This is a genomic window from Mesorhizobium sp. M0029 (assembly GCF_040323735.1).
GTDB lineage: Bacteria > Pseudomonadota > Alphaproteobacteria > Rhizobiales > Rhizobiaceae > Mesorhizobium.
In genome coordinates this window covers 386892-443378 of sequence record NZ_JAMYVF010000002.1, presented here as the reverse complement: position 1 = coordinate 443378, position 56487 = coordinate 386892, and the positions used below count along the sequence as shown (strand labels likewise).

General features: G+C 62.3%; 54 protein-coding genes and 3 tRNA genes (2 of these 57 running past the window's edge). 42 read left to right on the top strand and 15 right to left on the bottom strand.

Going from position 1 to position 56487, the window contains the following annotated elements; genetic code table 11:
- Positions 1–512, bottom strand: the 5' portion of a protein-coding gene (gene dhaL, locus NKJ76_RS05445) for a dihydroxyacetone kinase subunit DhaL (protein WP_023688204.1). The gene continues 130 nt to the left of window position 1, outside the view; 512 of the gene's 642 nt are visible here — the first part of the coding sequence; the start codon lies at positions 510–512; its stop codon lies beyond the left edge, outside the window.
- 26 nt (positions 513–538) lie between these two features.
- Entirely contained in the window at positions 539–1546 is a 1008-nt protein-coding gene (locus tag NKJ76_RS05440; protein ID WP_023688205.1) for a dihydroxyacetone kinase subunit DhaK, read from the bottom strand.
- A 417-nt stretch (positions 1547–1963) separates the two neighbouring features.
- Between NKJ76_RS05440 and NKJ76_RS05435 the strand changes: the two genes are divergently transcribed.
- From NKJ76_RS05435 to NKJ76_RS05420, 4 genes are all read left to right on the top strand, one after another.
- Positions 1964–3268: a tyrosine-type recombinase/integrase gene (locus tag NKJ76_RS05435; protein ID WP_352536935.1), complete on the top strand. Its 1305-nt coding sequence runs from the start codon at positions 1964–1966 to the stop codon at positions 3266–3268.
- Positions 3265–3567, top strand: coding sequence for a hypothetical protein (locus tag NKJ76_RS05430; RefSeq protein ID WP_352536934.1), 303 nt, complete (start codon positions 3265–3267; stop codon positions 3565–3567). Before NKJ76_RS05435 ends, NKJ76_RS05430 begins: the two co-directional genes overlap by 4 nt.
- A 467-nt stretch (positions 3568–4034) precedes the next feature.
- Positions 4035–4229: a helix-turn-helix transcriptional regulator gene (locus NKJ76_RS05425; RefSeq protein ID WP_023739032.1), complete on the top strand. Its 195-nt coding sequence runs from the start codon at positions 4035–4037 to the stop codon at positions 4227–4229.
- Positions 4230–4569: 340 nt separating this feature from the next.
- Positions 4570–4845, top strand: coding sequence for a hypothetical protein (locus NKJ76_RS05420; protein WP_352536933.1), 276 nt, complete (start codon positions 4570–4572; stop codon positions 4843–4845).
- Between the two features lie 49 nt (positions 4846–4894).
- Here the strand turns inward: NKJ76_RS05420 and NKJ76_RS05415 are convergent, their stop codons facing one another.
- Positions 4895–5908 (bottom strand): class I SAM-dependent methyltransferase, encoded by a 1014-nt coding sequence (locus tag NKJ76_RS05415; protein WP_352536932.1) that lies wholly within the window; start codon positions 5906–5908, stop codon positions 4895–4897.
- 95 nt (positions 5909–6003) lie between these two features.
- Here NKJ76_RS05415 and NKJ76_RS05410 point away from each other — a divergent pair, with 95 nt between their 5' ends.
- From NKJ76_RS05410 to NKJ76_RS05400, 3 genes are all read left to right on the top strand, one after another.
- A complete protein-coding gene (locus NKJ76_RS05410; protein ID WP_352536931.1) occupies positions 6004–6159 on the top strand; it encodes a glycosyl hydrolase 108 family protein in 156 nt (51 codons plus the stop codon).
- Between the two features lie 202 nt (positions 6160–6361).
- The gene (locus NKJ76_RS05405; RefSeq protein WP_352536930.1) at positions 6362–6775 is read left to right on the top strand and encodes a dTDP-4-dehydrorhamnose 3,5-epimerase; all 414 of its coding nucleotides are present in this window, start codon (positions 6362–6364) and stop codon (positions 6773–6775) included.
- Positions 6776–6850: 75 nt separating this feature from the next.
- Positions 6851–7918: a glycosyltransferase family 2 protein gene (locus NKJ76_RS05400; RefSeq protein WP_023746767.1), complete on the top strand. Its 1068-nt coding sequence runs from the start codon at positions 6851–6853 to the stop codon at positions 7916–7918.
- A gap of 37 nt (positions 7919–7955) precedes the next feature.
- Here NKJ76_RS05400 and NKJ76_RS05395 read toward each other — a convergent pair whose 3' ends face one another.
- A complete protein-coding gene (locus tag NKJ76_RS05395) occupies positions 7956–8183 on the bottom strand; it encodes a hypothetical protein (RefSeq protein ID WP_352536929.1) in 228 nt (75 codons plus the stop codon).
- A gap of 700 nt (positions 8184–8883) precedes the next feature.
- Between NKJ76_RS05395 and NKJ76_RS05390 the strand changes: the two genes are divergently transcribed.
- Positions 8884–9006, top strand: coding sequence for a hypothetical protein (locus tag NKJ76_RS05390; protein WP_352536928.1), 123 nt, complete (start codon positions 8884–8886; stop codon positions 9004–9006).
- 629 nt (positions 9007–9635) lie between these two features.
- Here NKJ76_RS05390 and NKJ76_RS05385 read toward each other — a convergent pair.
- Together NKJ76_RS05385 and NKJ76_RS05380 are read right to left on the bottom strand one after the other, a co-directional pair.
- A complete protein-coding gene (locus NKJ76_RS05385) occupies positions 9636–10052 on the bottom strand; it encodes a hypothetical protein (protein WP_352536927.1) in 417 nt (138 codons plus the stop codon).
- Between the two features lie 79 nt (positions 10053–10131).
- A tRNA-Asn gene (locus NKJ76_RS05380) sits at positions 10132–10206 on the bottom strand.
- 231 nt (positions 10207–10437) lie between these two features.
- On the opposite strand from NKJ76_RS05380, the gene NKJ76_RS05375 reads away from it, so the two are divergent.
- The 9 genes from NKJ76_RS05375 to NKJ76_RS05335 all read left to right on the top strand — a co-directional run bounded on the left by NKJ76_RS05375 (position 10438) and on the right by NKJ76_RS05335 (position 22118).
- A complete protein-coding gene (locus tag NKJ76_RS05375) occupies positions 10438–10698 on the top strand; it encodes a PGPGW domain-containing protein (RefSeq protein WP_352536926.1) in 261 nt (86 codons plus the stop codon).
- Positions 10699–11032: 334 nt separating this feature from the next.
- Positions 11033–11106 (top strand) — tRNA-Cys (locus tag NKJ76_RS05370).
- Between the two features lie 108 nt (positions 11107–11214).
- The gene (locus NKJ76_RS05365; protein ID WP_352536925.1) at positions 11215–11889 is read left to right on the top strand and encodes a protein-L-isoaspartate O-methyltransferase family protein; all 675 of its coding nucleotides are present in this window, start codon (positions 11215–11217) and stop codon (positions 11887–11889) included.
- 185 nt (positions 11890–12074) lie between these two features.
- The gene (locus NKJ76_RS05360) at positions 12075–13460 is read left to right on the top strand and encodes a TolC family outer membrane protein (RefSeq protein WP_023691095.1); all 1386 of its coding nucleotides are present in this window, start codon (positions 12075–12077) and stop codon (positions 13458–13460) included.
- Positions 13461–13790: 330 nt separating this feature from the next.
- On the top strand, positions 13791–14666 hold the full coding sequence (locus NKJ76_RS05355; protein WP_352536924.1) for a PopZ family protein: 876 nt from the start codon (positions 13791–13793) through the stop codon (positions 14664–14666).
- 268 nt (positions 14667–14934) lie between these two features.
- Complete coding sequence (locus tag NKJ76_RS05350; RefSeq protein WP_352462735.1) at positions 14935–17718, top strand: valine--tRNA ligase; 2784 nt, start codon at positions 14935–14937, stop codon at positions 17716–17718.
- Between the two features lie 360 nt (positions 17719–18078).
- Positions 18079–19293, top strand: a complete 1215-nt coding sequence (locus NKJ76_RS05345) for an OmpP1/FadL family transporter (RefSeq protein WP_023829902.1) — start codon at positions 18079–18081, stop codon at positions 19291–19293.
- 289 nt (positions 19294–19582) lie between these two features.
- Positions 19583–21307: a dihydroxy-acid dehydratase gene (gene ilvD, locus NKJ76_RS05340; protein WP_352536923.1), complete on the top strand. Its 1725-nt coding sequence runs from the start codon at positions 19583–19585 to the stop codon at positions 21305–21307.
- Positions 21294–22118 (top strand): tetratricopeptide repeat protein, encoded by an 825-nt coding sequence (locus NKJ76_RS05335; protein ID WP_023805344.1) that lies wholly within the window; start codon positions 21294–21296, stop codon positions 22116–22118. Before ilvD ends, NKJ76_RS05335 begins: the two co-directional genes overlap by 14 nt.
- Positions 22119–22320: 202 nt before the next feature.
- On the opposite strand, the gene NKJ76_RS05330 is transcribed toward NKJ76_RS05335, so the two are convergent.
- The 4 genes from NKJ76_RS05330 to erpA all read right to left on the bottom strand — a co-directional run bounded on the left by NKJ76_RS05330 (position 22321) and on the right by erpA (position 24239).
- Positions 22321–22575: a hypothetical protein gene (locus NKJ76_RS05330; protein ID WP_245259994.1), complete on the bottom strand. Its 255-nt coding sequence runs from the start codon at positions 22573–22575 to the stop codon at positions 22321–22323.
- Positions 22576–22691: 116 nt separating this feature from the next.
- On the bottom strand, positions 22692–23486 hold the full coding sequence (xth, locus tag NKJ76_RS05325; protein ID WP_023729965.1) for an exodeoxyribonuclease III: 795 nt from the start codon (positions 23484–23486) through the stop codon (positions 22692–22694).
- A gap of 8 nt (positions 23487–23494) precedes the next feature.
- Positions 23495–23887: a VOC family protein gene (locus NKJ76_RS05320; RefSeq protein WP_023667697.1), complete on the bottom strand. Its 393-nt coding sequence runs from the start codon at positions 23885–23887 to the stop codon at positions 23495–23497.
- A 4-nt stretch (positions 23888–23891) separates the two neighbouring features.
- Positions 23892–24239: an iron-sulfur cluster insertion protein ErpA gene (gene erpA, locus NKJ76_RS05315; RefSeq protein ID WP_027050337.1), complete on the bottom strand. Its 348-nt coding sequence runs from the start codon at positions 24237–24239 to the stop codon at positions 23892–23894.
- A gap of 76 nt (positions 24240–24315) precedes the next feature.
- Between erpA and NKJ76_RS05310 the strand changes: the two genes are divergently transcribed.
- The 13 genes from NKJ76_RS05310 to NKJ76_RS05250 all read left to right on the top strand — a co-directional run bounded on the left by NKJ76_RS05310 (position 24316) and on the right by NKJ76_RS05250 (position 40539).
- The gene (locus NKJ76_RS05310; RefSeq protein ID WP_352536922.1) at positions 24316–25530 is read left to right on the top strand and encodes a deoxyguanosinetriphosphate triphosphohydrolase; all 1215 of its coding nucleotides are present in this window, start codon (positions 24316–24318) and stop codon (positions 25528–25530) included.
- Between the two features lie 62 nt (positions 25531–25592).
- On the top strand, positions 25593–27356 hold the full coding sequence (gene argS / locus NKJ76_RS05305) for an arginine--tRNA ligase (RefSeq protein WP_023739016.1): 1764 nt from the start codon (positions 25593–25595) through the stop codon (positions 27354–27356).
- Positions 27357–27459: 103 nt separating this feature from the next.
- Positions 27460–30870, top strand: a complete 3411-nt coding sequence (locus NKJ76_RS05300) for an SPOR domain-containing protein (RefSeq protein WP_352536921.1) — start codon at positions 27460–27462, stop codon at positions 30868–30870.
- Positions 30871–31003: 133 nt separating this feature from the next.
- Positions 31004–32023, top strand: a complete 1020-nt coding sequence (nagZ, locus tag NKJ76_RS05295) for a beta-N-acetylhexosaminidase (RefSeq protein WP_023681654.1) — start codon at positions 31004–31006, stop codon at positions 32021–32023.
- A gap of 174 nt (positions 32024–32197) precedes the next feature.
- Positions 32198–32998 carry a segregation and condensation protein A gene (locus NKJ76_RS05290; protein WP_023667690.1) on the top strand — a complete coding sequence of 267 codons (801 nt, stop codon included), beginning with the start codon at positions 32198–32200 and terminating at the stop codon, positions 32996–32998.
- Complete coding sequence (gene scpB / locus NKJ76_RS05285) at positions 32995–33762, top strand: SMC-Scp complex subunit ScpB (protein ID WP_023667689.1); 768 nt, start codon at positions 32995–32997, stop codon at positions 33760–33762. The genes NKJ76_RS05290 and scpB overlap by 4 nt, the downstream gene beginning before the upstream one ends.
- Positions 33763–33942: 180 nt before the next feature.
- Positions 33943–34164, top strand: coding sequence for a twin-arginine translocase TatA/TatE family subunit (locus NKJ76_RS05280; RefSeq protein WP_023681650.1), 222 nt, complete (start codon positions 33943–33945; stop codon positions 34162–34164).
- 86 nt (positions 34165–34250) lie between these two features.
- Positions 34251–34991 carry a Sec-independent protein translocase protein TatB gene (gene tatB / locus NKJ76_RS05275; protein WP_023691107.1) on the top strand — a complete coding sequence of 247 codons (741 nt, stop codon included), beginning with the start codon at positions 34251–34253 and terminating at the stop codon, positions 34989–34991.
- A complete protein-coding gene (tatC, locus tag NKJ76_RS05270; RefSeq protein ID WP_023667686.1) occupies positions 34988–35863 on the top strand; it encodes a twin-arginine translocase subunit TatC in 876 nt (291 codons plus the stop codon). Before tatB ends, tatC begins: the two co-directional genes overlap by 4 nt.
- Before the next feature lie 109 nt (positions 35864–35972).
- Positions 35973–37277: a serine--tRNA ligase gene (serS, locus tag NKJ76_RS05265; RefSeq protein ID WP_023667685.1), complete on the top strand. Its 1305-nt coding sequence runs from the start codon at positions 35973–35975 to the stop codon at positions 37275–37277.
- Entirely contained in the window at positions 37277–38038 is a 762-nt protein-coding gene (surE, locus tag NKJ76_RS05260) for a 5'/3'-nucleotidase SurE (protein ID WP_023681648.1), read from the top strand. Before serS ends, surE begins: the two co-directional genes overlap by 1 nt.
- Positions 38039–38064: 26 nt before the next feature.
- Positions 38065–38718, top strand: coding sequence for a protein-L-isoaspartate(D-aspartate) O-methyltransferase (locus NKJ76_RS05255; protein WP_023667683.1), 654 nt, complete (start codon positions 38065–38067; stop codon positions 38716–38718).
- Between the two features lie 321 nt (positions 38719–39039).
- The gene (locus NKJ76_RS05250) at positions 39040–40539 is read left to right on the top strand and encodes a peptidoglycan DD-metalloendopeptidase family protein (protein ID WP_352536920.1); all 1500 of its coding nucleotides are present in this window, start codon (positions 39040–39042) and stop codon (positions 40537–40539) included.
- A 110-nt stretch (positions 40540–40649) separates the two neighbouring features.
- On the opposite strand, the gene NKJ76_RS05245 is transcribed toward NKJ76_RS05250, so the two are convergent.
- A complete protein-coding gene (locus NKJ76_RS05245) occupies positions 40650–41525 on the bottom strand; it encodes an ATP-binding protein (RefSeq protein WP_023667681.1) in 876 nt (291 codons plus the stop codon).
- Between the two features lie 272 nt (positions 41526–41797).
- On the opposite strand from NKJ76_RS05245, the gene yajC reads away from it, so the two are divergent.
- The 5 genes from yajC to NKJ76_RS05220 all read left to right on the top strand — a co-directional run bounded on the left by yajC (position 41798) and on the right by NKJ76_RS05220 (position 47211).
- Positions 41798–42145 (top strand): preprotein translocase subunit YajC, encoded by a 348-nt coding sequence (yajC, locus tag NKJ76_RS05240; RefSeq protein ID WP_023741503.1) that lies wholly within the window; start codon positions 41798–41800, stop codon positions 42143–42145.
- A 54-nt stretch (positions 42146–42199) separates the two neighbouring features.
- On the top strand, positions 42200–43195 hold the full coding sequence (locus NKJ76_RS05235; RefSeq protein WP_352536919.1) for a SecDF P1 head subdomain-containing protein: 996 nt from the start codon (positions 42200–42202) through the stop codon (positions 43193–43195).
- Between the two features lie 218 nt (positions 43196–43413).
- Complete coding sequence (secDF, locus tag NKJ76_RS05230; RefSeq protein WP_023741501.1) at positions 43414–45966, top strand: protein translocase subunit SecDF; 2553 nt, start codon at positions 43414–43416, stop codon at positions 45964–45966.
- A gap of 11 nt (positions 45967–45977) precedes the next feature.
- Positions 45978–46367: an Mth938-like domain-containing protein gene (locus NKJ76_RS05225; RefSeq protein ID WP_023705997.1), complete on the top strand. Its 390-nt coding sequence runs from the start codon at positions 45978–45980 to the stop codon at positions 46365–46367.
- A gap of 25 nt (positions 46368–46392) precedes the next feature.
- Entirely contained in the window at positions 46393–47211 is an 819-nt protein-coding gene (locus NKJ76_RS05220; RefSeq protein WP_502902274.1) for a phytoene/squalene synthase family protein, read from the top strand.
- 36 nt (positions 47212–47247) lie between these two features.
- On the opposite strand, the gene trmFO is transcribed toward NKJ76_RS05220, so the two are convergent.
- A complete protein-coding gene (gene trmFO / locus NKJ76_RS05215; protein ID WP_352536917.1) occupies positions 47248–48660 on the bottom strand; it encodes a methylenetetrahydrofolate--tRNA-(uracil(54)-C(5))-methyltransferase (FADH(2)-oxidizing) TrmFO in 1413 nt (470 codons plus the stop codon).
- 141 nt (positions 48661–48801) lie between these two features.
- Between trmFO and NKJ76_RS05210 the strand changes: the two genes are divergently transcribed.
- Positions 48802–49005: a hypothetical protein gene (locus NKJ76_RS05210; protein WP_352536916.1), complete on the top strand. Its 204-nt coding sequence runs from the start codon at positions 48802–48804 to the stop codon at positions 49003–49005.
- A 171-nt stretch (positions 49006–49176) separates the two neighbouring features.
- On the opposite strand, the gene NKJ76_RS05205 is transcribed toward NKJ76_RS05210, so the two are convergent.
- Together NKJ76_RS05205 and NKJ76_RS05200 are read right to left on the bottom strand one after the other, a co-directional pair.
- On the bottom strand, positions 49177–49320 hold the full coding sequence (locus NKJ76_RS05205; protein ID WP_023667673.1) for a DUF1127 domain-containing protein: 144 nt from the start codon (positions 49318–49320) through the stop codon (positions 49177–49179).
- Between the two features lie 51 nt (positions 49321–49371).
- On the bottom strand, positions 49372–49512 hold the full coding sequence (locus NKJ76_RS05200) for a DUF1127 domain-containing protein (protein ID WP_006335194.1): 141 nt from the start codon (positions 49510–49512) through the stop codon (positions 49372–49374).
- A 235-nt stretch (positions 49513–49747) separates the two neighbouring features.
- Between NKJ76_RS05200 and NKJ76_RS05195 the strand changes: the two genes are divergently transcribed.
- The 3 genes from NKJ76_RS05195 (at position 49748) to NKJ76_RS05185 (ending at position 52962) form a co-directional block, all read left to right on the top strand.
- Positions 49748–50860 (top strand): DUF2157 domain-containing protein, encoded by a 1113-nt coding sequence (locus NKJ76_RS05195; RefSeq protein WP_352536915.1) that lies wholly within the window; start codon positions 49748–49750, stop codon positions 50858–50860.
- The gene (locus NKJ76_RS05190) at positions 50857–51438 is read left to right on the top strand and encodes a GDYXXLXY domain-containing protein (RefSeq protein WP_023697610.1); all 582 of its coding nucleotides are present in this window, start codon (positions 50857–50859) and stop codon (positions 51436–51438) included. The genes NKJ76_RS05195 and NKJ76_RS05190 overlap by 4 nt, the downstream gene beginning before the upstream one ends.
- A 75-nt stretch (positions 51439–51513) precedes the next feature.
- Positions 51514–52962 carry an aromatic amino acid lyase gene (locus NKJ76_RS05185; protein WP_352536914.1) on the top strand — a complete coding sequence of 483 codons (1449 nt, stop codon included), beginning with the start codon at positions 51514–51516 and terminating at the stop codon, positions 52960–52962.
- A gap of 103 nt (positions 52963–53065) precedes the next feature.
- On the opposite strand, the gene NKJ76_RS05180 is transcribed toward NKJ76_RS05185, so the two are convergent.
- A tRNA-Leu gene (locus tag NKJ76_RS05180) sits at positions 53066–53150 on the bottom strand.
- Positions 53151–53502: 352 nt separating this feature from the next.
- Here NKJ76_RS05180 and tig point away from each other — a divergent pair.
- The 3 genes from tig to NKJ76_RS05165 form a co-directional block, all read left to right on the top strand.
- A complete protein-coding gene (gene tig / locus NKJ76_RS05175; protein WP_023681635.1) occupies positions 53503–54978 on the top strand; it encodes a trigger factor in 1476 nt (491 codons plus the stop codon).
- Between the two features lie 258 nt (positions 54979–55236).
- Positions 55237–55617, top strand: coding sequence for a c-type cytochrome (locus NKJ76_RS05170; RefSeq protein ID WP_023667668.1), 381 nt, complete (start codon positions 55237–55239; stop codon positions 55615–55617).
- A gap of 153 nt (positions 55618–55770) precedes the next feature.
- On the top strand, positions 55771–56487 hold the 5' portion of the coding sequence (locus NKJ76_RS05165) for a heme o synthase (protein ID WP_352536913.1). 216 nt of this gene lie beyond the right edge of the window; only the first 717 of its 933 coding nucleotides appear in the window; it begins with the start codon at positions 55771–55773; its stop codon lies beyond the right edge, outside the window.

Below are 56487 nucleotides of genomic sequence, written 5' to 3'. Positions count from 1 at the left end.
GCCTCCGCGCCGGCCTTTGCCGCCTCGGCTGCAGCCGCGAGGCTGCCGGCCAGCCCCTTGCCGGCGGCCAGTGCCTCGCCCGCAGCCCTCGCGGCCGGCGCCCACGCATCGATCATCGTCTTTTCGCCAGGCTCGGCCTTGCCGCGATCCTGAATGCCTCTGGCCATCGCTTGGAACATAGCGACCGCGTCGGCGTCGTCGAGCGTCGCCTTGCCCTTGACGGCGGCCGCGCCGCGCATGAATGCCGTGGCATAGAGCGGGCCCGAGGAGGCGCCGACGGCATTGAGGAACGACTTCGCCGCCGTGTTCAGCAAGATGGTCGGATCGGTGGTGCCGGTATCCAATGCGGCCACCGCATCGCGTGCCGCGGAAAATCCAAGCTCCATGGCAATGCCGTGGTCGGCATCGCCGATCACCCCGTCAAGCGCGCACAACCGATCCCGGTCGGCTGACATGGCGTCGGCGATGGCCGCGAACATCGCGGCAAGGCGGGTGGTGTCGATTGTCGTCATCTCTTGTTCCTTGCCGTTCACCAAGTTTACCCGGCGCGAAACATGGCGCAGTCGCAAGGGTGGTCGAGCATCGTTTGCAACTCGTCGTCGAGGTGGTGCAGCGTAATCGAAGCGCCGGCCATTTCGAGCGAGGTGCAGTAATTGCCGACCCAGCTTGCGTGAATGGATACACCGATATCGTCAAGCCTCTGCTTCACGCGCCGGTTCATGATGTAGAGTTCCATCAGCGGCGTCGAACCCAGCGAATTGACCAGCACGGCGACCTTCTCGCCGCGTGCCGGCGCCATCTCGGCGAGAATCCTGTCCAGCATTTCGTCAGTGATCTCGTCGGCCGTTTTGAGTTTTCCGCGTGCGATGCCGGGTTCGCCATGGATGCCCATGCCGATCTCCATCTCGTCGGGTCCGATTTCGAAATTCGGCCGGCGGGTTTGCGGCAACGAACAGGGCGCCAATGCGACGCCCATGGTAAAGGTGTGGTCGTTGGCTTTCCCGGCAATGCGTTGGCATTCATCGAAAGACAACATGCGGTCGCAGGCGGCGCCTGCCGCCTTGAAGATGAAGAAGTTCCCTGCGACACCGCGCCGCTTGTGCCTGTCGCCAACGGGCGCGGAAGCGACGTCGTCGGTGCTCAGCACCGTGCGCACCTCGATGTCGTCCATCGCGGCCATCTCGGCCGCCATGTCGAAATTCATGACGTCGCCGGCATAGTTGCCGTACATGAACAGCACACCGGCGCCGCCGCTCGCCGCCTTGGCGCATTCGAGGATCGGGTCGGGCGGCGGAGAGGCGAAGACATTGCCGATCGCCGCCGCGTCGGCCAGCCCCTTGCCGACGAAGCCGAGAAAACTCGGCTCGTGGCCCGAGCCGCCACCAATGACGAGGCCTACCTTGCCTTGGCGCGGTCCATCGCGGGCGATGATCGAGCGCGGGCTTCCGTCAACGGCTTTGAGATGGCGGGGATGCGCAGCCAGGATGCCTTCCAGCATCTCGTCGACGGCCCGATTGCCGTCATTGATGATCTTCTTGGTTTGCACCAACGTCCTCCCGATTTGGTATTTTCATAGATGATACCGGGCGTTATCAGGCTGCCTTCGGGCGAGGGCAGGGGCGCGATGCCCACCAAACTGCCTTCGATCGGCTTCGTAGCTGTTTACCAGCCGTTCTGGCAGAACCGAAGCGGACCGACGTGCACGGACAATGGCACTGTAGTGTACAAGTTCGCACCACGGCTTAGAAAAGGCGGTGGCTCCCGGGGCCGGATTCGAACCAGCGACCAACCGGTTAACAGCCGCTCTCGGGATAGCCCACCAGCGCCATATACCGGTTGTTCCACTCCTAAAAAACCCCTTGTTTCATAACGATTTCAGCTTTCCTGTTGCACATTAGAGCACACAGGGCAACATAGGCAGCAGTTGCATCCTGTTGCCCCAACGTTGCCCCGGAGAGCCCTAATGCCCCGCGAGAACCTGACCGACAACCGCCTGAAGGCTTTGAAGCCGGCTGCTCCTGGCAAGCGATACGTGATCATGGATGCCCAAGTCCCGAGCATGGGCGTCCGCGTAACCGACAAGGAGCCGTCCAACGGTTCAAAGCTTAAGGCCGGACAAGTCAGCTTTGTCTACATCGCCCGTTTCGGTGTTGCAACTCAGCCAGCCCGCCGCGCGCTGGGAGAGTACGACGTCATGTCGCTTGAAGCGGCACGCACCAAGGCGAGGCAGTGGGCAGCGCTCATTGATCGCGGCATTGACCCGAAGGTCCAGGCTGACGAGGAGCGGCAGGCGGCGGCGAGGGCAGCGACAGAGAGCCGTGACCGGTCTTTCGAAACCATCCTTGAACGGTTCATCAAAGCCCGGCGCCGCGATGGCATCCGCAAGGCCGACGAGGACGAGCGCGACCTCAACCGGGAATGCCTGCCGAAGTGGAAGGGCAGGGACGTCGCCACCCTCACCAATGCCGACATCATGGAAGTGGTCGACCCGATCTATGCGCGCGGCGCGCAGCGGCAGGCGCTCAACATCGCCCAGAAGATCGGGACGTTCTTCGGCTGGTGTGTCGATGACGACCTGATCACCGCCTCACCCTTCCGGGCAAAGAAGGTGCGCACCACCATCGGCGAGAAGGGATCAAGGGACCGCGTCCTGACCGATGCTGAGATTGGGGCGCTCTGGACTGCCACGGCCGCTGGCGACGTCTACAGCGCCGTCTATCGGCTGCTGCTGCTGACCGGCCAGCGCCTCAACGATATCGCCCAGGCGTCATGGACCGAAGTCGACGTTGACCGCAAGACGCTGACTGTGCCGGCGGCGCGCTTCAAGTCCGGCCGCGATCACGTTGTGCCTCTCACTGACGAAGCGCTCGGCATCATCGCCAAGTTGCCGCGGTTAAAGAAATGCAACTGGCTTTGCTCGCTCGACGGCGCGGGACCGGTGACGATCGGCCATAAGGTCAAGCTGCGGATTGACGCCGCCATGCTCGCAGCGCTTCGGAAAGACGATCAAGAGGCCAAGCTGCCGGCGTGGGTCAATCATGACATCCGCCGGACGGTTCGCACCCGGCTGTCCGAGCTCGACGTGATGGACGAGGTTGCCGAGGCTGTCATCGGGCATGTGCCTACGGCGCTAGTCAGGACGTACAACCAGTCTAACCGCCTCAAGGTGAAGCGAGACGCCCTGACGCGCTGGGAGGGCGCGCTTGTGGCGCTGACAGGCCGCAAGACGGCCAACAATGTCATCCAGATAAAGGCGGCCGGTCAATGACCCTCAATTTCAACTATCAGCACGATTTCTCGGAGCGAGCCGAACGAGAGATCCTTTCAATGCTGGAATCCCAAGGGTTTTCCATGCCTCATGGCGATTGGCTGAGAACGAAGCTGCACGACATTGCAAATACGTTTCATTGGTCGGCCGAGCGGCGGAAAAAGGACACACATCAAGGGACCGTCGATGAATGGAAAAGGCTCCAGGAGGCGGTGTCGTCCACCGTGCAGTATTCGGACAGCCAAAAGCTCGAGTTGTCGACGGCTACCGAGTTTGAACGCATGCCTCGTTCCGGCTGAGTTCACCGAGGGTGACGTCGAGATCGCTAAACGGGTGCTTCACCGCCTGCTTGCGAGCGTGACCGCTATGGCTGACGGCATGGAAAAATGGTTGGAAGGTCGACCGACGAAAAACGAGCAGCCCGAGATCGATGGGCTCATACGTGGCCTTGCTCGGCTCTGGTGCGCGGCGTTTAAAGTGCCGATTGCTCATATAAGATATCGGGGAGCGCCGGCAGCCCTACTGCCAATTTCATTGAGACCGGTGCCAAGCTATTCCTTGGCGCCGCGCCGCCTCGCAAGTCGATCGTCACTCGCATCATCGCTTATAGGGATGAAGAGAAAAGCAAGCTATCCTGATTTGCCAGTGCTGATTGCGCTCTAAACCAGCACGCGGGTTTGTTCGCACAATTTCTTCAAAGAAGTGTATTTCCCGACGCTGAAATGACTACGCTATGAGGCCTTCGATAGCAACGTAAGGCACTCCAATGCAAACTCTTGTCGCCTTCAGTGAACGCCCCTCAAAGGGGATCGTGTACTCTCGAAATTACATCGACCGCATGATCAAGGAGCACCGGTTTCCTAAGCCGGTGTTCCTTTCGCCCCGTCGGCGCGCCTTTGTCGAGGCTGATTTAGATGCTTGGGTGAAGGCCCGCGTCGACCAGCGAGACGCGGTGGCCTAATGACCACTGATCACGAACATAGCGCCGCTATCGATGAGGCTGCAGCCTGGCTGCGATCTGACAGCCGGGAGCGCATCAGCCGGCCAATTATCCCCCACCGCGCGCGAGGCTCCTCATTGCCCCTGTTTGCATTGAAACTGAGTTCTGAGAAAACCGCCCAATGCTCCTGCTCGGAACGCGACTTTTTCTCACCCGCTGCTAAGCGTCAAAAAATAGCGCACACTAGCGCCCATCCGGCTTCAAACCGGTTGTTCGCACGCGTGAAACCCTTGCAAACCAGCCATTCTTGCCGCATCGTCTGCGTCGATAATTCATCTGGGGCAAGGCAAAGGCAACGAAAGTGCTAGCCATCAACCCCGCTCAAGCGCCTGACATCGCCCGCAAGTATGGCGGCCTTGCTCAAGGCATGCTGGACCGCCGCGCGCGCGAGTGGCGCCGCCGGCAGGAGCTTGTCGACATGTTCGCCCAGGCGCTCGGCGGTGCTGACACAGTGACCCCAGTGAAGGGCAAAATTCGAAGCGTCGACGCGATTTCGAAGGCGATCCGGGAGAACCCGGAACGTGCCATCCGGTTTACAAGGCTGCCGGGGAAAACCTCGACGCCTGGTTCCCGATGAGCCCGAAATAGACGCTAGAAGACGCTCTGCGGACGCACGGCCTGATCAACTAGTCCAGGCCGACCCTGCGCCGGATGCGTGTTGCCAGCAGGCTAACCAGTTCCCGCGTGGGGATGGTGTCTCTGGCGGCCGGCACCTTGACGATTTCCCGCTCGATCTTCACCGGCTGGATTTCGCGATAATCCGGCCCGACTTCGGCATCGAATTCCGCGTGATGCCGCAGAGCGAGCTTGATGCGGACGGCGTTTAGGGCGTCGTTGGAAAGCGCCGCATGGGTGTCGCTGCGGCGCAGCTGCACCACGAACTCCGAACCGATATTCTCTTCGATGAAGGCGATCTTAAAGTTGACAAGCTTGAGCGCGTTCAACTCGAAAATCGCCAGCTCGAACATCGCCGGCGTGAAGAACCATGCGTGGTTGTCGACATAGGGCCTGCTGTCGGACATGTCGCCTTTAAGGTCGCCCTGATATTCCGTCCATGCCGCTTCAAGGCTGTGGGCGTAGCCGAGCGGCGAGTGATCGCCTTTGATCCACGCCGACTTTCCGCCGCGTGTCGCCGCCGAGCATCGCCCCTCAAACAGCGCTTCCGGTGAATGCCTGATGCGGCCTTCCCGGTAGGCGGTGAGAATTTCGCGCAGGCTGGTGGGAGACTTGAGCAGGTCGAAGCATTTTCGCATATCGGGAACGGCCAGCGAAATGATGCCGTCCGGCTTCAACAGGCGGGAGCATTGCTGCAGGAAGCGAATAAGGTCCGGCGTATGCTCGATCACGTGGCTGGCGATGAGGCAATCAAAACCATCCGGCCGGACGGCCAGGGCGGCTTCGTCCAAGGGCTGGCCGGTCCAGACGATGTCGACATTTTCAATCTCGTCAACCTTGTTGCGGATGACTTCGGCCGTGTGACCACGGGCCATCTCGCGCAAAGCATCGCCGTCCTGGAAGTCCACTATTGTCGTATCCCAGCCGTCCGCCCTCGGAGCGATCGGGCTGAAGAACGGCCCGATTTCAATTATCGACATGCTGGTTTTGTCGATATTTCTCCGCAACTGTTCGAGACGGTCCAAAGTTGTTTCCTCCGCAAAGTAATACCCCGCCCGGCCGTCTGATATTTGCTCGCGCGCGCTTCGTCCAGCCCGCCAGTTGGCGGAAAGGAACTCGCATGGCTGTTTCTCGCGAGAAGCAAAGCCTTGACCTCGTGCTGGTGCACGAACGCGGCTACTCCAACCATCCTGCCGACGGCCCGACCATGAAGGGCGTGACCCAGCGTGTTTATGACGGCTACCGCAAGCGCAAGGGCCTTGCGCTTCCGGTATAGCAAGACGCCGGCAGCGGTTGGCGCAGCCGGGTGATGTCGTCGAACCGAAAGTCAAACGGCAGTTCCGCTCCACTCTCCAATCGGAGAAATTGGCTACAGTGCCGTCCTCTTTGATTGCGTGACCTTCCACGCTGCCGTTGAAAGACAGTTAAAAGAAGGGCATGAGGAGCGCTGCCAAAGCTAGTTAGATTGGATGAGTCCTATGACGCAGAGCATTCTCGATAAGACATTGGCAGGGGCCCAGAAGGATCAGGAGACGGTTCGATCCGGCGAGCCGATCGGCAAGGTCCCCGACGGCGTGACGTTTCACGACATGACCCCTCACCTCGACGACAGGGGAAGCGTCACCGAGGTCTACGACCCTCGCTGGAATTGGCATCCCGATCCGCTTGTTTTTTGCTACATGTTTACCATACGACCGAGAACGGTGAAGGGTTGGGCGCTGCATAAGCTTCACGAGGATCGATACTTCGTTGTCGATGGCGAGATGGAGGTCGTCCTGTATGACCCAAGGCCCGAGTCGAGCACCTGCGGACAGGTATTTCGGATTGTTCTGTCTTCAGCCCGGCCACGCCTGATGAACATCCCCAGATTCGTCTGGCACGCGGACCACTGACCACGCCAATCCCGACAAATACCGGCTGCCGCTGGATACCGATTTGATCCCGGTCGACTTTGGCGGCCTCAAGGGATGGTAGACGACGCTCCGCCGCTCTTCAGCGTTCTGATGCCGACCCATAATCGTCCCGACTCTCTTGCCTATGCGATCCAGTCGGTGCTGGCGCAGACGGAGCAATCGTTCGAGCTTCTGGTCGTTGGCGACGGTGCAGCACCGGAGACCGAAGCGGTCGTGAAAAGCTTTTCCGACCCGCGCATTCGTTGGTTTGATTTCCCCAAGGCGCCTCACTTTGGCTATGCCAATCGAAATCTGGCGCTTCGATCGTCACGCGGGGAATTGATAGCCTTCGCCGCCGACGATGACCTGATGATGCCGGATCATCTTGCACTCATGCGCGGCCAGTTCGTCGATCCGTCGGTGGCACTTGTCTACGGCCAGGTCCTCTGGGTCTCGACCGACGGCATTTGCGGTCCTGATCTTACCAACCTGTTTTTTCCCGAAGAGCGGCGCCAATTCATGGCGAGAGGGAACACGATAGCGGCCTCAGGCGTCGTATATCGCGCCAGCGCTCTTGCAGAGCGGACGGTGTGGCCAGAAGATGTGAACGGGGCGGGAGACTGGGAGATCTGGCGTCGGATCGTGCTCACAAAGGGCTTCGCCGCCGTGCGCTACCTTCGCCTTCCTACGTGCCTGCATTTCTCCGCTAAGTGGAAAAACCTCAGAGACTCCGGATTCGCGAGGCTGACGGGCTTCATCAAAGCGTGTGAGACGTCGATCTGGTTTCCGGCGCCGCTACGGGTCGCCATTCCGACAGGACACCTGGAACAAAAGGTCTTCTGGGACATCATGTGTGTCGATCCCGATGGCTGGACCGCGCTCATTCGGGAAGCCGCAGCCGACGCCGTGAACCGACTTGCGCTCGACCGTCTCGAAAAGCTGGCTACACCCGACTCGCCGCCCACACCACCTCCTCCCCCCGCTGCCCCAGATGACGGCCGAGCCGAGGCGCTTGCGGTAGAAGTACAGGCTCTCGCGATTGAAAGGGACGCTATGAAGATGGAGATGGAGGCGCTCAAGCGCTCGAAGAGTTGGCGTTGGACTGCCCCTCTAAGGCAATTGCGAAGGCATATCGGCCGATAGGAGCCGGCGCCAAAGGGCATGAAGCGGCCGGATAACCCTATTCGTCCCCGTCGCCGAGGTACGCCTTCACACGTCCGAAATCGCGGTACATTCCGCCGTCCGGGTGTTTCTTCTCATGCCAGGTGATCGCCCAATAGCCGGTGTCCTGAAGACCCTCCATGACCATCACCCGATCGCGGTTGGTCGGGAAATGCTCCTTGAGAAGATCGTTGACGGCATTCAAGCCGCCGTCTCGGTAGGCTTGCAGATATACATCATCTACCATGGGATAATTCCCCTTTTCGCGGACTGTTGCTACCGACAGGGATGTTGCAGCCGGTGCTCTAGCAAGAGGGTTAAGACCTCTTCGGTTTTGTCCCGCCGGTGCTTCTCTGCCAAAGCGACTCTATCATTGCTAGGCCCCAGCGGCATCGATATCAGTAGGTCGGTGAGTTGCGGGTTGCACTCGAAGAGGATTGCCCTGGCCAGTAGGTCGGCCGGCTCGCAGAGGCCTTTGAACCGGTCGATCCCGGCGCCAAGGCAGGCTTCGAACGCCTCCCGCTTAGTAGTTTCGGCGCCCGCGGTGCAGATCGTCGCACCCATCACCAACGAACAAAGCATCGCTTTCATGGCTGAAGCATCGCGCGCAAGCTTCGCCCCCGCAAGGGCGTGCTTGAGTTTTTAAAGGTGTCGGCGCATCATCACCGGCGGAGCGTGAGAACTCCCGCGGATGGCCCTGCCGGGCCATCTGCACCCAGAGCGTTGGCGGGGCGATCCCTCCAAGGATCGATATTGCCAACGGGTAGAACGAGCCGACTTAGCCGTCGGAGCGAACGGCAGCACTATGCCGGGAGAGCGGCGGCTATACAAGACCCGAAAGGGAAAGGCCGTTCGCGCATGGTCTCTGGCCATGTTCTCACCCTCCCGGCGCCAGTGCTGTCCACTGGCAACCGGCCGTGAGAAGCCGAAACCAGAGAGCCTACATCATGACCATCCATCAACCTGAAATGCGCCGTGAAGACGGGGCAATCTTCCTCACCGTGGCGGAAAACGACCGCCTGGGGATAGCAACCACGATAGAGCGACTGATCGACCTGCTCGAGCCATGAGCCCGGATCCTGATCTCGAGGAAAGCCTCGGATGGGGATATGGCAGCCAATTGGAATTGCACGCCCAGGACGCGAGCGCGAGGAGGAGAAGGAGCACGGTGGCGACGTCCAAGACGACACGATTCGCAGGACGAAGGGGACTACGAGCCGAGCCTTGGCTGGGGCAACCGTACGGGGCAAAGCGGCGTCGGGCTGGAAGCCTGGAGCCTTGAGGATGCCTGCGACATCAGCGGCCTCGGCGGGCTCGCGCTCTTCTCAGGCTCGGGCTATGCGATCGGGAAGGCAATCCTACGAGAGTTTGCGCAGCGCCGCCCTGATGTGACGCAAGCCTATGTGAAGACGTCGTGCGCGATTGGGGGCGCTGGCGAAGCGGCGAGATCGGCGACGTACCTCTGCTGAAGATCATACCGGGGGTGACGCGCATCCTTCGCGACTGACCTTTCGCCAATTGGCGATAAATGGCCCGCCGCCCCGCCGTGCCGGGCTGGGCGCGCTAGATCATTCCGTGCCGAAACAACCAGCCCCCTGTCTTGCTATGGCGGGCTGCTTTTTAGAATTTCCGCTGCGGTCGATCGTCAATGGACCGAGCAATTGCATTCAGTTCTTCCTGCGATGGCACAGGGGGAGCTTCACCGGTCTTCCACCCCGTCGCCATCTGATGGCCGTCGAATCAACAATACAAGCATGCTGCCATTGATCTCAACTCGGGCCTTCCCGTCGATGAAGCCCACATACCCGAACGTGTGGCCGGGGGCGTGTTTATCGAAGCCCTGCTCTTCGGCAGCAGCGGCAATTTCCCGCAAGGTCTGATCGAGCGTGCGGTTCGCTCCGCGCAGAACGCCCTCGATCCACTCGCTGACTTCGAAAGGCTTGCTACCTGATCTGGCGCCGGCGCCAGCATAGGTGATGAAGCCGTGACCGTCGGCGGTTTCCAGCCTGGCCATCTTGGTGGCCGCGAACGACTTCATGCTGTCCACGCCGCTGTATAGACGGTCTGTGCCGACGAACGCCACGCGAGCAGTAACCATTGCAAGGGCGAAGGTCATCGTTGCCCCAGATGTTGCCCTGTCCGGAACTCAAGTAAACGCTCAGGAAAGGGAAAGCGGTCTAAGTGTTTGGAAATGTTGGCTCCCCGGGCCGGATTCGAACCAGCGACCAACCGGTTAACAGCCGGTTGCTCTACCACTGAGCTACCGGGGAATAGAGGCTCTCATGTGAGTGGCGCAGCCTATAGCAAACCCTTTTCGGCTTTGCAAAGAAGCATTTCGCATTTTTCAGCGCATTTTCACCCAATGGTTTCTGGCAATCGCCAGATGACACCACATATGAGCCGTCTTGGGCGCCGTCGGACCTTGGTCGGCGGAACCTGAAAGGCGATTGCAGCCTTTAGCGCATATGGCTTTATCGAAGGCAACCGGATCGACTTTCGACATGACTGCAGCAGACGAAAACCAGGCACCGGCGCGGAAAATCTCGGTGTTCGGGCGCGAGTTCACCATGCCGCGCTCGCGCGGGCTGAGGATCGCCATCGGTATCGCGCTGGTGTTTTTCGGCCTTCTCGGTTTCCTGCCGATTCTCGGCTTCTGGATGATTCCGCTCGGCCTTTTGGTGCTTTCCTACGAATTTGCCGCGGTGCGCCGCCTGCGGCGCCGGTTCGTCGTCTGGTGGGAACGGCGTCGCCGGCCAAATTGAAAGCGATGGCGCGCGGTCCCGGTTCAGCGGACGCTTCGCTTCCAGCCCCTCGCAGACCTTCCCCTCGAATATCTCCTTGAGAACGGCAGCCCTGGTGTCAGCCGCGCGTTTACGGTGGAAGCCAGTTTGCACCCGCTGCGTAAAGCCGCGGGTTCGAGTTTCGCCGGTCGCGCAGCCATGCTTGAGGAGCGGCCAATATGCCGGTGCGCCAAGCGCTGAAACCGCTCGGGAACCACGTTGCGGCGGCTGATGAGGAAAGCGCGCCGGAATGCCGCGCGGACGCTTGACGACCTTTCGCTGCCACCATATTGAGTTCGCTCGCCGGGAGCGATGAGGCCTCGTGGCGGAGTGGTTACGCAGAGGACTGCAAATCCTTGCACCCCGGTTCGATTCCGGGCGAGGCCTCCAATCGCTTCAACTCCCGCATGCCGGGGGCTTGAGTTCCGGTCGAATGCGCCGCAGTGTCGGCGCGACAAGCGCATTTCAGCGCATTGGCTTTGACGGATTGGTTGGGACATGAGCGCTGATTTCTCCGAACTTCGCGTCAAGATGGTCGACGGCCAGGTCCGCACCACCGATGTGACCGACGCAGCATTGCTCGATGCCATGCTTGCCGTGCCGCGCGAGGCCTTTGTCGGGGCCGGCCAACAGGCTCTCGCCTATATCGACGAGGATATCCGCATCTCCGACGGCGCCGATGGCAGCGGTGCGCGCTACCTCATGGAGCCGTCGCCACTGGCCAAGCTTTTGCAGTTGGCCGAGATCGACGCCGGCGATTCGGTGCTCGATGTCGGCTGCGGCACCGGTTATTCCGCGGCGCTGCTGTCCAGGCTGGCCAAATCCGTCGTGGCGCTGGAAAGCGATACCACACTGGCGGAAGCAGCCAAAGCGGCGCTTTCGGCGCAGGGCTGCGATAACGTCACCGTGGTCACCGGCCCACTGCCGCTAGGTCATGCCGCCAAGGCGCCCTACAATGTGATTCTCATCAGCGGCAGCGTCGAGAAAGTGCCTGCGGCGCTCCTTGACCAGCTTGCCGAAGGCGGCCGGCTGGTGGCTGTGGAAGGGCAGGGCAATGCGGGCGTAGCCCGGCTCTTTTTCAATGCAGGGGGGGTTGTAACCGGAAGACGGGCATTTAATGCGGCAATTAAGCCACTACCCGGATTTGAACGCATTCATGCCTTCGAGTTCTAAGTGATTTTGCCTTGCAGCAAAGACTCTGTCATGTTGGCTTGCGATTGAACAATCGTTGCTGATTGGTTAACCGGGGTTTCGGGAGGCTGTCAGCGGGGGAACGATACATCGACGCGGCGCTGGCCGATCCCTAGGGATGGGCTGGCGTGGCGTGGTTCCCGTGCAAAACGAATGAGGGATATAAAGTGCCGTCCTTAGCCAAGAGTTTGTTTGTTACTGTCCTCATTTCCGCGACAGCGCTTTCGCCGATAGCCGCCTCGGCGGAAACCATTCTCGGCGCGCTTTCCAAGGCCTACCAGAACAATTCCTCGCTGAATTCGGCCCGTGCCGGCGTGCGCGTCACCGATGAGGGCGTGGCGATCGCCAAGTCGGGCTATCGCCCGGTGATCACTGGTTCGGCTGATATCGATTACACCTCCAGGCACCTAAACGGCAGGAACGCGAGCCTGGCATTGACCACCGGCAGCTTCGGCGTTCGGATTGATCAGACGCTGTTCGACGGCTTCCAGACCAAGAACAGGGTCGCGTCGGCCGCTGCACAGGTGAGGGCCTCGGTCGAGGGCCTGCGCAACACCGAAGAGAACACGCTGTTCAACGCGGCGAGCGCCTATATGGACGTGATTCGCGACCGCCAGGTGGCGGTGCTGACCGAACAGAATCTGCAGTTCCTGACCGAGCAGGCGCGCGCGGCACGCTCGCGCTTCGAGGTCGGCGAGGGCACGCGCACCGATGTGGCGCAGGCCGACGCGTCGCGTTCGGCCGCGGTGGCGCAATTGAGTGCCGCCCGTGCGCAGGCTCTGGCCAGTGCGGCAACCTATCATCAGATCGTCGGTGACGAGCCGGGCAAGCTCAAGGCCGCGTCGCCGTTGGCGAAGCTGTTGCCGAGGAGTCTCGAGGCGGCGATCGGCATTGCATCGAACGAGCATCCGGCCATCCTGGCCGCCCTACATTCCGTCGATGCAGCCGGATTTGACGTAAAGACGCAGGAGGGTGCGTTGCTGCCGCAGTTGACTGCCAGTGCCGGCCTTTCCCATGTCTATCAAAATACCGTACCTGGCGCGGGGGATTCGGACGGCGATTCCAATGCCGCCACCGTCGGCGCGACGCTGACCGTTCCGATCTATTCGGGCGGCCGTACCTCCGCACTCGTTCGTCAGTCGAAGGAATCGCTCAGCCAGGCTCGCATCGAGGTGGATGTCAGCCGTGACTCGGTGCGCCAGGCCGTGACCTCGGCATGGACGCAATACATCGCAGCGCGTGAAAGCGTCGACGCTAATCGGCAGGTGATCGCGGCCGCACAGTTGGCGCTCAACGGCGTCATCGAGGAGCGCAATGTCGGACAGCGCACCACGCTCGACGTGTTGAATGCCCAGAACGCCGTCATCTCGGCAAAGATCGACCTCGCCAGCTCCGAGCGCGATGTGGTTGTAGCGAGCTACGCCATCCTGTCGGCCATGGGCCGCCTGTCGGCCGATCGCCTGGCGTTGAATGTGGTGAAGTACAAGCCTGAAGAGCACTACAGAGCCGTCAAGGACAAATGGATCGGGCTGCGTACGCCGGACGGTCGTTGATCGCGACTGAGCGGTTCAAATCCCGCCAAGATTGAAAGTATCGTAGCGCCGCGCTTCCCAAGGATGCGCGGCGTTTGTCTTTTGTAGCCTAAATTGTTGAAATCCGGCGTCTTCCGAGATTGGGGATTCTCGGATGGCGATCCGTCGGCTACGCTGTCGCCATGATTCGTATCCGGCTTTGCCGGACAGGAATCCAGGAACGGGTCACTACAGCGCCACGCGTCCGATGGATGCGCAAAGGAGGCTGTAGAACTTTGATTTTGCGCCTGATCCTCTTCGAAAATCGAAGATCGATTTTCGGGATCATGCGCGGGGGCGGCGGATGTGACGATGGCGACGGCAAGCAGCGCACAGCGCGAACCTTCCATGGAAGAAATACTGGCTTCCATCAGGAGGATCATCGAAGACAGCGACACCGGCCGCAAGGGCGGCGCCGATGAGTTGCGACAGGACCTTGTGCCGGCCGCCGGGCCTGTTTCGGATGTCGAGGCCTTCCGCAGCGAATTGCACAGCTCGACCGAAAGCAAGAAGCCGGTGACGCTGGCCGAGGTGCAGGCCCAACTGGCCGAGCCGGTGGTTGCGCGGCTGGAGCCGCGCTCCGAGCCGTCGCCAGTGAAGCCGGCCATTGCGGCAAATGCCACGACCGCCGCGCCACCCGCGCATGCTCCGATGACCCTGGCGGAAGTGAGCGCCAGGATAGCCAGTGAACCTGCCCCCGCCGTCGGGGCAGAAGCTGCAGTGCGGGCAAAGACGGAAACCACCGACTCGATCGTCACGGATTGGCGCCGCGAAATCGCGGCCGTTGGCAATCAGGCAAAACCGGCTGACACAGTACGGCGGCCCGAGATCAGGCAGCCGGAGACTGAAAATCGGCAGGCAGCAATCGCGGAGGTCGAGGCTTTCGAAGACGATCTCGCTGCCGAGCCGGCTTTCGAGCCTCGTCCTTCGCGCAGCGAGCACGCGCGCCCGGCCGATACAACCCCGGCCCGTCCGGCGATCGTTTCGGAACATACGGGACGGCAGGTCGCAGCCGCCTTCGGCGAGCTCTCCGACGCCTTCGCCAGCCGCAGCAAGAAGACCTTCGACGAGATGGCCGAGGAGATGCTGCGGCCGATGCTGCAGGATTGGCTGGACAACAACCTGCCGACGCTGGTCGAGCGCCTGGTACGCGAAGAAATCGAGCGCGTCGCGCGCGGCGCGCAATAGGCATCACCACAGCCCGTTCCGGATTAAAGCGCCGCCTTCGGGCGGCGCTTTCTCGCTGCAGGCCAGCGTCCGGCTGATGTCGCGAATGCGATCAGCTTCCCGTCGGGATCGCTGACGATGAAGGTGCGGGCATGGCCTTCCCGTTGAAATGACCAGGGCCCCGCCTATTTGCGTTGAAGGACTGAGGCAGCCCTCGCGGTTGACTTGGCCAAAACCTTCCGATTTACACCGGGTCAGCAAAACTCCCGACCGCGCGGACCACTTTCCCATGCTTGAAAAGACCTACGACGCCAAGACCGTCGAGCCCAAGATCGCCAAAATCTGGGAAGAGGCGGACGCATTTCGCGCCGGCGCCGGCGCCGAGGAGGGGGCGGAGGCCTTCACCATCGTCATCCCGCCGCCCAACGTCACCGGCTCGCTGCATATGGGCCACGCACTCAACAACACGCTACAGGACATACTCGTGCGCTTCGAGCGCATGCGCGGCAAGAACGTGCTGTGGCAGCCCGGCATGGACCATGCCGGCATCGCCACGCAGATGGTGGTCGAACGCCAGCTGATGGAAAAGCAGATACATCGCCGCGATCTCACCCGCGAACAGTTCATCGACAAGGTCTGGGAGTGGAAGGCCGAGTCCGGCGGCGCCATTTTCAACCAGCTGAAGCGGCTCGGCGCCTCGGCCGACTGGTCGCGCGAACGCTTTACCATGGATGAAGGCCTGTCCAAGGCCGTGCTCGAAGTATTCGTCAGCCTCTACAAGGAAGGGCTGATCTACAAGGACAAGCGCCTTGTGAACTGGGACCCGAAGCTGTTGACGGCGATCTCCGACCTGGAGGTCGAGCCCCAGGAGATCAACGGCAATCTCTGGCACTTCCGCTATCCGATCGAAGGCGAGACTTTCGATCCGGAAAATTCGGCGACCTTCATTACGGTGGCGACGACACGGCCCGAGACGATGCTTGGCGATTCGGCGGTCGCCGTGCACCCGGACGACGAGCGCTACCGGCATCTGGTCGGCAAGAATGTCGTGTTGCCGATCGTCGGCCGGAAAATTCCGGTTGTGGCTGACGAGTATTCCGACCCGGAAAAGGGTTCCGGCGCGGTCAAGATCACGCCGGCGCACGACTTCAACGATTTCGAGGTCGGCAAGCGCCACAAGCTGCCGGCGATCAACATCCTGACCATCGAGGCGGCAATAACGCTCAGGGATAATGAAGATTTTCTCGCCGGGCTCGACGTGACGCCGGAGCGTCAGGCCGTCTGGGACGAGCTCGACGGTCTCGACCGTTTCGTCGCGCGCAAGAAAATCGTCGAGCTGATGGAGACCGGCGGCTTCCTCGACAAGATCGAGCCGCACCGCCACGCCGTGCCGCATGGCGACCGCGGCGGCGTGCCGATCGAGCCGTTTCTGACCGAGCAGTGGTATGCAAACGCCGCCGAGCTCGCCAAGCCGGCGATCGCATCGGTGCGTGAAGGCCGTACCAACTTCGTGCCGAAGAACTGGGAAAAGACCTATTTTGACTGGATGGAGAACATTCAGCCCTGGTGTATTTCACGCCAGCTGTGGTGGGGTCACCAGATCCCGGCCTGGTACGGGCCGGACGGCCGGGTCTTCGTCGAGAAGACCGAGGAAGAGGCGCTGGGCGCCGCGATCGAATATTATCTGGCGCTGGAAGGTCCATGGAAGGCCTGGGTCGAGGACAAGCTCGAGACCTTCAAGCCGGGCGAGATCCTGACCCGCGACGAGGACGTGCTCGACACCTGGTTCTCGTCTGCACTGTGGCCGTTCTCAACGCTGGGCTGGCCGGATCACACGCCGGAGCTCAAGACCTATTACCAGACCGACGTGCTGGTGACCGGTTTCGACATCATCTTCTTCTGGGTCGCGCGAATGATGATGATGGGCCTGCATTTCATGCACGAGGAGCCGTTCCACACCGTCTATGTGCACGCGCTGGTGCGCGACAAGAACGGGCAGAAGATGTCGAAGTCGAAAGGCAACGTCATCGATCCGCTCGATCTCATCGACGAGTTTGGCGCCGACGCACTGCGCTTCACGCTGACGGTGATGGCGGCGCAGGGGCGCGACGTGAAGCTCGATCCGGCGCGCATCGCCGGCTACCGCAATTTCGGCACCAAGCTGTGGAACGCGACACGCTTTGCCGAGATGAACGAGGTCGCGCGCAATGACGATTTCTGGCTGAACGACGCCAAGCTGCCGGTCAACCGCTGGATCCTGACCGAGCTGACCAGGGCGTCGCGCGCTATCACCGAGGGCATCACCGGCTACCGCTTCAACGAGGCGGCCGGCGCCGCCTACCGCTTCGTCTGGAACCTGTTCTGCGACTGGTACCTGGAACTGCTGAAGCCGGTGTTCATGGGCGCGGACGAAGCTGCCAAGGCCGAAAGCCGGGCCTGCGTCGCCTTCGTGCTCGACGAGATCTACAAGCTGCTTCACCCGATGATGCCGTTCATGACCGAGGAGTTGTGGGCGCAGACGGCGGGCGAGGGCCGGACGCGCGCAACGCTGCTTTGCCACGCCGCCTGGCCGTCGCCCGACTTCGAGGACGCGGACGCGGCCGCCGACATCAACTGGCTGGTCGATCTGGTCTCCGGCATCCGCTCCGTGCGCTCCGAAATGAACGTGCCGCCGGCGGCGATCGCACCGTTGGTGGTGGTTGGCGCCAGCGTCGAGACCCAGCAGAGGCTCGACCGCCATGCGTCCGCCATCAAGCGGCTGGCGCGGGTCGGCGATATCTCGCTGGAGGACGCGGCACCCAAGGGCTCGGCCCAGATCGTGGTCAACGAGGCGACGATCTGCCTGCCGCTCGGCAGCCTGATCGATCTCTCCGCCGAGGCGGCGCGGCTGCAGAAAGAACTGGCCAAGGTGACCGAGGAAATCGCGCGGTTGCACAAGAAGCTGTCGAATGAACGGTTCGTCGCCAGCGCGCCGGAAGAGATCGTCGCGGCCGAGCGCGAAAAACTCGACGAATACCGCGATCAGCAGGAGAAGCTTTCGGTGGCGTTGACTAGGGTGCGCGACGCTGGTTGAGCGCTGGATTCGCAAGGCGCCGGCAAGTGCTTGGCGGCGGTTCTTTTGCTCGAACAACAGGCAATCCGTAAGGTTAATATTGACGTAAACGGAAAGTTTCAGCCCCATTGTTGCCATAATGTAACAATCGGGCCAAATAGCTCCGAAAGGGCTTGTTTTTGAGCTTTTTGTGACGGGTTTCACAGAATTCTTTCGCTGATCTGCCCCCGGAAAGCCGTTTTTCGGCCTTGCTTCGGAACCAGCCGCTGTGCCGGAAAGGCAACCGGCTCAGGTGTACATGTACGCTATGTGAATTCATTGTTGCGCCGTTAACCCGAATTGGTTCTAGCTTGACCCACTAGTATTTCGGGGAGGATATCCATGAACAATCTGCGTTTTAAAGCACTGCTGGGGGCGGGGTGTTTTTCGCTGGGCTTGATCGGTTCCGTACATGCCGGCGGCATCGAGCGCGGTGGCTACGACATCGACCTTCTGTTCGATCCGGCGCGCTTCGCCACCGAAGCCGAGGCGACCTACGTGATGCCTGAGCGCAAGCTCAAGAATGCCGTCGACGGCAACGCGACGCTCAACTTCAAAAGCACAGCTGATGACAGCGAAGGCTACTGGGTGCCGCGCATAGGCTTCAAGGCCGAGGTGGTTAAAGACGTCGACTGCATGGCTGACTATTCGCAGCCTTGGGGCGCGCATACGAATCCTGGCATCTGGAACGGCTCTTTCTCCAACATCGAAACCGATATCAAGAGCAATAATTACGCAGCCACCTGCTCCTACAAAATGGATGCCGGCAAGGGCCAGCTACGTTTTATCGGCGGTGTCTTTTACCAAGAAGTCTATGGTTTCAAGGAAAGCTTCATCACGCCGCTGGCGCCTGGCGCCGTTGGCCGCGTTGACCTAAAGGGTACCGGCTGGGGCTGGCGCGCCGGCCTTGCTTATGAGATCCCCGAAATCGCGCTGCGTGCCAGCCTCGTTTATAACTCGCAGGTCAAGTTGGACAATCTTGAGGGTGCGCTCGACCTATCGCAAGTCGCCCAGGGTAAACCTGACATCTACGGTTCCGCGTCTATGCCGGATTCGGTGGAATTGAAGCTTCAGTCAGGCATCGCGCCTGGCTGGCTCGCTTTCGGCTCGATCAAATGGGTCAACTGGAGTGTGCTGCAGAGCATTCCGATCTGCTCGCAAGCAACCAAGGGCCTTGCACCTTGCACGACGATTTCCCCATTTCCAGTTAGGCTAACCTCGCTCGACCTGATGTACCGCGATGGCTGGACGGTGACCTCCGGCATCGGCCACAAGTTCAATGAGCAGTGGAGTGGTGCCGCCCAGCTATCTTGGGATCGCGGCACGTCGCACGGTGTTGGCTCGCAGACCGATACCTGGACGCTCGGTGGCGGCGTCGCTTACACGCCAACCGCCAACATCGAAGTGCGGTTGGCCGGCGCGGTTGGTGTACTGACCAGTGGTCACTCAGGCACGTTGACTGACGAGAATGGCTATGAGGCCGGTACCGACGTCAGCTACGACTTCGGCAACGATCTGGTCACGGCAATTTCGGGCGGCGTCAAGATCAAGTTCTAAGGCTCTGAAAATTATAACGAAAGGCCGGGTATAGCCCGGCCTTTTTGTTTTGTGGGTGGACCATCGAGCGATGACGGAAAACTTGGTGTTGCAAATCCGTCGCATCACTTTCACCTCTCGCAATTGTGACGTTTTGGCAACAGTTCCCGACCAACCCCCGCGCTACAGCCTCGCCCGAAGAAATTGCCCATTTCCCGCCATAAACCCGGCGCACCTCGAATTCGTCTCGGGACACGCGCCACAAGGCTCGGCGATGAGGCAGGCCGCACCGCCCGCGGCAAGGAAGAGAATGGACGCCAAAGTCATTTCCAAGGCTAAGCTCCCTAGCCGCCATGTGACCGTCGGTCCGGCGCGTGCGCCGCACCGTTCGTATCTCTATGCCATGGGCCTGTCTGCCGCCGAGATCGGGCAGCCGCTGGTCGGCGTTGCTTCCTGCTGGAATGAAGCGGCACCTTGCAACATCTCGCTGATGCGCCAGGCGCAAGTGGTCAAGAAAGGCGTCGCGGCCGCCAACGGCACGCCGCGCGAATTCTGCACCATCACCGTCACCGACGGCATCGCCATGGGCCACCAGGGCATGAAGTCGTCGCTGGTGTCGCGCGATGTCATCGCCGATTCGGTCGAACTCACCATGCGCGGACATTGCTACGATGCGCTGGTCGGCCTTGCCGGCTGCGACAAGTCGCTGCCCGGCATGATGATGGCCATGGTGCGGCTCAACGTGCCTTCGATCTTCATCTATGGCGGCTCGATTCTGCCCGGCAGCTATCGCGGCCGCCAGATCACCGTGCAGGATGTGTTCGAGGCTGTGGGACAGCACTCGGTCGGCGCGATCAGCGACGCTGAACTGCTTGAAATCGAGCAAGTCGCCTGTCCGTCGGCCGGCTCCTGCGGCGCCCAGTTCACCGCCAACACCATGGCCACCGTCGCCGAAGCGATCGGCCTGGCGCTGCCCTATTCTTGCGGCGCGCCGGCGCCCTACGAGATGCGCGACCGCTTCAATTTCGCCTCCGGCGAAAAGATCATGGAGTTGATCGCCAAGAACATCCGGCCGCGCGACGTCGTCACGCTGAAGGCGCTGGAGAATGCGGCGACCGTGGTTTCGGCCACCGGCGGCTCGACCAATGCGGCTTTGCACCTGCCGGCGATCGCGCATGAGGCAGGCATCAAGTTCGACCTGTTCGACGTTGCCGCGATTTTCGAGAAGACGCCCTACATCGCCGACCTCAAGCCGGGCGGCAAATATGTCGCCAAGGACATGTTCGAGGCCGGCGGCATTCCGCTGTTGATGAAGACGCTGCTCGACCACGGCTATCTCCATGGCGACTGCATGACCGTGACTGGCCGTACTTTGGCCGAAAACATGGAGCATGTTGCCTGGAATGATAGCCAGGATGTGGTCCGTCCCGCCAACCGACCAATCACCCAAACCGGCGGTGTCGTGGGCTTGAAGGGCAACCTTGCCCCCGAAGGCGCGATCGTGAAGGTCGCGGGCATGACGGAGCTGAAATTCTCAGGTCCGGCACGGTGTTTCGATTCGGAAGAGGAATGTTTCGAGGCGGTCACGCACCGCAACTACCGGGAAGGCGAGGTTCTCGTCATCCGTTACGAAGGTCCGCGCGGCGGCCCGGGCATGCGCGAGATGCTGTCGACGACGGCGGCGCTCTACGGCCAGGGCATGGGCGGCAAGGTCGCTCTCATCACCGACGGTCGTTTCTCGGGCGCAACGCGCGGTTTCTGCATCGGCCATGTCGGGCCCGAAGCTGCCGTGGGCGGCCCGATCGGGCTCTTGAAAGACGGCGATGTGATTTCGATCGATGCAACCAAAGGCACGATCGAGGTCGATTTGTCCGAGGCCGAACTGGCAACGCGGGCGAAGGCCTGGAAGGCGCGCACGACCGACTATCAGTCGGGCGCGATCTGGAAATACGCACAGACGGTAGGGCCTGCCCGCGACGGCGCGGTCACCCATCCGGGCGGTGCCAAAGAAACACATTGCTATGCGGATATCTGAGTTGTTGAGGTCGTCTGTCCTTCCGGCACTGGTCGCTGTTGCGATCTTTGGCGCCGTGGGCCAGGCCATGGCCTTCGACGACAAGGTGTTCGACGACAAGACCGGCGTGAAGCCACAATCGAGCCCGTGGGCCGTGTTCCAGTTCGGCTTCTCCGCTTACAAGAGCGGCCACAAGGAACAGGCGGTCGAGGCCTATAAATACGCCGCCGAAAACGGCCAGATCGGCGCCACCTGGAAGCTCGCGCGCATGTACGCCGAAGGCGACGGCGTGACGCGCGACGACTATGCGGCCTTCAAATTCTTCTCCGAGATCGTCGATCAGGATGTCGAGCCGGGATCGCCGGAGGAAAGCTATGTCTCCGACGCGCTGGTGGCGCTGGGCGACTATCTCCGGACAGGCATCCCCGGCAGCCCGGTCGAGGAAAACGAGGTCGCGGCGCAGGAATATTACATGCGCGCGGCCGCCAATTACCGCAACCCGAACGCCCAGTTCGAGATGGGCCAGATGTTCCTGAAGGGCGAGGGCGGCGTCAAGGCCAGCGTCAAGCAGGCCGGCCGCTGGTTCCAACTCGCCGCCGAAAAAGGCCATGCCGGCGCCCAGGCGACTCTTGGCAATCTTCTGTTCCAGAGCGGCAAGATCGTGCGCGGGCTGGCCATGATGACCGCCGCGCTCGAACGCGCCTCGCCGAGCGACCAGCCATGGATCCGCGGCATGCAGGAAGAGGCATTTGCCGCCGCCGGCGAAGCCGACCGCCGCACGGCGATTTCGCTTGCCGACGATATTCTCACCAAGGGTGGCGACGACCAGTGAAATTGCCAATCTCCCCCCTTGAGGGGGAGATGCCCGGCAGGGCAGAGGGGGGCGCTGTCCCGCTGGCATTTCAGTTGACTAAAGTTTGCCCGGGTTGGACTGAGAGGGTGAGCTTGTTTGACCGAAAGGTCGCCTTTCTTCGCGCCCCCCTCTGGCCTGCCGGCCATCTCCCCCTTAAAGGGGGGAGATTAGCTCACATCCATCAGTTCTCGGTGAGTTCCGCCGGCACCGCTCTGTGCACCGGCATCGAGATCGGCGTGACGTGCAGATGCGGCTTAATCGTGCTGTCGGGACAGGTATCGCCGATCTTGGTCCATGAGGTGTTGTTGAGCACCAGGTCGCAGCGGGCCATATGGCTCTTGTCTGAAACCGTCAGGCAGGTGACCTGGCCGACCTGGTAGGACTTGCCATTGGCCAGGCACTGCTGGTCGGCAAGTGCCGCTGCAGGGGAGGCCATGGCAAATGCCAGGCCGATCGGGCAAAGGAGGAATCGTAGTGCCATGGAACCCCAGCCGCCATGCTGATCTCTGACTGAATGGCGCGATTGTGGCGATATCAGGGTTTCGGCTGATATCAGGCCGGCAGCAGCGCCAGATCGATCGCCACCGGCACATGATCGGAAGGCTTTTCCCAGGCGCGCACATGCTTTTCGATCGAGGCCGAGGAAAAGCGGTTGGCCGCTTCGGGCGACAACAGCAGATGGTCGATGCGGATGCCGTTGTTCTTCTGCCAGGCGCCGGCCTGGTAGTCCCAGAAGGTGTAGACGTCGGCCGCATCGGTGACGGCGCGCACCGCCTCGGTAAAGCCGAGATTCTTCAGTCGCCGGAAGGCTTGCCGGGTCTGCGGCTGGAACAGCGCATCGCCAAGCCAGTTCTCGGGGAAGCGCGCATCGACCGGCTCGGGGATGACATTGTAGTCGCCGGCCAGCACCAGCGCCTCCTCCAGAAGCAGCCGCTGCTCGGCCCAGCGATGCAGCCGCTCCATCCAGGCCAGCTTGTAGGGAAATTTCTTCTCGTCATCGATGGGATTGCCGTTGGGCAGATAGAGCGAGGCGACGCGCAGCGCGCCCTGGTCGGTCGAGAACACGCCCTCGATGAAGCGCGCCTGCTCGTCGGTGTCATCACCGGGCAGGCCCCTGATAACCTCGTCGAAGGGAAGCTTCGACAGCAGGGCGACGCCGTTAAAGCCCTTCTGGCCATGGGTTTCCACGTTGTAGCCAAGCGCCTCGATCTCGGCGCGCGGGAACTGCTCGTCGACCGACTTGATCTCCTGCAGGCAGACGATGTCTGGCTGGCTTTCGCTCAGCCAGTGGGTGAGGTTGCCGATGCGGGCGCGAATGCCGTTTATGTTCCAGGTGACGATTTTCATGGGCGGCCTCAGGGATGTTCGGGCGAAAGACGTTCGACAAGCCCGATCGTATTGCCTGCCGGGTCCTTTAGAAAGGCCATCCACTCGCTTTCCCCCGCCGTTCCGAACGTGCCTTCGGTGTCGTTGTGGACGAGCGCCGGCGGTGCGGTGAAGGGAACGCCGGACGCTTTCGCCTCGGCGTGGAAGGCTTCGAGCCCGGCTATATCGAGATAGACGGTGCCGGCCGGAACGCCATCGGTGAACAGCAACCTGATATCACCGGCCATGATGAAGGCGATGCCCGGCGGATCGTAGCGGGCGTGAACGTTGAGGCCGAGCACATCGCGCCAGAAGGCCAGCGTCACGTCGAGATCGCGCCCGGCCGACAGTGCGACCTGACGGACCGGGCCGACGCCGGACATCTGCCTAGATGGAGAAACTGGTGCCGCAGCCGCAGGAGGCGACTGCATTGGGGTTGCGGATCTGGAACGATTGGCCCATCAGATCGTCGACGAAGTCGATCACCGAGCCGCCCATATAGACCAGCGACAAATCGTCGATCAGCACGGTGGCGCCGTCCTTTTCGATGGCGACGTCGTCGTCGTTGCGCGTATCGACCAGGTCGAACTTGTAGGAAAAGCCGGAGCAGCCGCCGCCCTCTACGGAGACGCGCAGCGCCGTCTTGCCGGCCTCGCCAGAGACGATTTTCGCGATCCGCCTGGCGGCGGACTCGGTCATCTCGACTTTCATGGCAGTCTTGGCATCAGCGCCCATGGGCGTCACCTTGCTTTCGGTTTCACATGATAGGTATGAAGCGGGAAGGGGCAAGTCAACTGCGGCGGCATCAGCCATGACAAATGAGCTTGGCGACATTGGGTTCGGCTATCGGCCGCGCGCGGCCTATGCCAGCGACCCAGCCAGGTCGCGCGGGCGGCTCTATGACGAGGTCGAGAGCCCGACTCGCACGCCATTCCAGCGCGACCGCGACCGTATCGTTCATTCGACTGCCTTCCGCCGCCTGAAGCACAAGACGCAGGTGTTCGTCGCCCATGAAGGCGACCACTATCGCACCCGGCTGACGCATTCGATCGAGGTCGCGCAGATTGCGCGGGCTCTGGCGCGAGCGCTGCGCGGCGACGAGGATCTGGCCGAGGCGGTCGCCTTGGTGCACGATTTCGGTCACACGCCGTTCGGCCATACCGGCGAGGACGCGCTGAACGAGCGGATGGCCCAATGGGGCGGCTTCGACCACAATGCGCAGTCGCTGCGCGTCGTGACGCGGCTGGAGCGGCGCTATGCCGAGTTCGACGGGCTAAACCTGACCTGGGAAACGCTGGAAGGGCTGGTCAAGCACAATGGGCCGCTGACAGATGCCAAGGGAAAAGGGCTCAAAGGCCCGGTGCCGCAGGCGATCCGCGACTATTCCGAGCTGCACGACCTCGAACTCGACCATTTCGCCGGCATCGAGGCGCAATGTGCTGCGATCGCCGACGATATCGCCTACAACACCCATGACATCGACGACGGCCTGCGCTCCGGCTTCCTGACCTTGGACATGCTGGAAACGGTGGCGCTGCCGGGATCGATCCTGGCAAGCGTGCGCGCGCGCTATCCGGGCCTGGACGATGTGCGCACCGGCCATGAGCTGATGCGCCGGCAGATCACGATGATGGTCGAGGATGTCATTGTTTCCACCACCGCCAATCTTGAGCGCATCAAGCCTGACAGCGCCGAAGCGGTGCGGGCGGCGGGCGAAACGATGGTGACCTTTTCCGCTGACGTGGCGGCGACCGAGAAGGAATTGAAGACCTTTCTCTACAAGCATCTCTACCGGCATGACGAGGTGATGCGCGTTCGCACGCAGGCCGAGCAGATCGTGCGCGACCTGTTCGATGTCTATTTCGCCGATCCGCGCGCCATGCCGGACGGCTGGCGGGAGGGGCTCGACCGGGCGGAGGACCGCATCAAGGCGCGCAGCGTCGCCGATTTCCTGGCGGGGATGACGGATACCTACGCCTTGAAGGAACACCGCCGTCTGTTTGACCATACGCCCGATTTAAGCTAGGGCGGGCGCGATTTGCCGGCCAATGAGCCGGTTCCCCTGCACAGTCCGCCAGAGCAAGACCCATGAACATCTTCGCCGATTTCAGCGCGCGAATCACAAAAGCCGTCGAAGCGCTTGATTTGAAAGACAGTAATGGCGTTTCGCCCGACCTGTCGCGCATCGCCGTCGAGCCGCCGCGCGACGCCAGCCATGGCGATCTCGCCACCAATGCGGCGATGGTACTGGCCAAGCCCACCGGGCAGAACCCGCGCGCGCTGGCCGAGCGGCTGGTGGAAGTGCTGCGCAGCGACGCCGATGTTGCCGAAGCCGACGTCGCCGGTCCCGGCTTCGTCAATCTCCGGCTCAAGGACGCTTTCTGGCAGGCACATCTGACTGCGCTGCTGGGCGAGGGGCAAAACTACGGCCGCTCGACCATTGGTGGCGGCAAGAAGACCAATGTCGAATATGTCTCGGCCAATCCGACCGGGCCGATGCATGTCGGCCATTGCCGGGGCGCGGTTGTCGGCGACACGCTTGCAAATCTGATGGCCTTCGCCGGCTATGACGTCACCAAGGAATACATCATCAACGACGCCGGCGCGCAGATCGACGTGCTCGGGCGTTCGGCCTTCCTGCGCTACCGCGAAGCGCTGGGCGACGACATTGGCGAGATACCGGCCGGTCTCTATCCCGGCGATTACCTTGTGCCGGTCGGTCAGGCGCTGGCTGCCGAATTTGGCCGCAAGCTCTTGCAGATGCCCGACGATGAGTCGCTGGTAATCGTCAAGGACCGCACGATCGACGCCATGATGGTGATGATCCGCGAGGATCTGGCGTTGCTCAATGTCCATCACGACGTTTTCTTCTCCGAGCGCACGCTGCATGCCGACAATGCCAGGAGGATCCGCTCGGCGATCAACGATCTGACGCTGAAGGGCCATATCTACAAGGGCAAGCTGCCGCCGCCCAAGGGCGAGAAGCCGGACGACTGGGAAGACCGCGAGCAGACGCTGTTCCGCTCGACGGCGGTCGGCGACGACATGGACCGGGCGCTGGTCAAGTCCGACGGCTCGTTCACCTATTTCGCCGCCGACGTCGCCTATCTCAAGGACAAGGTCGACCGCGGTTTCGTCGGCCTGATCTATGTGCTGGGCGCCGACCATGGCGGCTACGTCAAGCGGCTGGAAGCGCTGGCGCGGGCGATTGCAGGCGATGATCTGAAGCTGCAACTCACGGTGCTGCTGTGCAATCTGGTGAAGCTGTTTCGCGATGGCGAACCGGTTCGGATGTCGAAGCGGTCGGGCGACTTCGTGACCTTGCGCGAAGCGGTGGAGGAGGTGGGCCGCGATGCTATCCGCTTCATGATGCTCTACCGCAAGAGCGACGCGCCGCTCGACTTCGATTTCGCCAAGGTCACCGAACAGTCCAAGGACAATCCCGTGTTCTACGTGCAGTACGCTTCGGCGCGCTGTCATTCGGTGTTCCGGCAGGCGAGCGAGCAACTGGGCGAGGCCAATTTCGACCGCAACAGCCTGGCCGCGGCCTCGGCGTCGCTCACCGACGAGGGCGAGATCGGCCTGATCCGGAAGCTGGCTGAATATCCAAGGCTGATCGAATCCGCGGCCCTTGCGCTGGAGCCGCACCGGCTGGCATTCTACCTCTACGATCTGGCTTCCACCTTCCATGGACACTGGAATCGGGGCACCGAGAATCCCGACTTACGTTTTGTTAAGGTTAACGACCGACAATTGACTCATGCCAGACTAGGGCTGGTGCAGGCTGTTTCGGATGTTTTGACTTCCGGCCTGACGCTGATTGGGGCTGATGCGCCCACTGAGATGCGTTAGGTTTAACTAAAACACCTGTCACCATTTGCCCACATTGCGCTGGTAAGGGCCAACCCTACGCGACGTCCATGGCGTCCGAATGAGTGCGAGTTCGGGAACAATAATGGCAGACAGAACCCAGCTGAGAGTAGCCGACAACAACGACATCGCCGAAGATGATCCGTTCGCTGAACTGACCAGGATCATGGGTTTCGATCCGCGCCAGCCGGTCAAGCCGCAGGCGCCAGCCGTCGAGACGGCTGCAGACGAGGGCGATTTCGACATCGACCTCGAGAAGGAGTTGATGGGCGAATTCGGCGATGAAGTCGGTTCCATGGAGGCCAGCCAGCCAGCTCCCGAGGTTCACCAGCCTGCCGCTGAGCCCTACGACCCTGCTGCCGAGATTCGCGAGCCGGCTTTCGAAACCACCGATGCCGCGATGGACGATGCGCTGGCTGCTTCGCTGGAATATGATTTCGTCTTCGACGATGCCGCCGATCTGGATTTCGGCGCTGCCCCGCAGGCTGCGGCTGCTCCCGTTGAACCCTCGTTTGCCGAACCTTCGTTTGCCGAGCCCGCATTCGACGAAGCTGCATTCGACGATGATTTCGACAATGCCGTCGCCAGCTCGCTGGAAAACGTGTCGCCGCTCGAAGACGACCTGCCGATGGATGACGACCTTGCCGCTTCGCTCGAGCAGGGGTTGCTGCTCGATGACGGCGCGACCGTCGCCCATGCCGCAGATGTCGCGCAGGTTGCTGCTGCGCCTGCCGACGATCTCGCGTTCGACGATGATTTCGACAATGCCGTCTCGATGTCGCTGGAAGACGAGCTGACGCTGGACGGTCCTGCGCCGGCGCAGGACCAGTATGCCGCGCCAGTAGCCGAGGCGCCGATCCATACCTTCGACGCCGTCGGAGTCGCCGACCACACTGTTGCCGACGAGGATTTTGCGGGTCATTTCGATGACGCGATGGCCGATGTCGACATGGACTTTGCGGCCCAGGATTTTGCAGCCCAGGATTTTGCAGCCCAGGATTTTGCAGCCGAGCATTTCGAGCCGCAGGCTTTCGAGGCTCAGCCTGTTGAGGCCGAGGATCCGGAAGAGAGCGATCTGCAGGTCAGCGCGCCGGTTGAGATGGATGCGCCGGAAGTGGACGAGACGCCGGCCTGGACCGTGGAGGCCAGCCCCTCTCATGAGACTGCGCACGAAGCATTCGACGATTTCGATCTGAGCATCGATGATGCGCTTGCCGATCACGAGCCGGTAGCCGAGACCGCACCCGCTCCGGTTCAGCTAGCTCCGGTCGCACCAGCCTATGTGGCGCCTACCAATATGGCGACCCCGGCCGCTCCGGTCGCTGACGAACGGACGTTGGAAGATGAACTCAACGCGCTGCTTGGCGCCATGACCACACCACGCCCGGCGCCAGTCGCGCCGATTCCGGTCGTCACCGAGCCCACCAGGGCTGCCGCCATCGAGCCCACCAGGACTTATGAGCCGGTTGCCCCGGTGCAGCGGTCCGTCGCGACGCCAGTCGCTCCGGTCGATAATCTCGAGTGGGACCTGGACGAACACGCGCCGGCTCCTCAGGAGGCCCAGGCAAACGATTCCGATTTCGACGATCTGCTTGCCGGCGAACGTGAGGGCCATGAGCCCGAGATCGAGTTCAATGATCACGCCTTCGATGCGGCGCTCGCCAAGGGCATCGATCTCGGTAAGGACACGGCAGCACCGGTCGCTGGCGATTGGCGCTCGACGCCGCCGGAGCCGGCGCGTTCGTGGAGCCGCGTGACTCCCACCCCGGCCCCGCCTTCCTTTGCAGCGCAGCCGCAACCTTCTTTTGCAGCGCAGCCGCAAGCTTCTTTTGCAGAAAAGCCGTCCACGCCGCCAACAGCAGCGCCAACCTATCGCGACCAGTCGGTTGCAGCTGCTGCCTATGTGGCGCCGACGCCATCGCGCCAGGCGCCGCCTCACGCCGAGATGCCGGATGTCGAGACGATCGATGTGCCCGAGCGTGTGGTGGCGATTGCCGACGACCTCGACATTCCAGAACTCAGCTTCGAGCAAGACGAGCCGGCCGCCTATGACGACATCGACGCCGAATTCGCCGGCATGCTCAACGAGATGAACGCGGTGGAAGTGGCATCGCCCACTGCCGCACGCAGTGCCGGCTATGATGACGATTCCTACAGTTCCGGCTTCAGCTCGGGCCACGAGCTCGACCAGCGCGCCTATGCAGCGCGGCCAGCCGAAGTGCTTGCAGCCACGCAAGCTCACCACGCCGATGCCGCTGGCGGCTTTGACATGGACGATCTGCCCGGCAGTCAGCCGGTTTCGCAGGCCGACGATTTCGCGGTCGATGAACTCGACTACGATCCGGATCTGGACGAGGCGATGGCGGTGCCGGGCCTCGCCGAGCAGGAAGCCGCACGGCCGCGCAGGAGCGGCCTGCTGGTCGCGGGGGTCGTTGCTGCGGTGGCGATTGCCGGCGGTCTTGGCGCCTTCGCCTTGTCGTACGGCGGCAAGGGCGGCAGCGATGCGCCGGTCATTGTCAAAGCCGACAACAGGCCGATCAAGGTCAAGCCCGAAAATCCGGGCGGCGCCGTGGTGCCGAACCAGGACAACAAGGTTTATGATGCGGTCGCCAAGGGCACCAAGCCGGCCGAGCCGGTTCAGGAGAAGCTGGTCACCAACACCGAAGAGCCGGTCGATGTGAAGGCGCAGGAGCCTGAAAGCCGCGTCGTCGATCTGTCGCCCGACGATACCGGCGCTGCCCCAGGCCCCGACGCTGCCGGCAACCCCGAAGCTGCCGGCAACCCCGACGCGGCTGTCGCGCCGGCGCCAAAGTCCGAGGACCGCATCGCGCAGGTGCTGCAGGAAGCCGACAAGAACCCCGATACCGTCGCCGTTGCCCCGCGCAAGGTTCGGACCATGGTGGTCAAGCCCGACGGCTCGTTGGTGGCCCGCGAGGACTCGACGCCGGCCGCGCCGCAGGTTGCGGCGACTGAGCCGCTTGACCCGGCGCCGCAGCACGTCGCCCCTTCGGCCGATGCCGAGCAGACCGGCACCGTGGCGCCTGTCGATCAGGCAGATAGCGACCAGGCAAGTGCCGAGACCGCCAAGCCGGTGAAGCCGGCGGCTGCGCCGAAGGCTGAGACCCAGTCCGCCAACACGCCGCAGACGGTTGCCGTGGCGCCGCAGCGCCCGTCCGACCAGCCGGTCGACGTGGTCGGCGAGGTCAAGCCCGACCAGGTTGCCTCCATTCCGGCGACGGCTTCGACATCGGGCGGTTCGTGGTCGATGCAGATCGCTTCGCAGCCGACGGTCGAAAGCGCCCAGGCCAACTACGCCGACCTGCAGCGCCGCTATGGAAGTGTGCTCGCCGGCCGCACCGCCAACATCGTCAAGGCGGAGATCGCCGGCAAGGGCACCTTCTACCGTGTCCGGGTGCCTGCGCAGTCGCGCAACGATGCGATCAATCTGTGCACCAGCTACAAGGCTGCCGGCGGCAACTGCTTCGTGTCGCGGTAAGGCCGGATCCAACTATCAGAGCCGGCGCGTTCCCAAGGGTCGCGCCGGCTTTTTCATGTGGATGGGCGAGAGGTTGAGGCGCTTGCCGTCCGGGGAGATTCCCTTTGGCGGCGCGAAGCCCTAAACTGGCGGAATGACCGAATCAAAATCCATGATCCTCGGCTGTGCCGGGAAATCGCTGACCCGCGAAGAAATCCGTTTCTATCGCAATGAATGCCCGTGGGGCTTCATCCTGTTTGCCCGCAACATCGGCGAAACGGAGCAGATCCGCGATCTGGTTGCCGAAATGCGCGACTGTATCGGGCGCCCCGATGCGCTGGTGTTCATCGACCAGGAAGGTGGCCGGGTGCAGCGCCTGCGGCCGCCGCTGGCGCCGAACTATCCCGCCGGCGGCGCGCTCGGCGCATTGTGGCGCAAGGACCATGATGCCGGCACCCGGGCTGCCTGGCTGATGGCGCGGCTGCACGCCTTCGACCTGTTGCGCTACGGTATCTCGGCCGATTGCCTGCCGGTGCTGGACGTGCCGATCGAGGGCGCCAGCGACGTCATCGGCGCGCGCGCCTATGGCAAGGAGCCGCGCCCGGTCATCGAACTTGGCCGCGCCGCCGCGGAAGGGCTGATGTCCGGCGGCGTATTGCCGGTCATGAAGCATATTCCGGGCCATGGACGCGCCTTCGCCGACACGCATTTCGAGCTGCCTGTGGTCGACGCCTCGCTGAGCGACCTGCAGCGGCATGATTTCGCCCCTTTCCGCGAGCTTAGCCATCTGCCGATGGCGATGACGGCGCATGTCGTCTACAGCGCCATCGATCCGAACAACCCAGCGACCACCTCAGGCAAGGTCATCGACGAGATCATCCGCCGCGAGATCGGCTTCGACGGGCTGTTGATGAGCGACGACACCTCGATGAAGGCACTTTCTGGGGATTTCCCGACAAAGGCGGCCTCGATCCTTGCGGCGGGCTGCGATCTGGTCCTTCACTGCAATGGCGTTTTCGAGGAGATGGCAGGCATCGCATCGCGAACCACGGGACTTGAAGGGACGTCGCTGGAGCGCGCCAAGCGGGCGCTGACCTATATAAGGGATCGCGACCGGGCCGACGAAACCGAGATACGCGCCGAATTTGCCACCTATTTCGATGCGGTGGCCTAGAGACGGATGATTTCAGGTCTGTTCGACCTGAAATCTGAATCCGTCTCTAAATTAGATAGAGAGAGCATGATGTCGTCCGAAAACCGCTTCACACTTTTCGGCATCATGCTCTAACCAGAGGTAAAGGAACAAGTGGCGGAAACATTGGACAGCAAGGCTGCGAAGGCCGCACCGATGGACCGTCTGTGGGCCGAGAACGACGATTCACGGGTCACCGGCGACCCGTCGCTTGTCGTCGACGTCGCCGGGTTCGAAGGTCCGCTCGATCTCTTGCTGCATCTCGCCCGCAACCAAAAGGTCGATCTGTCGCGGATTTCCATCTTGGCGCTGGTCGAGCAGTATCTGACCTTCGTCGAGACGGCGAGGGCGCTAAGGCTTGAGCTTGCCGCCGACTACCTGGTGATGGCGGCGTGGCTGGCCTTCCTCAAGTCGAAGCTCCTCATCCCCAAACAGCCCGGCGAAGAAGGCGAAAGCGGCGAGGAACTGGCCGCGGTGCTGCAGTTCCGGCTGAAGCGTCTGGAGGCCATGCGTGACGCCTCGGCAAGGCTGGTCAACCGCAACCGGCTCGGCCGCGACGTGTTTGCACGCGGCATGCCTGAGATGGTCATCGTCGAGAAGCGTAACGCCTATTCGGCCTCGCTCTACGATTTGCTCACCGCCTATGCGCAGCAGCGCCAGAAACAGGCGATCACCAATGTGACAATTGCCCGGCGTGGCGTGTGGTCGCTCAAGGATGCGCGCGATATCCTGACCCGGCTGATCGGCTCGCTGCGCGACTGGACGGCGCTGGACAGCTATCTGATCAATTACCTGACCAGCCCGGACGAACGGCGTACCGCGATTGCCAGCTCGTTTGCGGCGTCGCTGGAACTGGTGCGCGAAGGCAGCATCGAGATGCGACAGGACCAGGTGTTCGCGCCGCTCTATCTGCGCGGCCGCGCGCAACCAATCAAGGCAGTCGAGGTGGCATCATGAGCGAACGCGCCAACGCTTCGGTCATTCCGTTCAAGGTCGAAGAAGAGACCGAGGAGGGCATTATCGCCCAGGACCCGACTGATACCCTGCTTCTGAATCCTGGCGAACGGCTGCATATGGCCGAAGCCATACGCATGGCCGAGGCGATCGTGTTCGCCAGCGCCGAGCCGGTCAGCGAAAAGCAGCTCGCAGCCAGATTGCCCGATGGCATCAGCATTGCCGCTGCCATGGCTGAGCTGCAGCAGATCTATGCGCGGCGCGGCGTCAATCTGGTTCGGGTCGGCGATGCCTGGGCGTTCCGTACCGCCGGCGATCTCGCCTTCCTGATGAGCCGCGACACGGTGCAGCAGCGCAAGCTGTCGCGCGCCGCGCTCGAAGTGCTGGCGATCATCGCCTACCACCAGCCGGTGACGCGCGCCGAGATCGAGGACATCAGAGGCGTCGAGACCTCGAAGGGCACGCTGGATACGCTGCTCGAAACGGAATGGGTGCGCATGCGCGGCCGCCGCCGCACGCCCGGCCGTCCCGTCACCTACGGCACGACAGACACTTTCCTCGACCATTTCGCACTGGAGGAGATCCGCGATCTTCCCGGGATGGACGAACTGAAGGGGGCAGGGCTGCTCTCCGGCCGCATGCCGTCGAATTTCGCCATCCCGTTGCCGCCGGCCGATCCGGACGCGCTGACCGAGGACGAGGATGCGTTGACCGACATCGATCTCGAGGAACTCGGCCTGCTGACGCCGCGCGTCACGGAAGATTGACCGCAAGCCGCTGTCAAAAAGCTGCATTGCTGCGGTAGATGCGCCGATTGGTAGCGGGCAGCTTTGCCGAAAATGCGTGACATAAGCCGCGCCTTCATAAACTTTGTCGCTGTTGTGTTTGAATCCCAACGCGAAAACGCATAGATCATCGCCAGGGAAAACATTCGAGAGAGAGTTACAATGGGTTCATTTTCGATTTGGCACTGGATGATCGTGCTGGTGATCGTGCTGCTGGTGTTCGGCCGCGGCAAGATACCCGAGCTGATGGGCGACATGGCCAAGGGCATCAAGAGCTTCAAGAAGGGCATGGCCGACGACGATACCGCCGAAGACAAGCGCACCGTCGAGCACCGCCCGGACGAGACCGTTTCGGCAGTGAAGGAAAAGGCCAGCAAGAGCTGAGCCGAAGGTTGTTGCTTTTGTGCAAGTCGTTGTCCCAAAACCGCTTCGCACTTTTGGGCGACAAGCACTAGTCGGAACTGATTGCCATGTTTGAAGTCGGCTGGACCGAAATGCTGGTGATCGCGATCGTCATGATCGTGGTCGTCGGACCCAAGGATTTGCCCAATATGCTGCGCACCTTCGGCCGCACGACGGCGAAGCTGCGTGCCATGGCCTCCGACTTCCAGAAGCAGTTCAACGAGGCGTTGAAGGAAGCCGAGCTCGACGACGTCAAGAAGTCTGTCGATACGCTGCGCGGCCTCAATCCGGCGGCCGAAATCCGCAAGCAGCTCAATCCGTTCGAACAGGCGGCAGCCGAGGTTCGCTCCGGCGTCGATGCGGTGATGAAGCCGAAGCCCGCCGTCGACCCCTCAACGCCCGCGGCAGAAACACCACAGCCGGCCGAGCCGCTCAAGAACGGCGCGACGGTGATGCCGGGTGTCAACGGACCGGAAACAGCGCCGGCGGCGCCGATCCTTCCGGCGATGACCGATCAGGCGGTGGTGACACCGGCTGCAGCAACAGCAGCGCCACGAAACGCGCGCGCCAAGGGGGCTGCGATATCAAAGGCCCCGGCAACCAAAACAGCGGCAGCCAAGGCAGCACCGGCAAAGCCGGCGCCTGCGGCGAAGGTTGCGGCCAAGCCGTCAGCGGCGCCCGCCAAGGCTGCACCTGGAAAAGCCGCCACCAAGCCCGCTGCTGCACCGAAGGCAGTCGCAAAGGCTGAGCCGAAGCCTGCGCCGGCCACGAAGCCCGCGTCCAAGAAGACGGCGGGGGCCGCCAAGTGAGCATTACGGACAGCGAAAAGGACGAGATCGAGAAGTCGTCGGCTCCGCTGATGGAGCATCTGATCGAACTGCGCCGGCGGCTGATCTGGTCGATCGGCGGTTTCTTCGTCGCCTTCCTCGTCTGCTTCTTCTTTGCCAAGAAGCTGTTCAATCTTTTGGTCGTTCCGTTCAAGTGGGCCACGCAGTGGGCCGGGCTCGATCCGCACAAGGTCGAGCTGATCTATACGGCGCCGCAGGAATTCTTCTTCACCCAGGTCAAGCTCGCCATGTTCGGCGGCATGGTCATCGCCTTTCCGCTGATCGCCACGCAGATCTACAAATTCATCGCGCCAGGCCTCTACAAGAACGAACGCAACGCCTTCCTGCCGTTCCTTATCGCATCGCCGATCCTGTTCCTGATGGGAGCGTCGCTGGTCTATTTCTTCTTCACGCCGATGGTGATGTGGTTCTTCCTCGCCATGCAGCAGGCCGGCACCGACGACCAGGTGCAGATTTCGCTGCTGCCGAAAGTGTCGGAATATCTCAGCCTGATCATGACGCTGATCTTCTCCTTCGGCCTGGTGTTCCAGCTGCCGGTGGTGACCAGCCTGATGACGCGCGTCGGCATGCTGTCGTCGAAGGCGCTGGCCGAGAAGCGCAAATGGGCGATCGTCATCGCCTTCGTCGTCGCGGCGGTGCTGACGCCGCCTGATCCGATGAGCCAGATCGGTTTGGCCATCCCGACCATCCTGCTCTACGAGGTGTCGATCTGGGCGGCCCGGCTGATCGAGCGCGATCAGGTCAAGCAGAAGCTGGCGCGCGAGAAGCAGGAAGCCGCCGAAGCCGTGGCCGAAAAGGCGGCGGACGCGTCCTCAAAGCAGGCTCGTTCATAGGCTGTCGCGTTCGGGTATCCGCGTTAGCGGAAAAACGCGACAGCCGCCATCTTGCATCGATGAAGGATGCGGTTTACGCCCTCAGGCCTTAGCTCGAGGACGACCAACCATGCTTGATATCAAATGGATTCGCGACAACCCGAAGGCCCTTGTCGAGGCGCTGGCCAAGCGCTCGTGGTCGGCTGACGAGGCGCAGTCCACGGTCGATGAGCTGATCAAGAAGGACGAAGCGCGGCGCGAGCACGTCACCGAGCTGCAGACCAAGCAGGAACGCCGCAACGCCGCCTCGAAGGAGATCGGCAACGCCATGCGTTCGGGCGACACGGCACTTGCCGAAAAGCTCAAGGCCGAAGTCGGCGATATCAAGACCTTCATCCAGAATGGCGAGGCGCGCGAGCGCGAGCTCGACAAGACGCTGAACGATGCGCTGGCGGTGCTGCCGAATGTGCCGCTCGACGACGTGCCGGTCGGCAAGGACGAGCACGACAATGTCGTCAAGCATATCGTCGGCGAGGTGCCGACCCGGCCGAACTGGGTGAAGGAGCATTTCGAGATCGGCGAAGCGCTCGGCATGATGGATTTCGAGCGGGCGGCAAAGCTGTCGGGATCACGCTTCACCGTGCTGAAGAGCGGGCTGGCGCGGATGGAGCGCGCCATCGGCCAGTTCATGCTCGATCTGCACACGACCGAGCATGGCTATGAAGAAGTCATCCCGCCACTGATGGTGCGCGACGAAGTGCTTTTCGGGACCAACCAGCTGCCGAAATTCGAGGACGACCTGTTCTTCGTGCAGCATGGCGATGGCCGGCTCGGATTGATTCCAACCGCCGAGGTCCCGCTCACCAACCTGGTGCGCGAAGAAATCACGGCCCATGAAAAGCTGCCGCTGCGCTATACGGCGCTGACGCCGTGCTTCCGCTCGGAAGCGGGCTCCGCCGGCCGCGACACGCGCGGCATGTTGCGCCAGCACCAGTTCTACAAGGTCGAGCTGGTCTCGGTCACCGACCAGGAGTCTTCGCTCGCCGAGCACGAGCGGATGACGCAGTGCGCGGAAGAGGTGCTGAAGCGACTGGAGCTGCCGTTCCGCACCATGGTCCTGTGCACGGGCGACATGGGGTTTGGCGCGCGCAAGACCTACGACATCGAGGTCTGGCTGCCCGGCCAGAACGCCTATCGCGAAATCTCGTCCTGCTCGGTCTGCGGCGACTTCCAGGCCAGACGCATGGATGCCCGCTACAAGGACCGGGATGGCAAGGGCAACCGCTTTGTGCACACGCTGAACGGTTCGGGCACCGCTGTCGGCCGTGCGCTGATTGCCGTCATCGAAAACTACCAGAATGAGGATGGCAGCGTAACCATTCCTGAAGTGCTGCGGCCTTATATGGGCGGTCTGGCGAAGATCGAATCGAAGTAATGCGCATCCTTCTGACCAATGATGACGGCATCCATGCCGAGGGCCTGGCGTCGCTCGAACGCATCGCCCGCACGCTGTCGGACGATGTCTGGGTCGTGGCGCCGGAGCAGGACCAGTCCGGCTACGCGCACTCGCTGTCGATCTCGGAGCCGCTCCGGCTGCGCAAGATCGGCGAGAAACACTACGCCGTGCGCGGCACGCCGACCGACTGCGTCATCATGGGCGTCAAGAAGATCCTGCCTGGCGCGCCGGACCTGATCCTGTCCGGTGTCAATTCCGGCGCCAACATCGCCGACGACGTCACCTATTCCGGCACCGTCGCCGGCGCCATGGAAGGCGCGCTGCTCGGCATCCGCTCGATCGCACTCAGCCAGGGTTATTCCTATGTCGGCGAGGACCGCGTCGTTCCCTATGAGACCACCGAGGTGCTGGCGCCGGCGCTGCTGAAAAAGCTCGTCGCCATGCCGCTGCCGGACGGCGTGCTGCTCAACGTCAACTTTCCCAACTGCCTGCCTGACGAGGTCGCCGGCACCGTCGTGACGTCGCAAGGCAAGCTGGTGCACAGCCTGTGGGTCGACGAGCGCCGCGACGGGCGCGGCCTGCCTTATTACTGGCTGCGCTTCGGCCGCGAGCCGGTCGAGGGCAAGCAGGGCACCGATCTGCATGCTCTGCGCAACCGGCTCGTGTCTGTGACGCCGCTGCAGCTTGACCTCACCGCGCATGAAATCCGTGACCAACTGACCAAGGCGCTGTCTGAATAAGGTGTTCGCATGAAGAAGGTTCTGGCATGAACTTGCCGCTCGACGATCGCGAGGGTTTTGCCGCTTTCCTGCTGCGCCTGCGCGGCCAAGGCGCGGTGCCGAAGGCGTTGATCGCAGCCTTCGAGGCGACGCCGCGGCGCGGCTTCCTCAACGGCCAGTTCCATTCGATCGCCTGGTCGGACGGCATGCTGCCGATCGAATGCGGCGAGGCGATCGAGGGCGCCGATCTGCAGGCGGCGGTGATTGCGGCCTTGGCAATAGAGCCCGGCAACCGGGTGCTCGAGATCGGCACCGGCTCGGGCTACACGGCAGCGGTGATGTCGCGGCTCGCGGCTCGCATCGTCAGCGTCGACCGCTACAAGACGCTGGCCGAGCAGGCCAGGCAACGCTTCGAGGCGCTCGGCATCGGCAATGTCATCGTGCGCCAGGCCGATGGTTCCAACGGCCTTGCCAACGAAGCGCCGTTCGACCGCATCGTAGCCTGGGCGGCTTTCGACAGCCTGCCGCGCTTCCTGCTCGACCAATTGTCGAGCGGCGGCATCGTCATTGCCCCGATCGGGCCGGAGGAGGGCGAGCAGGTGCTGGCCAAGCTGACCAAGGTCGGCAGCCGCTTCGAGCGCGAGGATATCGGCACCGTGCGCCTGCAGCCGATCCTGCGCAGCGTTGCGGCGGTTATTTAGGTGCACCGATATTCAGGTGAGGCCGGCCTGCAAATGCCAGCTTCCTGCGCTTCCGGTGCTCACGTGTTTGAGTCCCTCCGCTCCGGCCTTCGCCGGCCGAAGCCGTCATAAATGCCTCCGCTCTATGAAGGCTACGGCCGGCGTAGGCCGGTTCTCAGAACCTGTCATTTTCGACTCGGGCCGATCTGAATCAACGCAGCTTCGGCGCATTCGAAAATGTTTTAAGAAAATTTGCGTCTGATTCTATGGGGTTAACCCGCCAGTAACATTAACGCGCTTTAATCATGACCAGTGTGTACCGGGTCTGTGCGGGTTAGTGCGATGCAATTCAGTGTTTTGAAGGCAAACGGGCGTACTCTGTCGCGGGGCTGCGCTGTCCTCATGCTAGCCGGAGTGGCGGCGGGGTGTAGCTCCCAAGTCTCGCGGTTCAATGGTGTCGACGACGTCTTCACCTCCTCGACCAACAATCAGCGCGCCATCATCGACAAGCAGAGCACTGCGCAGCCCTATCCGGGCGATGTGGCGGCCGAGCCGATCGCTGCGGCACCTGTCGATGGCAGCCATAACCAGTCGGTCAGCCGCTCCAGCCTGGAGCCAGTCACCGTCCAGCAGCTGCCGCCGCCGAGCGCGCCCAAAGCTGCTCCGATGCGCACCGCTTCCGCGCCGGCGCTTGCACCGGCACCGCATGTCGACAGAACGACTACCGGCACCGTCCAGCCGGCGAGGCCGTTCAAGAATGCCGGTGACTCCGATCCGAAACCAGTTGCGGCTGGTACGCCGCATGCGACCGAGATCTTGGTCGGCGACGGCGAGACCATTTCCGGCATCGCTCATCGCTATCATGTGCCCGCCGACGTGATCATGAAGGTCAACGGCTTGAGCGCCACCAAGGGGCTGAAGACCGGTCAGATACTGGTCATCCCGGCCTATGCCTATTCAAGCAAGGGGACAGAGCCGAAACTTGCCGACGGCAAGCCGGCAAACAGCCCCAAGGCGCCGGCGCCGGAAAAGGTCGCCGTGCTGCCGCAGCAGCCGAAACTCAAGGACGGCAAGTCCGCCGCGCAGGTTGACGCTTCGGCAGCGAACAAGCCGAAGACCGACAAGCCGGCGCAGACGGCCTCGGCCGCGCCAAAGGCCGGCGCGGGCACCTACACGGTCCAGTCGGGCGACACCATGTCCTCCATCGCCAGGAAGACCGGCGTTGGCGTCGTGGCGCTGAAGCAGGCGAACGGCATGCAAGACGGCCTGCTCAAGATCGGCCAGACGCTGAAGGTTCCGGCAGGTGGCACCGCAACGGTCGCCAGCGCCAAGCCGGCCAAAGTTGATCCGGTGACGACCGCGACCACCCAACCGGCGGCAAAGCCGACGGAGACGCTCGCCACCTACACGCCGCCGAAGAAGGACGCCAAGGTTATCCAGCAGGCCGAGGACGACGACGCTGTTGCGCCCGATGCCACCGGCATCGGCAAGATGCGTTGGCCGGTGCGGGGCCGCGTCATCTCCAATTTTGGTGGCGGCAAGGATGGTGTCGACATCGCCGTGCCTGAGGGGACGCCGGTCAAGGCGGCCGAAAACGGCGTGGTCATCTATGCCGGCGACGGCCTCAAGGAATTCGGCAATACGGTTCTGGTGCGCCACGAAAACGGGCTGGTCACCGTCTATGGCCACGCCAGTTCGATCGAAGTGCAGCGCGGCCAGAAGGTCAAGCGCGGCCAGGAAATCGCGCTGTCGGGCATGAGCGGCACCACCGACTCGCCGAAACTGCACTTCGAAGTGCGCAAGAACTCGGCCCCGGTCGATCCCTCAGGTTATCTCGAATAGTCGGGAATAGAACAATAAACGTTTTGCAGGCCGTCTGACCTCCAGTCCGGCCCGCCGGCTCAGCCCGCTCCGCAAGGGGCGGGCTTTTTCAGTGACCTGACGGAAATCAATCAGTCGTTCAGCGGCTTGCCGAGCCGGCCGGCCAGATCCTGAGTGAATTGCCAGGCGACGCGGCCCGAGCGGCTGCCGCGTGTCGTTGCCCATTCCAGGGCGTCGGCGCGCAGCTGCTCCGGGTCGATCTTAAGTCCATGATGGGTGGCATAGCCGTTGACCATATCGAGATATTCGTCCTGCGAACATTTGTGGAAGCCGAGCCACAGGCCGAAGCGGTCGGACAGCGAAACCTTTTCCTCGACCGCCTCGGACGGGTTGATGGCGGTCGAGCGCTCATTGTCGATCATGTCGCGCGGCAACAGGTGCCGGCGGTTCGACGTGGCGTAGAAGATGACATTGGCCGGGCGGCCCTCGACGCCGCCTTCAAGGGCTGCCTTCAGCGACTTGTAGGAGGTGTCGTCATGGTCGAAGGAGAGGTCGTCGCAAAACAGGATGAAGCGAAACGGCGCCGCCTTCAGCAGGCCCATCAGCCTGGGCAGCGTGTCGATATCCTCGCGATGGATCTCGATCAGCTTGAGCGGCAGGTCGGATTTGGCCTGGGCGTTGATCTGCGCATGCACGGCCTTGACCAGCGAGGATTTGCCCATGCCGCGCGCACCCCACAACAACACATTGTTGGCGGCATGGCCGGCGGCGAAACGTTCCGTGTTTTCGACCAGAATGTCGCGCACGCGGTCGACGCCGCGGATCAGGCCGATGTCGACGCGGTTGACCTTGCGCACCGGCTCGAGATAGCCGGGGTCGGCCTGCCAGACGAAGCAATCGGCAACCGCAAGATCGGTTTGCGGCACCGGCGGCGGGGCAAGGCGGGTGACCGCCTCGATCAGGCGGTCGAGCTTTTGGTTCAGGGCCTCGATGGTGCTGTCGGTCATGTCTCGTCTTTTATGTTTCCGCACGAACGTGCGTAGGGGCCGAAATCGTCTTGATCCGGGCGAGATAGAAACTGGTTCCAAGCTTTTGTTTGGGCATGATCTTTTGCGAAAACCACGCCCGTATTCCGGGAGCATGCTCTAACACGGGTCAACCGGCCGGAAAAGCAGCTGAAAGCCCGGCCGCGCAGTTGCATTGGTAACTTTACCCACTATATTCCGGCCAAATTTGGCGAGGCCGCCCTACGGCCTTCTTTCGTAACCAGGAGTTCTTGATGTTCGTCACACCGGCATACGCCCAAGCTACCGGAACTCCGCTTGGTCCGTTCGGGGATATCGGCATGATACTCCCGTTCGTTCTGATCTTCGTGATCATGTATTTCCTCATCATCCGGCCGCAGCGCGCCCAGTTGAAGAAGCGCCAGGAGATGATCTCGGCCGTGCGCCGTGGCGATACGGTCATCACCGGCGGCGGCTTCGTCGGCAAGGTGACCAAGGTGATCGACGACCACGAGCTCGAGATCGACCTAGGCGGCGGCACCAAGGTGACGGCGCTGCGCTCGACGATCGCCGACGTGCGGGTCAAGGGCGAGCCGGTGGCCAACCAGAACGCCAAGAAGTAAGCCAGTTTCCCAAGCGGAGCGATCCGCGGGCAGAGCTCTGACAAAAGACGGCGTATGGTCCATTTTTCGCGCCTGAAAATGATCCTGATCTGGCTTGCTATCGCCACAATGCTCGTCGACGCGCCCAGTCTTCACGCTGCCGGCCCGGGCGTGCTGCTTCGATTGGACGCGACCGATGTGATCGATCGCCGGTTGGAGGCGACGCGTGACGAAATCAGGACGCTGCTGCGCGATGCAAGGATCGGCTATACTGCTCTTGCTAAGTCGGGTCGGGCCGTTCAGGTGCATATCACCGACGCCGCTCAGGTCGGCGCGGCCAAGATGGCATTGAAGGCGGTGACTGATCCTGTCCTTGGCAGCGCTGGTCCTGTCCAGGAAATGATCCTGGATGATACCGGAGCAGCGTTGCTCAAGTTCACGGTAACAGACACAGGCATCAAGTATCGGATTTCGATCGCGCTTGCGCAGTCGATCGTGGTCATTAAGAATCGCCTGCGTGATCTTGGTGTTGCCGACCCAGTAGCTCAGCCAGAGGGCGAAGACGGTATGCTGGTTCGGACCTCGGGCGTTGCGGATTTGCAAAGGCTGAGGAGAATTCTCACCCGAACCGGAATGCTGACCTTTCAGTGGGTTGATGAGTCGATGCCGGTCGCTGATGCGATCAATGGCCGGACGCCCGCTGGCTCGGTGGTGGTTTATTCGAAGGACGATCCACCGGTTCCCTATCTGGTTGAGAGCCGGACGATCGTTTCCAGTGACGACATTGTCAATGCTCAGGCGACTCCCAACTCCGTCACAAATGAGCCGGCGGTTTCGTTCACCTTCGATTCCAGGGCAACGGCACGCGTTGCGCAGGCGACCTCGCAGAATGTCGGCAAGCTATTTGCAATGATCCTCGACAACCAAGTGCTTTCGGTGCCAGTCGTCCGCGAGCCAATTCTTAACGGCCGCGGCCAGATATCGGGCAACCTCACCAAGGAGAACGCCGATGATCTGGCCTTGCTTTTGCGTTCCGGACCGATGCCTGCACAATTGAAAATAGTCGAGTAGCGCACGATAGCGCCCGGCGGTGATCAGAATTAGAATGGGAACCGACAGAGGCGATTGACGCCGAAACCGCTGCCGGCGGCAGCGCCAAATTGACCTCAGCGCGCTCGACAATCGGCGAAGTGCGGGTTAAGGGCGAGCCGGTGGCAAATAAGAACGCCAAGAAATAACCGAATTGTCGGCGGAACGATCCGCCAGTACGCCCTGACGGACAACGCCATATGCTGTATTTTTCGCGCCTGAAGATGATCCTGATCTGGATCGCCGTGGCCGTCACATTCATCCTTGCCGCGCCAAATCTCTTCCCGGCCAGCACATTGGCGCAATTGCCCAACTGGGTGCCGAAGCGGCAGATGACGCTTGGTCTCGATCTGCAGGGCGGTTCGCACATCCTCTTGCAGATGGACCAGAATGATCTCGTCAAGGCGCAGCTGGAAACGACCCGCGACGAGATCCGCACGCTGCTGCGCGATGCCAAGGTGGGCTATACCGGCCTTGGCGGCACCGGCAGGACCGTACAAGTGCGCATCACCGATCCAACCCAGATCGATGCCGCTAAGACGGCGCTTAAGCCGCTGACCGATCCGGTCGCCGCCGGCCTGTTCACCGGTGGCTCCATCCAGGAAATGTCCCTGGATGATTCCGAAGCCGGGCTGCTCAAATTCACCGTCACCGACGCCGGCATCAAATACCGCACCTCAGCCGCATTGGCGCAGTCGATCGAAGTCGTCGAGCGTCGCGTCAACGAACTCGGCACCACCGAGCCGATCGTGCAGCGGCAGGGCGACGACCGTGTGCTCGTCCAGGTGCCGGGCCTGCAGGATCCGCAAAGGCTGAAGGAGATCATTGGCCAGACCGCCAAGATGACCTTCCAGATGGTGGATACCTCGATGTCGGTGCAGGATGCGCTGAACGGCCGCCCGCCGGCAGGCTCCTCGGTGCTTTATTCGCAGGACGATCCGCCGGTTCCGTATCTGGTGGAAAATCGCGTCATCGTGTCCGGCGAAGATCTTGCCAAGGCGACGGCAACCTATGATTCCCGAAACAACGAGCCAGTGGTTTCGTTCGTCTTCAACTCGCGCGGTGCGACACGGTTCGGCCAGGCGACCCAGCAGAATGTCGGCAAGCCGTTCGCCATCATCCTCGACAATCAGGTGATTTCGGCGCCGGTGATCCGCGAACCGATCCTCGGCGGCAGCGGCCAGATTTCAGGCAATTTCACCGCCGAAAGCGCCAACGACCTCGCCGTGCTGCTGCGCGCCGGCGCGTTGCCGGCAAAGCTGACCGTGATCGAAGAACGCACCGTCGGCCCAGGCCTCGGCCAGGATTCGATCCATGCCGGCAAGGTCGCCGGCATCATCGGCTCCATTCTCGTCGTCGCCTTCATGTTCGTCGCCTACGGACTTCTCGGCTTCCTCGCCAACATTGCGCTCGCCGTGCACGTGGCGATGATCGTCGGGGTTTTGTCGCTGCTTGGCGCGACGCTGACCTTGCCCGGCATTGCCGGTATCGTGCTGACCATCGGCATGGCGGTCGATTCCAACGTGCTGATCTATGAGCGTATCCGCGAGGAGCGACGGGCCGGCCGTTCGGTCATCCAGTCGATCGACACAGGCTTCACCAAGGCGTTGGCGACAATCGTGGATTCCAACGTGACGTCGCTGATTGCCACGGTCGTGCTGTTCTATCTCGGCACCGGACCGGTCAAGGGCTTCGCCATCACCTATGCCATCGGCATCTTGACCACGGTCTTCACCGCCTTCACCTTCACCCGTCTGCTGGTGTCGATCTGGCTGCGCCGTGCGCGTCCGAAGGAATTGCCGCGTGCGCCGGTGACCTTCGTTCCGGCCGGCACGAAAATCCCGTTCATGGGCATCCGCCGCTGGACGTTCGCGCTGTCCAGCCTGCTGTCGGTCCTCTCGGTCGTGCTGTTCATGACCGTCGACATCAATTACGGCATCGACTTCAAGGGCGGCTCGATCATCGAGGTGCAATCCAAGCAAGGCGACGCCGATATTGGCGATATCAGAAGCCGGTTGTCGGAGCTTAATATCGGTGAGGTGCAGGTCCAGCAATTCGGCGCGCCGAATGATGTGCTGATCCGCGTTGGCACCCAGGATGGCGGCGAGAACGCCGAGCAGACCGTCATCGACAAGGTGCGCGGCGAGCTGCAGGACAATTACGATTTCCGCCGCGTCGAGGTGGTGGGCCCCACCGTTTCGGGCGAGCTGGCCAAGCAAGGCACGATTGCGATGATCATCGCGCTGATCGGCATCCTGGTCTATGTCTGGTTCCGCTTCGAATGGCAGTTCGCGGTCGGCGCCATCGTGGCGACGGTGCACGATGTGGTGATGACGCTGGGCTTCTTCGTCATCACCGGGCTCGAGTTCAACCAGTCTTCGCTGGCGGCGATCCTGACCATTATCGGCTATTCGCTCAACGACACGATCGTCGTCTATGACCGTGTTCGAGAAGATTTGCGAAAATACAAACGAATGCCGCTCCCGCAATTGTTGAACAACGCCATCAACGAGACGCTGTCGAGAACGACGCTGACTTCGGTGACGACCATCCTGGCGCTGCTCGCGCTGGTGCTGTTCGGCGGCGAGGTGATCCGTTCGTTCACCATGGCGATGCTGTTTGGCGTCGTCTTCGGTACCTATTCGTCGATCTTCATCGCAGCACCCTTGCTGATCTTGTTCAGGCTCAGGCCGCAGGGAGCGAGCGCCGATGAGGAGAAGCCGGTTGGTGGCGGCAAAGCCATGGCGACCTGACGGCTGCGCTGGTGGCAAAAGGCATCGTCATCCGCGAGGCGCATTTCCCCGGACGGGCGCCGATCGAAGCCTACGGCAATGGCGGCTTCCGCTTCGCCGACATGTCGCATCGCGGCTCGCTTCTGTGCCTGCCCTCCGGCATCCATGGCTGGGAGCCGGCCGATCCGCTGGCCCTGACGGCGGCGGATTTTGACCTGCTGCTGGCCGAGGCCGGCAAGGTCGAGATCCTGCTGGTCGGCACAGGCAAGGATTTGCGGCCCTTGCCGGCAGCCCTTCGGGCGGCGCTGAAGGCGGCTGGCATTGGCTCCGACCCGATGTCGACGGGGGCAGCGGTGCGGACCTACAATGTGCTGCTTGCCGAAGACCGCGCCGTGGCCGCGGCGCTGATCGCCGTCGACTGACGTGACCGATACAGCTGACATCGTCATGGAGGCGGTGCGCGCCGGCGACCATGACCGCTATGTCAGCGCACTCTATGCACCGGCCGACAAGCGCGCGGCGCTGTTTTCGCTTTACGCCTTCAATGCCGAGATCGCCTCTGTCCGCGACCGCATCCACGAGGCATTGCCGGGCGAAGTGAGGCTGCAATGGTGGCGCGATGTCATCGCTGCTGAAGCCGCAGCCACAGGCAACCCGCTCGCCGATGCGCTGAAGGCGACGATTTCTGCCCATAGCCTGCCCAAAACTGCCTTCGACAACATGCTCGAGGCCCGCATCTTCGACCTCTATGACGATCCGATGCCGTCGCGCACCGATCTCGAGGGCTATTGCGGCGAGACGGCGGCCGCGCTGATCCAGCTGGCGGCGATGGTGCTCGATCCCAATGAGGCGCCGCGCTTTGCCGAACTGGCGGGCAGGGCCGGCTGCGCCCAGGCGATGACCGGCCTGTTGCTGCTGTTGCCGCTGCATCGCCGACGCGGGCAATGCTTCGTGCCGGCGGATATCCTTGCAGCGGCCGGCTCGTCGCCGGAGGAGTTCGTCAGCGGCGACGGCGGCCCCGGCGCTCAGCGCGCGGTGGCTGCGATGATTGCATTGGCGCAGGAGCATCTCCGCGCTTTCGAGCAAGGGGCGTCCGCACTTCCGGAAACGCTGCGTCCGGCGTTCCTGCCGCTGGCGCTGACCAGCGCCTATCTCGGCAAGATGGCCAATGGCCGCTCGCCGCTTGGTGGCGCAGCCCGGCTTTCGGCTCTGCGCCGGCATTGGCTGTTGCTCAGGCGCGCAACGCGGGGATGGCCAGCGAGTTGACGTAAACGTCAATCGCGTTAGGACTCTGAGACTTGGCTATTCAGCAGCTTCCGATGTTTGCGCCGGCAGCCCTAGCCACTCCCGGCAATCTGCCCGCGCGCGTGAGGTGATCGCGTGGCGCTTGGCCACCGTCTTGTCCTTGCCGCGCAGGCGTTTGCCTTCGGTCTTCGGTGCTTCCACCGGCGGGAACAGGCCGAAATTGACGTTCATCGGCTGGAAAGAGCGTTTGCCCGGCTCGTCGTCGGAAACGATGTGGCCGCCGGTGATGTGGTTGAGCAAGGCGCCGAAGGCGGTGGTGAGCGGTGGCAGCGATGGCGCGTGGCCGAGCCGCTCGGCGGCGGCGAAGCGGCCGGCGAGCAGGCCGATCGCCGCGCTCTCGACATAGCCCTCGCAGCCGGTGATCTGGCCGGCAAAGCGCAGGCCCGGCCGCGACTTCAGCTGCAGCGAGGCGTCGAGCAAGGTCGGCGAATTGATGTAGGTGTTGCGGTGCAGGCCGCCGAGACGGGCGAACTCGGCGTTTTCCAGACCCGGAATGGTGCGGAACACGCGCACCTGCTCGGCATGCTTCAGCTTGGTCTGGAAACCGACCATGTTGTAGAGCGTGCCCAGCGCATTGTCCTGACGCAGCTGCACCACGGCATAGGCTTTTACCGTCGGATTGTGGGCATTGGTCAGCCCCATCGGCTTCATCGGCCCGTAGCGCAGCGTCTCGACGCCGCGCTCGGCCATGATCTCGATCGGCAAGCAGCCGTCGAAATAGGGCGTGCCTTCCCACTGCTTGAATTCGGTCTTCTGGCCGTCGACCAGCGCCTGTACGAAGGCGAGATACTGGTCCTTGTCCATCGGGCAGTTGATGTAGTCCTTGCCGGTGCCGCCGGGCCCAACCTTGTCGTAGCGCGACTGGAACCAGCAAATGTCCATGTCGATCGTGTCGAAATGGATGATCGGGGCAATCGCGTCGAAGAAGGCCAGCGCATCGGCGCCGGTTGCCTCGGCGATCGACTGGGCGAGCGACGGCGCGGTCAGCGGTCCCGTGGCGATGATCGCCTGGTCCCACTCCGCCGGCGGCAGGCCCGGCACTTCCTCGCGCTCGATGGTGATCAGCGGGTGCGCTTCAAGCTTTTTCGTCACCGCGTCGGAGAAACCGTCGCGATCCACGGCCAGCGCGCCGCCTGCCGGCACCTGGTTGGCGTCGCCGGCACTCATGATCAGCGAGCCGGCCAGCCGCATTTCGGCGTGCAGCAGGCCGACCGCGTTGTTTTCGGCATCGTCGGAGCGGAAGGAGTTGGAGCAGACGAGCTCGGCCAGGCCATCGGTCTTATGCGCATCGGTGCCGCGCACCGGGCGCATCTCATGCAAAATGACGGGAACACCGGCTTGTGCTGCCTGCCAGGCGGCTTCGGAGCCGGCAAGGCCGCCGCCGACGATGTGGATTGGATTTTTGCTCATGAGCGCCGGAATAATCGCTTGGCGCGCTGTTTGCAATTGGCCGGCTGCACGCGTGGGTCATTGTCGTGCAACGACGGAGCTCGACTTTCTTATGTCCGCGGCGACGCTCTGATGGCGGCGTAAAGCGCCTCGATCGACTGCATGCGCATTGAAAAGCCTGCCCAAAAACAACAACACCCGCCGCGGGAGGAGGTGCGGCGGGTGTCGTTTTTGGGGCCGATCCTCGGGAGGAGGTGGGGATCGGCCGTATTCGTCATCGCCGGGGAGGAGGTCGGCTTTGACGAAATTCTTTTCGCCGGATCGAGGGAGGCGAAATCCCTGGAAGACGAACTGCGTTCACTTTGAAGACGAACTAGCGTTCGCTTCGGAAAGACGAACTGCGTTCGCTTTGGAAACAGCGCCCGCCGCGGGAGGAGGTGCGGCGGGCGCCGTTTTGGTGGTCAACCCTCGGGAGGAGGTGAAGGCTGACCGTATCCGTCAGGGTCGGGGAGGAGGTCGACCCTGGCGAAATTCTGGTTAGATCGTCGCCCTGCGGGCGATGATCTTGATCTCGTCGCGGACGATGCCGAGATCATGGAGCTGACGGTTCGAAAGGCGACCCAGCTCGGTAACGGTGTCGCGGTAAACGCGCCAGTTACGATAGTTGCGGATCAGGTTCATTGTCATTCTCTTTTTCAAAACTGGTTCGGATCATTTGCGATCCGAAGAGGATTAGACCGCCTTGCGGGCGACGTAGTGGATGTCGCTGCGGCTGATGCCGAGGTCGGTCAGTTCACGGTTCGACAGGCGGCTCAGCTCGGAGACGGTGTCCCGGTAGCGGCGCCAGTTGCGGTAGTTGCGGATCAGGTTCATGGTAGTGCTCGTTTCGTCTTTCTTCGGATCATTCCGTTTGTGTACGAACAGTAAATAGGCTGGGTTATATCGATTTAAAAGTGCTGTTGGCGCATGGCAGCAATGCAAATTGTGCAATGCAACATTAACGCGCGTTCACGGCTTCGTCATGAAGAAACCCGAATCGGAAAATGACGTTGCGTCAACGATTTGAGCGGATCGGCTGTCAGAAAGACCAAGCTGGGGGAGAAGCGGCATGGCGAGTTATTCGTCACGGGCGAGGGCCGATATCGGGCGGTGGCTGCAGGCTGGCCTGATCGACGCGAAGACGGCCGATGCGCTTAAGCGCGACATCGACGCAAACGAGCGCAAATCGCTGAGCTTCGGCACTATATTGGCCATGATGGCAGCGCTGCTGTTCGGCGCCGCGATCCTGCTCTTCGTCGCCGCCAACTGGGACGCCATCCCGCGGCTGGTGCGGGTCGCGGCGCTGTTTGCCGTCATTCTCGCCGGCTATGTCGGCGGCGCGGTGTTGAAGATGCGCGACCATGCGGCGATCGGCGAGGCGCTGTGGATCGTGGCCGCCGCGGCCTTCGGCGGATCGATCGCGCTGGTCGGCCAGATGTACCATCTCACGGGTGACGAAGCCTCGGCCATCGTCACCTGGGGCATTGGCACGGCATTTGCCGCGGTGGCGTTGCGCTCGAACCCGCTGACGGTCGCTGCCGTCGGCATATCCGTTGCCTGGCTGTTCGTGCGCGCGTTCGACTTTTATGACCGCCCCGTATTTCCGGATTTCTTCGTTATCATGGCGCCGGTGCTTTTTGTCGTCTCGTTGTGGACGCGCAGCCAGCCGGCACGCCACCTGATCATTGTCTCGGTCATTTTCTATATCGCGGTGCGCGGCCTGGACCAGAACACGCTCGCCCTGGCTATTCCTCTCGTCGTGGTGTCGGCGCTGCTGTTTGCGGTTTCGATCTTCGCCGCTGGGCCGGCCGACCGGATCTTGCAGCTCGGCGGGCGGTTGCCTTTGCACGCCTTGATCGGCTTTCTCACCGGGCTGGCGATGATGCAGATCGAACTGGGCGATGACAACGCCTTCAGCAACGGCTTTGCCATTGCGTCGGTCATCGCACTGGCCGGCATTGCCGCGGCGATCATGCTGGGCGGGCGCGAGAGCAAGGGGCTGCGCTGGGTTGCCTATGCCGGCTTTGCCTTCGAGCTCGCCATTATCTATGTCGTGACCTTGCAGACGATGCTCGGCACGGCCGGCTTCTTCCTGGCTGCCGCGGTGCTGTTCGGCATCCTGGCTCTCGTCATCATCCGTGTGGAAAAACGCATGAAGGCCCCGGAAGGAGCGGCAGCATGATGTCGGGAAAGAAACTTGTCATCTCGGCGCTGGTCCTGGCGCTCGTCCAGATCGGCTTCCTGAGCTGGATCATCGCCGGCCGCGCGGCGATCCTGCGCAACGGCAAGGAGGTCTTGCTGAAAGTCGAGCCGGTCGATCCGCGCGATCTGCTGCGCGGCGACTATATTATCCTCGGCTATGAAATATCGCGCTTGCCGGTGAAGCTGATCGCCAACATCCCGGCCGGCCAGCTCGTGAGCGAGAACACGCCGATCGTGGTCCGGCTGAAGCCGGGTGCCGACGGCTATTGGCATGCGACCACGGCCTGGTTCGGCAAGGCTCCGACGCCGGCGACCGCCGACGAAGCCGATATTGTCGGCCAGGTCGCGCCGGGCTGGACGCTTGATCCTGAATCCACGATCGCACCGCAATACGGCATCGACCGCTTCTACCTACCTGAGGGCCAGGGCATGGCGATCCAGAACGACATGCGGGTGCGGCCATTCGGCGTGCGCATCGCGCTCGCCGCCAGTGGCCAGGCACAGATCAAGGCGCTGATGGACGGCGACAAGACATTGTTTGAGGAACCGCTCTACTAGAAGACATTACCCAGGGCATGGATTTCGGCAGCGATCGATCGCTTCGCCCTCATGCAAACCAGACGGGCGAAGACAATGCCGATTACGGTGACGACCCGCGAAGATATCAATCTCGATGCCGTTTTGCGCGTCGCCTGGAGAAACGACACGGTCGAAATCAGCGACAAGGCCTTGCAACGCATTGCCGAATGCCGCGCGTCGTTCCTGAAACTCATTGAGTCCGATCCGCCGCCGGTCATCTACGGCGTCACCACCGCGATGGGCGAGCTGGCAAGCCGCAAGCTCGAACTTGACGAGCGCGACCGCCATGCGCGCATCAAGGCTTTTGCTGCCGCCACATCGTTCGGTGAGCCATTGCCTGAGCGCGTCGTAAGGGCGATCGTGCTGGCGCGGCTGACCAACTTTATCGAAGGCAATGCCGCGTCCACGCCGCGCCTCGCACGGGCGGTCGCGGCGATGCTCGACGGCGGCCCGATGCCGGTGGTGCCGTCGCAAGGGCAGGGCGGCGCCGGCGAGATTCTGGCGCTCTATCCGCTGTTTGCAGAGCTTACCGCTGGCCTGGAGCTCGAAGTGAAGGAGCGGGGCTCGCTGATCAACGGCTCGCCCTGCGCTGCCGCCCTTGTGGCGGACGCAGCACTTGCCGCACGCCGTCGCCTCGCCATGGCGCACAAGGTGTTTGCGCTGTCGATCGAAGCGTTTCGTGCGCCGCTCGAGCATTATGATGCAGCGCTCGACGGGCTGTGGGGCGACGAACACGAAGCGGCCGCCTTGCAAGGGTTGCGGCAGTTTCTGGTCGGCGCCGGGGATGGACGGCGCAATTATCAGGCGCCGGTCAGCTACCGCATTGTGCCGCGCGTGCTCGGCCATGCGCATCGGGCGCTGGCGGGCGCCGAGCAGGCGGCCACCGTCTCGCTGGCCTCGATCTCGGATAATCCGGTCTATATCCCACCCGACACGGCGCATCCGTTGGGACGCTGCATCTCCACCGGCGGCTATCACAATGCCATGGCGACGCCGGCGCTCGATGATCTGGCGGCGATCTGGGCCGATCTCTGCCTGCTCTGCGACCGCCACGCCTCAAAGCTGCTGAACGGCAAGGTCTCGCTGCTGCCCGACCTGTTGATGACCGGGCGGCATTGGGCCGACAGCGACGGCCACGGCAATGTCGGCTATGTGCCGATGGCGATCACCGGTTATCTCGAACAGGCCAAGCTCGCGGCGCAGCGCACCTTCATTCCGGGCACCGAATCGGCCGGCGCCGGCCAGGATGACGTCGCCACCACCGCATTCTTCGCCTGGACCAAGGAAGCGACGGCCGGCCGCTGCCTCGATGCGGCAATGGCGATGCTGGCGATGATCGCCTCGCAGGCCCTGTACGTGACTGAACGCGCCGCGCCGCCGGCATTGCAGGATTTTGTCGCGGATATCAGGAAGATCGTGCCGCCGGTCGAGGATGACCGCGTGCTGGGACCGGAGCTGGCAAAGCTGGCCGAGTGGTTCACCGGCAAGGTGTTTGAAGTGTAGGCCGTCGCCGCCAGTCCTCCCCTACGCCACGGCTTCGGAGGACACCCTTCGCTCTATCAAGCTCCTGGGTGGCCTGCCACCCGAAGCTCGATAGAGCGAAGGGTGGTGCGGATGAAGGGACTCGAACCCCCACGCCTTTCGGCACTGGAACCTAAATCCAGGGCGTCTACCAGTTCCGCCACATCCGCATTTGTCGGCAATCCCATGTAGCCATCATTCTGTCAATGTCGGGGCGAAAATGTCTGCCGTTGGGGCGGTCATTCGCTGCAACGCGAAGATGGTTGAAAATTGGCCTCGCCTGTGACAAAAGGCGTGTCAAATGTGACGGGACGCGCCGATCCGCTTCTGCAGAATGTGATAAGAAGTAGGAAAAACAAGAACTTATTCACATCTTGGAACGCAGTTTGGAACGATTTGAGCCGTAATTTCGGTCAAATCGCCAGGTTCCGTACCAAAAGCCATTCCCGGCAAGATTGTACCGGCAGGCTGTGAACGGCAAGACGCCGTGGCAGCCTCTTTGGTGAAGATAAAGGTTTTACGATGCAGGTCACCGAAACGCTCAACTCCGGTCTCAAGCGCGAGATCAAGATCACCGTGCCGGCCGGTGATATGGAAGCCAAGCTGATGGCGCGGCTGTCCGACGCCAGGAACAAGGTCCGCATCAACGGTTTCCGTCCCGGCAAGGTGCCTGTGCAGCATTTGCGCAAGGTCTACGGCAAGTCGTTCATGGCCGAAGTGGTCAACGAAATCCTCAACGATTCGACCCGTTCGATCATCACGGGGCGCGGCGAAAAGGCCGCCATGCAGCCTGAAGTGATCATGACGGAAGACGAGAAAGAGGCCGAGAAGATCCTGGCCGGCGGCGCCGACTTCGAATTCCGCCTCAACTACGAGGTCATCCCGGCGATCGAGATCAAGGATTTCTCCGACATCAAGGTGACGCGCCAGGTATTCGAAGTGCCGGACAGCGAGATCGACGAGCAGGTCCAGCGCGTTGCCGAATCGGCGCGAAGCTTCGAGCCGAAGACCGGCAAGGCCGCCGAAGGCGATCGCGTTTCGATCGACTATGTCGGCAAGATCGACGGCGAGGCCTTTTCCGGCGGCGCCGGCACCGACCAGCCGCTGGTTCTGGGGTCCAAGGAATTCATTCCGGGCTTCGAGGACCAACTGATCGGCGCCAAGGCCGGCGACGAGAAGCAGGTCACGGTCACTTTCCCGGAAAACTACCAGGCAGCGCATCTGGCCGGCAAGGAAGCCACCTTCGACGTCACCGTCAAGGAAGTGTCCAAGCCCGGCGCGCTGGAAATCAACGACGAAATGGCCAAGAACCTCGGCCTGGAATCGCTGGAGCGCCTGCGCGACGTGGTGCGCGGCCAGATCGAGAACCAGTTCGGCTCGATGACGCGCCAGAAGGTCAAGCGTCAGCTGCTCGACCAGCTTGACGCGGCCTATTCGTTCGAGGCGCCGTCGAAGCTCGTCGATGCCGAGTTCAACAACATCTGGACCCAGGTCAACCGCGATCTCGAAGCCGCCGGCCGTACCTTCGCCGACGAGGAGACGACGGAAGAAGAGGCACGCGCCGAATATCTGCGGCTTGCCGAGCGCCGCGTGCGTCTCGGCCTGGTTTTGGCCGAGATCGGCGAGAAGGCCGGCGTCACCGTTTCCGACGAGGAACTGCAGCGCGGCCTGTTCGAGCAGGTGCGCCGCTACCCGGCCAACCAGCAGCAGGAAGCCTTCGAGTTCTATCGCAGCAATCCGGAAGCCCTGAACACGCTGCGCGCGCCGATGTTCGAGGAGAAGGTCGTCGACCATCTGCTCAGCCAGATCTCGGTCACCGACGTCAAGGTCAGCAAGGAAGAGCTGATGGCTGACGACGAAGAGGGCGATACCGCCAAGGCCAAGCCGGCGAAGAAGGCCGCTGCCAAGAAGGCCGACAAGGCTGAAAAGGCCGACGACGCGGAAGAGCCGAAGAAGAAGGCAGCCCCGAAGAAGAAGGCCGCCAAGGACGCCGAATAAGCGCCTGACGACAAGATCAGACAAAGGCCGCCCTCGAGGCGGCCTTTTTCGTTGTGGCGGTCTCTTGAGCCACCGCAGCCCACCTGAACCTTTGTACGGTCGACCTGTTCTACCTACCGGCCACATTCTGTGGTACACAGGTGGCGCAATTCCATCTGGGGAGGAGCGGAGAATCTATTCTGCCGTGCAGGGCGCATGCTGGTGCTACCAGCATGTGCAGACCGTCTGAGGCAAATTTGACGATCAGGGAGGAATGCCATGCGCTTGGTTGCGTTTTTCGCCGTCGTTTCCGTTGCAACTTTCATCGCCAATCCATCGCGGGCACAGGACGCCGCGGCGGGCGAGAAGGTCTTTACCAAATGCAAGGTCTGCCACGTCGCAGACCAAGACACCAACAAGATAGGCCCTTCGTTGCATGGCGTCATCGGCCGGACGGCCGGCACGCATCCGGATTTTAAATATTCCGAAGCCATGATCGCGGCCGGCACATCCGGCGTCAAATGGGATGAGCCGACACTGACGACGTATCTTCACGACCCCAAGGCAATGGTCAAAGGGACGAAGATGGCGTTTCCCGGCCTCAAGAAGGACGAGGACGTCGCCAACGTCATCGCCTATCTGAAGCAATTTTCCCCGTAACCTGGCTCTTCGGCCGGCCAGAGCGTTTCACCGTTTCACGGAAACGGCGATCCACTCGATCTCTTTGTTCTTACGCAATTCCGGACGGAAAACCCCATACACTTTTCCTGGAATTGCTCTAGGCTGCCCGGTTTCCATCGATGGTCGTCTCAAATGTCGGTCAAGGAAAGCCTCAAGGATACCGGCGTCCGCCTCTCGGACGCGACGGTCAGTGATTTCTTTGCGCTCTTGAAGCCTCGGGTCATGGCCCTTGCCGTCTTTACCGCCTTCGTCGGTCTGATGGTGGCGCCCGGCGCGATGAACCCGGTCATCGCCGTGATCGCCATAGGTGCGATTGCGGTTGGAGCGGGAGCGGCCGGCGCGCTCAACATGTGGTACGACGCCGACATCGACGCGCTGATGTCGCGCACGTCAAAGCGGCCGGTTCCGTCGGGCCGCGTCACGGCCCGCGAAGCGCTCGGCTTCGGCCTGGTGCTTTCCGCACTTTCGGTCATGACGCTCGGCGTGCTGGTGGGCTGGCTTGCCGCGTCACTGCTGGCCTTCACAATCTTTTTCTACGTCGTCATCTATACGATGTGGCTGAAGCGCTCGACGCCGCAGAACATCGTCATCGGCGGCGCAGCGGGTGCCCTTCCTCCGATGACCGGCTGGGCGGCGGCCACCGGCGCCATCGGCATTGAAAGCCTGATCCTGTTCCTGATCATTTTCCTGTGGACGCCGCCGCATTTCTGGGCGCTCGCACTGTTCAAGGCCGGCGACTATGCCGCTGCCGGCATCCCGATGATGCCGAACGTGGCCGGCCAGGCCTCGACCAGAAGGCAGATCTTCGCCTATTCACTGCTCCTGGCACCGATCGGCATGCTGCCCTGG

Excerpts from the sequence above, each read along its gene's own strand:
- NKJ76_RS05170 (WP_023667668.1), top strand. The coding sequence starts at position 55,237 with ATGCGCTTGGTTGCGTTTTTCGCCGTCGTTTCCGTTGCAACTTTCATC.
- NKJ76_RS05300 (WP_352536921.1), top strand. The coding sequence starts at position 27,460 with ATGGCAGACAGAACCCAGCTGAGAGTAGCCGACAACAACGACATCGCC.
- NKJ76_RS05390 (WP_352536928.1), top strand. The coding sequence starts at position 8,884 with ATGACCATCCATCAACCTGAAATGCGCCGTGAAGACGGGGCAATCTTC.
- erpA (WP_027050337.1), bottom strand. The coding sequence starts at position 24,239 with ATGGGCGCTGATGCCAAGACTGCCATGAAAGTCGAGATGACCGAGTCC.
- NKJ76_RS05335 (WP_023805344.1), top strand. The coding sequence starts at position 21,294 with ATGCGGATATCTGAGTTGTTGAGGTCGTCTGTCCTTCCGGCACTGGTC.
- NKJ76_RS05355 (WP_352536924.1), top strand. The coding sequence starts at position 13,791 with ATGGCGACGGCAAGCAGCGCACAGCGCGAACCTTCCATGGAAGAAATA.
- NKJ76_RS05425 (WP_023739032.1), top strand. The coding sequence starts at position 4,035 with ATGCAAACTCTTGTCGCCTTCAGTGAACGCCCCTCAAAGGGGATCGTG.
- NKJ76_RS05205 (WP_023667673.1), bottom strand. The coding sequence starts at position 49,320 with ATGAACCTGATCCGCAACTATCGTAACTGGCGCGTTTACCGCGACACC.
- NKJ76_RS05330 (WP_245259994.1), bottom strand. The coding sequence starts at position 22,575 with ATGGCCTCCCCTGCAGCGGCACTTGCCGACCAGCAGTGCCTGGCCAAT.
- NKJ76_RS05255 (WP_023667683.1), top strand. The coding sequence starts at position 38,065 with ATGAACTTGCCGCTCGACGATCGCGAGGGTTTTGCCGCTTTCCTGCTG.
- scpB (WP_023667689.1), top strand. The coding sequence starts at position 32,995 with ATGAGCGAACGCGCCAACGCTTCGGTCATTCCGTTCAAGGTCGAAGAA.
- NKJ76_RS05195 (WP_352536915.1), top strand. The coding sequence starts at position 49,748 with ATGGCGAGTTATTCGTCACGGGCGAGGGCCGATATCGGGCGGTGGCTG.
- xth (WP_023729965.1), bottom strand. The coding sequence starts at position 23,486 with ATGAAAATCGTCACCTGGAACATAAACGGCATTCGCGCCCGCATCGGC.
- surE (WP_023681648.1), top strand. The coding sequence starts at position 37,277 with ATGCGCATCCTTCTGACCAATGATGACGGCATCCATGCCGAGGGCCTG.
- secDF (WP_023741501.1), top strand. The coding sequence starts at position 43,414 with ATGCTGTATTTTTCGCGCCTGAAGATGATCCTGATCTGGATCGCCGTG.
- NKJ76_RS05395 (WP_352536929.1), bottom strand. The coding sequence starts at position 8,183 with ATGGTAGATGATGTATATCTGCAAGCCTACCGAGACGGCGGCTTGAAT.
- NKJ76_RS05250 (WP_352536920.1), top strand. The coding sequence starts at position 39,040 with ATGCAATTCAGTGTTTTGAAGGCAAACGGGCGTACTCTGTCGCGGGGC.
- NKJ76_RS05310 (WP_352536922.1), top strand. The coding sequence starts at position 24,316 with ATGACAAATGAGCTTGGCGACATTGGGTTCGGCTATCGGCCGCGCGCG.
- yajC (WP_023741503.1), top strand. The coding sequence starts at position 41,798 with ATGTTCGTCACACCGGCATACGCCCAAGCTACCGGAACTCCGCTTGGT.
- NKJ76_RS05375 (WP_352536926.1), top strand. The coding sequence starts at position 10,438 with ATGACTGCAGCAGACGAAAACCAGGCACCGGCGCGGAAAATCTCGGTG.
- ilvD (WP_352536923.1), top strand. The coding sequence starts at position 19,583 with ATGGACGCCAAAGTCATTTCCAAGGCTAAGCTCCCTAGCCGCCATGTG.
- NKJ76_RS05345 (WP_023829902.1), top strand. The coding sequence starts at position 18,079 with ATGAACAATCTGCGTTTTAAAGCACTGCTGGGGGCGGGGTGTTTTTCG.
- NKJ76_RS05405 (WP_352536930.1), top strand. The coding sequence starts at position 6,362 with ATGACGCAGAGCATTCTCGATAAGACATTGGCAGGGGCCCAGAAGGAT.
- tig (WP_023681635.1), top strand. The coding sequence starts at position 53,503 with ATGCAGGTCACCGAAACGCTCAACTCCGGTCTCAAGCGCGAGATCAAG.
- NKJ76_RS05185 (WP_352536914.1), top strand. The coding sequence starts at position 51,514 with ATGCCGATTACGGTGACGACCCGCGAAGATATCAATCTCGATGCCGTT.
- NKJ76_RS05290 (WP_023667690.1), top strand. The coding sequence starts at position 32,198 with ATGGACCGTCTGTGGGCCGAGAACGACGATTCACGGGTCACCGGCGAC.
- NKJ76_RS05400 (WP_023746767.1), top strand. The coding sequence starts at position 6,851 with ATGGTAGACGACGCTCCGCCGCTCTTCAGCGTTCTGATGCCGACCCAT.
- NKJ76_RS05190 (WP_023697610.1), top strand. The coding sequence starts at position 50,857 with ATGATGTCGGGAAAGAAACTTGTCATCTCGGCGCTGGTCCTGGCGCTC.
- serS (WP_023667685.1), top strand. The coding sequence starts at position 35,973 with ATGCTTGATATCAAATGGATTCGCGACAACCCGAAGGCCCTTGTCGAG.
- NKJ76_RS05200 (WP_006335194.1), bottom strand. The coding sequence starts at position 49,512 with ATGAACCTGATCCGCAACTACCGCAACTGGCGCCGCTACCGGGACACC.
- NKJ76_RS05210 (WP_352536916.1), top strand. The coding sequence starts at position 48,802 with ATGCGCATTGAAAAGCCTGCCCAAAAACAACAACACCCGCCGCGGGAG.
- nagZ (WP_023681654.1), top strand. The coding sequence starts at position 31,004 with ATGACCGAATCAAAATCCATGATCCTCGGCTGTGCCGGGAAATCGCTG.
- trmFO (WP_352536917.1), bottom strand. The coding sequence starts at position 48,660 with ATGAGCAAAAATCCAATCCACATCGTCGGCGGCGGCCTTGCCGGCTCC.
- NKJ76_RS05410 (WP_352536931.1), top strand. The coding sequence starts at position 6,004 with ATGGCTGTTTCTCGCGAGAAGCAAAGCCTTGACCTCGTGCTGGTGCAC.
- NKJ76_RS05365 (WP_352536925.1), top strand. The coding sequence starts at position 11,215 with ATGAGCGCTGATTTCTCCGAACTTCGCGTCAAGATGGTCGACGGCCAG.
- NKJ76_RS05280 (WP_023681650.1), top strand. The coding sequence starts at position 33,943 with ATGGGTTCATTTTCGATTTGGCACTGGATGATCGTGCTGGTGATCGTG.
- NKJ76_RS05350 (WP_352462735.1), top strand. The coding sequence starts at position 14,935 with ATGCTTGAAAAGACCTACGACGCCAAGACCGTCGAGCCCAAGATCGCC.
- NKJ76_RS05320 (WP_023667697.1), bottom strand. The coding sequence starts at position 23,887 with ATGTCCGGCGTCGGCCCGGTCCGTCAGGTCGCACTGTCGGCCGGGCGC.
- argS (WP_023739016.1), top strand. The coding sequence starts at position 25,593 with ATGAACATCTTCGCCGATTTCAGCGCGCGAATCACAAAAGCCGTCGAA.
- NKJ76_RS05435 (WP_352536935.1), top strand. The coding sequence starts at position 1,964 with ATGCCCCGCGAGAACCTGACCGACAACCGCCTGAAGGCTTTGAAGCCG.
- NKJ76_RS05385 (WP_352536927.1), bottom strand. The coding sequence starts at position 10,052 with ATGACCTTCGCCCTTGCAATGGTTACTGCTCGCGTGGCGTTCGTCGGC.
- NKJ76_RS05245 (WP_023667681.1), bottom strand. The coding sequence starts at position 41,525 with ATGACCGACAGCACCATCGAGGCCCTGAACCAAAAGCTCGACCGCCTG.
- tatB (WP_023691107.1), top strand. The coding sequence starts at position 34,251 with ATGTTTGAAGTCGGCTGGACCGAAATGCTGGTGATCGCGATCGTCATG.
- NKJ76_RS05220 (WP_502902274.1), top strand. The coding sequence starts at position 46,393 with ATGGAGGCGGTGCGCGCCGGCGACCATGACCGCTATGTCAGCGCACTC.
- NKJ76_RS05235 (WP_352536919.1), top strand. The coding sequence starts at position 42,200 with ATGGTCCATTTTTCGCGCCTGAAAATGATCCTGATCTGGCTTGCTATC.
- NKJ76_RS05430 (WP_352536934.1), top strand. The coding sequence starts at position 3,265 with ATGACCCTCAATTTCAACTATCAGCACGATTTCTCGGAGCGAGCCGAA.